The organism is Archangium sp. (assembly GCF_045802675.1).
Classification (GTDB): domain Bacteria; phylum Myxococcota; class Myxococcia; order Myxococcales; family Myxococcaceae; genus Archangium.
On sequence record NZ_JBJMQO010000127.1, the window covers coordinates 1 to 56,389 of the forward strand.

42 protein-coding genes and 1 tRNA gene are annotated in these 56,389 nt (G+C 70.2%); 16 read left to right on the plus strand and 27 right to left on the minus strand.

Features of this window, described 5'->3' with window-relative positions; translation table 11 throughout:
• Together ACJ8AN_RS35065 and ACJ8AN_RS35070 are read right to left on the minus strand one after the other, a co-directional pair.
• Positions 1 to 188, minus strand: a 188-nt coding sequence (locus tag ACJ8AN_RS35065; RefSeq protein WP_407758708.1) for a helix-turn-helix domain-containing protein, incomplete at its 3' end; no start/stop codon positions are given.
• Between the two features lie 62 nt (positions 189 to 250).
• On the minus strand, positions 251 to 1,843 hold the full coding sequence (locus ACJ8AN_RS35070) for a leucyl aminopeptidase (protein WP_407759924.1): 1,593 nt from the start codon (positions 1,841 to 1,843) through the stop codon (positions 251 to 253).
• A gap of 117 nt (positions 1,844 to 1,960) precedes the next feature.
• On the opposite strand from ACJ8AN_RS35070, the gene ACJ8AN_RS35075 reads away from it, so the two are divergent.
• The 4 genes from ACJ8AN_RS35075 to ACJ8AN_RS35090 all read left to right on the plus strand — a co-directional run bounded on the left by ACJ8AN_RS35075 (position 1,961) and on the right by ACJ8AN_RS35090 (position 5,423).
• Positions 1,961 to 2,854, plus strand: coding sequence for a hypothetical protein (locus ACJ8AN_RS35075; RefSeq protein WP_407759925.1), 894 nt, complete (start codon positions 1,961 to 1,963; stop codon positions 2,852 to 2,854).
• 101 nt (positions 2,855 to 2,955) lie between these two features.
• Positions 2,956 to 3,732, plus strand: coding sequence for a sulfite exporter TauE/SafE family protein (locus ACJ8AN_RS35080; protein WP_407759964.1), 777 nt, complete (start codon positions 2,956 to 2,958; stop codon positions 3,730 to 3,732).
• A complete protein-coding gene (locus ACJ8AN_RS35085; RefSeq protein ID WP_407759926.1) occupies positions 3,729 to 4,196 on the plus strand; it encodes a hypothetical protein in 468 nt (155 codons plus the stop codon). Before ACJ8AN_RS35080 ends, ACJ8AN_RS35085 begins: the two co-directional genes overlap by 4 nt.
• Before the next feature lie 189 nt (positions 4,197 to 4,385).
• The gene (locus ACJ8AN_RS35090; protein WP_407759927.1) at positions 4,386 to 5,423 is read left to right on the plus strand and encodes a peptidoglycan-binding protein; all 1,038 of its coding nucleotides are present in this window, start codon (positions 4,386 to 4,388) and stop codon (positions 5,421 to 5,423) included.
• An 88-nt stretch (positions 5,424 to 5,511) separates the two neighbouring features.
• Here ACJ8AN_RS35090 and ACJ8AN_RS35095 read toward each other — a convergent pair whose 3' ends face one another.
• Entirely contained in the window at positions 5,512 to 6,381 is an 870-nt protein-coding gene (locus tag ACJ8AN_RS35095; RefSeq protein ID WP_407759928.1) for a tetratricopeptide repeat protein, read from the minus strand.
• A gap of 12 nt (positions 6,382 to 6,393) precedes the next feature.
• Complete coding sequence (locus tag ACJ8AN_RS35100) at positions 6,394 to 7,956, minus strand: short-chain fatty acyl-CoA regulator family protein (protein WP_407759929.1); 1,563 nt, start codon at positions 7,954 to 7,956, stop codon at positions 6,394 to 6,396.
• 430 nt (positions 7,957 to 8,386) lie between these two features.
• Between ACJ8AN_RS35100 and ACJ8AN_RS35105 the strand changes: the two genes are divergently transcribed.
• The 4 genes from ACJ8AN_RS35105 (at position 8,387) to ACJ8AN_RS35120 (ending at position 11,836) form a co-directional block, all read left to right on the plus strand.
• A complete protein-coding gene (locus ACJ8AN_RS35105) occupies positions 8,387 to 9,823 on the plus strand; it encodes a hypothetical protein (protein WP_407759930.1) in 1,437 nt (478 codons plus the stop codon).
• A 103-nt stretch (positions 9,824 to 9,926) separates the two neighbouring features.
• A complete protein-coding gene (locus ACJ8AN_RS35110) occupies positions 9,927 to 10,187 on the plus strand; it encodes a hypothetical protein (protein ID WP_407759931.1) in 261 nt (86 codons plus the stop codon).
• A gap of 87 nt (positions 10,188 to 10,274) precedes the next feature.
• A complete protein-coding gene (locus tag ACJ8AN_RS35115; protein ID WP_407759932.1) occupies positions 10,275 to 11,120 on the plus strand; it encodes a DUF692 domain-containing protein in 846 nt (281 codons plus the stop codon).
• On the plus strand, positions 11,117 to 11,836 hold the full coding sequence (locus ACJ8AN_RS35120; RefSeq protein WP_407759933.1) for a DUF2063 domain-containing protein: 720 nt from the start codon (positions 11,117 to 11,119) through the stop codon (positions 11,834 to 11,836). The genes ACJ8AN_RS35115 and ACJ8AN_RS35120 overlap by 4 nt, the downstream gene beginning before the upstream one ends.
• A gap of 72 nt (positions 11,837 to 11,908) precedes the next feature.
• On the opposite strand, the gene ACJ8AN_RS35125 is transcribed toward ACJ8AN_RS35120, so the two are convergent.
• The 5 genes from ACJ8AN_RS35125 to ACJ8AN_RS35145 all read right to left on the minus strand — a co-directional run bounded on the left by ACJ8AN_RS35125 (position 11,909) and on the right by ACJ8AN_RS35145 (position 18,657).
• Positions 11,909 to 14,299 (minus strand): TolB family protein, encoded by a 2,391-nt coding sequence (locus ACJ8AN_RS35125; RefSeq protein ID WP_407759934.1) that lies wholly within the window; start codon positions 14,297 to 14,299, stop codon positions 11,909 to 11,911.
• A 240-nt stretch (positions 14,300 to 14,539) separates the two neighbouring features.
• Positions 14,540 to 15,616, minus strand: coding sequence for a carboxypeptidase regulatory-like domain-containing protein (locus ACJ8AN_RS35130; RefSeq protein WP_407759935.1), 1,077 nt, complete (start codon positions 15,614 to 15,616; stop codon positions 14,540 to 14,542).
• The gene (locus ACJ8AN_RS35135) at positions 15,616 to 17,265 is read right to left on the minus strand and encodes a caspase family protein (protein WP_407759936.1); all 1,650 of its coding nucleotides are present in this window, start codon (positions 17,263 to 17,265) and stop codon (positions 15,616 to 15,618) included. The genes ACJ8AN_RS35130 and ACJ8AN_RS35135 overlap by 1 nt, the downstream gene beginning before the upstream one ends.
• Before the next feature lie 19 nt (positions 17,266 to 17,284).
• Positions 17,285 to 18,067, minus strand: coding sequence for a hypothetical protein (locus tag ACJ8AN_RS35140; RefSeq protein ID WP_407759937.1), 783 nt, complete (start codon positions 18,065 to 18,067; stop codon positions 17,285 to 17,287).
• A gap of 5 nt (positions 18,068 to 18,072) precedes the next feature.
• Positions 18,073 to 18,657 carry an RNA polymerase sigma factor gene (locus tag ACJ8AN_RS35145; RefSeq protein ID WP_407759938.1) on the minus strand — a complete coding sequence of 195 codons (585 nt, stop codon included), beginning with the start codon at positions 18,655 to 18,657 and terminating at the stop codon, positions 18,073 to 18,075.
• Between the two features lie 125 nt (positions 18,658 to 18,782).
• Between ACJ8AN_RS35145 and serC the strand changes: the two genes are divergently transcribed.
• From serC to ACJ8AN_RS35160, 3 genes are all read left to right on the plus strand, one after another.
• Positions 18,783 to 19,871, plus strand: a complete 1,089-nt coding sequence (serC, locus tag ACJ8AN_RS35150) for a 3-phosphoserine/phosphohydroxythreonine transaminase (RefSeq protein WP_407759939.1) — start codon at positions 18,783 to 18,785, stop codon at positions 19,869 to 19,871.
• A 30-nt stretch (positions 19,872 to 19,901) separates the two neighbouring features.
• Complete coding sequence (locus ACJ8AN_RS35155; RefSeq protein WP_407759940.1) at positions 19,902 to 20,468, plus strand: chalcone isomerase family protein; 567 nt, start codon at positions 19,902 to 19,904, stop codon at positions 20,466 to 20,468.
• Positions 20,469 to 20,645: 177 nt separating this feature from the next.
• Positions 20,646 to 22,745 (plus strand): M13 family metallopeptidase, encoded by a 2,100-nt coding sequence (locus tag ACJ8AN_RS35160; RefSeq protein ID WP_407759941.1) that lies wholly within the window; start codon positions 20,646 to 20,648, stop codon positions 22,743 to 22,745.
• Between the two features lie 13 nt (positions 22,746 to 22,758).
• On the opposite strand, the gene ACJ8AN_RS35165 is transcribed toward ACJ8AN_RS35160, so the two are convergent.
• From ACJ8AN_RS35165 to ACJ8AN_RS35175, 3 genes are all read right to left on the minus strand, one after another.
• Positions 22,759 to 26,004, minus strand: coding sequence for a carboxypeptidase regulatory-like domain-containing protein (locus ACJ8AN_RS35165; RefSeq protein ID WP_407759942.1), 3,246 nt, complete (start codon positions 26,002 to 26,004; stop codon positions 22,759 to 22,761).
• Between the two features lie 197 nt (positions 26,005 to 26,201).
• Positions 26,202 to 29,105, minus strand: a complete 2,904-nt coding sequence (locus tag ACJ8AN_RS35170) for a carboxypeptidase regulatory-like domain-containing protein (RefSeq protein ID WP_407759943.1) — start codon at positions 29,103 to 29,105, stop codon at positions 26,202 to 26,204.
• Positions 29,106 to 29,222: 117 nt separating this feature from the next.
• Positions 29,223 to 30,257, minus strand: coding sequence for a PA0069 family radical SAM protein (locus ACJ8AN_RS35175; protein WP_407759944.1), 1,035 nt, complete (start codon positions 30,255 to 30,257; stop codon positions 29,223 to 29,225).
• Between the two features lie 135 nt (positions 30,258 to 30,392).
• Here ACJ8AN_RS35175 and ACJ8AN_RS35180 point away from each other — a divergent pair, with 135 nt between their 5' ends.
• Positions 30,393 to 32,144, plus strand: coding sequence for a murein L,D-transpeptidase (locus ACJ8AN_RS35180; protein WP_407759945.1), 1,752 nt, complete (start codon positions 30,393 to 30,395; stop codon positions 32,142 to 32,144).
• Here ACJ8AN_RS35180 and ACJ8AN_RS35185 read toward each other — a convergent pair.
• The 8 genes from ACJ8AN_RS35185 to prfA all read right to left on the minus strand — a co-directional run bounded on the left by ACJ8AN_RS35185 (position 32,141) and on the right by prfA (position 41,396).
• Positions 32,141 to 33,118, minus strand: a complete 978-nt coding sequence (locus tag ACJ8AN_RS35185; protein ID WP_407759946.1) for a hypothetical protein — start codon at positions 33,116 to 33,118, stop codon at positions 32,141 to 32,143. The two genes, ACJ8AN_RS35180 and ACJ8AN_RS35185, sit on opposite strands and share 4 nt — an antisense overlap.
• Positions 33,119 to 33,285: 167 nt before the next feature.
• Entirely contained in the window at positions 33,286 to 35,187 is a 1,902-nt protein-coding gene (locus ACJ8AN_RS35190) for a TolB family protein (protein ID WP_407759947.1), read from the minus strand.
• Positions 35,188 to 35,261: 74 nt separating this feature from the next.
• A tRNA-Gly gene (locus ACJ8AN_RS35195) sits at positions 35,262 to 35,334 on the minus strand.
• A 63-nt stretch (positions 35,335 to 35,397) separates the two neighbouring features.
• On the minus strand, positions 35,398 to 37,377 hold the full coding sequence (locus ACJ8AN_RS35200; RefSeq protein ID WP_407759948.1) for an ABC transporter substrate-binding protein: 1,980 nt from the start codon (positions 37,375 to 37,377) through the stop codon (positions 35,398 to 35,400).
• Between the two features lie 204 nt (positions 37,378 to 37,581).
• The gene (locus ACJ8AN_RS35205; protein ID WP_407759949.1) at positions 37,582 to 37,971 is read right to left on the minus strand and encodes a zf-TFIIB domain-containing protein; all 390 of its coding nucleotides are present in this window, start codon (positions 37,969 to 37,971) and stop codon (positions 37,582 to 37,584) included.
• A gap of 185 nt (positions 37,972 to 38,156) precedes the next feature.
• Complete coding sequence (gene murA, locus ACJ8AN_RS35210; RefSeq protein WP_407759950.1) at positions 38,157 to 39,422, minus strand: UDP-N-acetylglucosamine 1-carboxyvinyltransferase; 1,266 nt, start codon at positions 39,420 to 39,422, stop codon at positions 38,157 to 38,159.
• 10 nt (positions 39,423 to 39,432) lie between these two features.
• Positions 39,433 to 40,311 carry a peptide chain release factor N(5)-glutamine methyltransferase gene (prmC, locus tag ACJ8AN_RS35215; RefSeq protein ID WP_407759951.1) on the minus strand — a complete coding sequence of 293 codons (879 nt, stop codon included), beginning with the start codon at positions 40,309 to 40,311 and terminating at the stop codon, positions 39,433 to 39,435.
• On the minus strand, positions 40,308 to 41,396 hold the full coding sequence (gene prfA, locus ACJ8AN_RS35220) for a peptide chain release factor 1 (RefSeq protein WP_407759952.1): 1,089 nt from the start codon (positions 41,394 to 41,396) through the stop codon (positions 40,308 to 40,310). Before prfA ends, prmC begins: the two co-directional genes overlap by 4 nt.
• 441 nt (positions 41,397 to 41,837) lie before the next feature.
• Here prfA and ACJ8AN_RS35225 point away from each other — a divergent pair, with 441 nt between their 5' ends.
• From ACJ8AN_RS35225 to ACJ8AN_RS35235, 3 genes are all read left to right on the plus strand, one after another.
• On the plus strand, positions 41,838 to 42,653 hold the full coding sequence (locus ACJ8AN_RS35225) for a tetratricopeptide repeat protein (RefSeq protein WP_407759953.1): 816 nt from the start codon (positions 41,838 to 41,840) through the stop codon (positions 42,651 to 42,653).
• A 16-nt stretch (positions 42,654 to 42,669) separates the two neighbouring features.
• Complete coding sequence (locus tag ACJ8AN_RS35230) at positions 42,670 to 44,013, plus strand: hemolysin family protein (protein ID WP_407759954.1); 1,344 nt, start codon at positions 42,670 to 42,672, stop codon at positions 44,011 to 44,013.
• Positions 44,014 to 44,156: 143 nt separating this feature from the next.
• On the plus strand, positions 44,157 to 45,194 hold the full coding sequence (locus tag ACJ8AN_RS35235) for an acyltransferase family protein (RefSeq protein WP_407759955.1): 1,038 nt from the start codon (positions 44,157 to 44,159) through the stop codon (positions 45,192 to 45,194).
• Between the two features lie 21 nt (positions 45,195 to 45,215).
• Here the strand turns inward: ACJ8AN_RS35235 and ACJ8AN_RS35240 are convergent, their stop codons facing one another.
• Positions 45,216 to 46,196 carry a hypothetical protein gene (locus tag ACJ8AN_RS35240; RefSeq protein ID WP_407759956.1) on the minus strand — a complete coding sequence of 327 codons (981 nt, stop codon included), beginning with the start codon at positions 46,194 to 46,196 and terminating at the stop codon, positions 45,216 to 45,218.
• A 545-nt stretch (positions 46,197 to 46,741) separates the two neighbouring features.
• Between ACJ8AN_RS35240 and smc the strand changes: the two genes are divergently transcribed.
• Positions 46,742 to 50,341, plus strand: coding sequence for a chromosome segregation protein SMC (gene smc / locus ACJ8AN_RS35245; RefSeq protein ID WP_407759957.1), 3,600 nt, complete (start codon positions 46,742 to 46,744; stop codon positions 50,339 to 50,341).
• 120 nt (positions 50,342 to 50,461) lie between these two features.
• On the opposite strand, the gene ACJ8AN_RS35250 is transcribed toward smc, so the two are convergent.
• From ACJ8AN_RS35250 to groEL, 6 genes are all read right to left on the minus strand, one after another.
• Entirely contained in the window at positions 50,462 to 51,655 is a 1,194-nt protein-coding gene (locus tag ACJ8AN_RS35250; RefSeq protein WP_407759958.1) for a hypothetical protein, read from the minus strand.
• 40 nt (positions 51,656 to 51,695) lie between these two features.
• Complete coding sequence (locus tag ACJ8AN_RS35255; protein ID WP_407759959.1) at positions 51,696 to 53,084, minus strand: sigma 54-interacting transcriptional regulator; 1,389 nt, start codon at positions 53,082 to 53,084, stop codon at positions 51,696 to 51,698.
• Between the two features lie 118 nt (positions 53,085 to 53,202).
• Positions 53,203 to 54,225, minus strand: coding sequence for a hypothetical protein (locus ACJ8AN_RS35260; RefSeq protein ID WP_407759960.1), 1,023 nt, complete (start codon positions 54,223 to 54,225; stop codon positions 53,203 to 53,205).
• A gap of 87 nt (positions 54,226 to 54,312) precedes the next feature.
• The gene (locus ACJ8AN_RS35265; protein ID WP_407759961.1) at positions 54,313 to 54,768 is read right to left on the minus strand and encodes a hypothetical protein; all 456 of its coding nucleotides are present in this window, start codon (positions 54,766 to 54,768) and stop codon (positions 54,313 to 54,315) included.
• A 115-nt stretch (positions 54,769 to 54,883) separates the two neighbouring features.
• The gene (grxC, locus tag ACJ8AN_RS35270; RefSeq protein WP_407759962.1) at positions 54,884 to 55,135 is read right to left on the minus strand and encodes a glutaredoxin 3; all 252 of its coding nucleotides are present in this window, start codon (positions 55,133 to 55,135) and stop codon (positions 54,884 to 54,886) included.
• A 174-nt stretch (positions 55,136 to 55,309) separates the two neighbouring features.
• The coding region (groEL, locus tag ACJ8AN_RS35275; protein WP_407759963.1) for a chaperonin GroEL at positions 55,310 to 56,389 on the minus strand (1,080 nt) is incomplete at its 5' end.

The window sequence follows — 56,389 nt, forward strand, 5'->3', positions numbered from 1 at the left end:
CACTCGTACACCGTGCGCGCGCTCAGCCCCAGGGTTGCTGCAATGCTGGCTGCACTCTGCCCCTGCGCACTCAGCAGGACGACGCTGGCCCGCAGTGCCACTCCCCCCTGGCCTCTCTGCCGCATGGCCCTCTGTAGTACCAGCCGCTGCTTGGGGGTCAGCCGGATGCTACTCTGCTCAGGGGTCATCGCCCCTCCTCACTCCTACCGAGCGGCGATGCTACCCCCTGAAAGAACTTAGTTCCTATGGCTTAGCTCTTGCCGCGGCCGCCGCGCGCCGGCTTCGAGGCGGGCGCAGCGGGAGCCGCCGAGGCCTCGCTGCCCTCGAGCTGGGTGGTGCGGCGCCGCACGTACTCCACCAGCGTGCGCACGCCCACGCCCGTGCCGCCCTTGCCCAGGTAGCCTCGCTCCTTGGGGCTCACCGACGGGCCGGCGATGTCCAGGTGCACCCACGGCGTGTCGCCCACGAACTCCTTGAGGAAGAGGGCCGCGTTGATGGCGCCGCCCCAGCGCTCGCCCGCGTTCTTCATGTCCGCCACTTCCGAGCGCAGCGCGTCCTTCTGCAGCTCGCTCACGGGCAGGCGCCACATCTCCTCGCCCGCCGTGCGCGCCGCCTCGAGCACGTCGTACACCGTGGGATCATGGTCGCCGAAGGCACCGACGATGTAGTTGCCCAGGGCGATGACGCACGCGCCGGTGAGCGTCGCCAGGTCGATGATGGCCGCCGGCTTGTGCTCGTTGGCCCAGGTGATGATGTCGCCGAGCACCAGGCGCCCCTCGGCGTCCGTGTTGGTGATCTCCACCGTCTTGCCCGAGCGCGAGGTGAGCACGTCGCTGGGACGGTAGGCCGTGCCCGAGGGCATGTTCTCGCACGCGCCGATGAAGGCGTGCACGGGGAAGGGCGGCTTGAGGGTGGCGATGACGCTCATGGCGCCGAGCACCGCGGCCGAGCCCGCCATGTCCGTCTTCATCTCCACCATGGAGTCGGTGGGCTTGAGCGACAGGCCGCCCGAGTCGAAGGTGATGGCCTTGCCCACCAGCGCCAGCGGGGGATTCTTCGCGTGGCGCGCGTTCTTCGGGGTGTACTCCACGTGGATGAGCCGGGGCTCGTTGATGCTGCCCTGCGCCACCCCGAGGAACATCCCCATCTTCAGCCGCTCAATCTCCTTGCGGCCGCCCACCGTCACCTTGAGGCCGCCCTCGCGCCCCATCTCCTGCGCGGCCTGCGCGAGCCGCTCGGGGTTGACGACGTTGGGGGGCTCGTTGACCAGGTCCCTCGCCCAGTTGGTGGCCCCGGCCACGCGCTGGCCGAGCGCCACGGCCTGCTCGTGCTCCTTCGTCTTGTCCACGCCCGGAGGCAGCGCCAGCCGCACCGTGGTCAGCTTGGGGGCGTTCTTGTCCTCCTTCGCCGAGGACTTGTAGCGCTCGAAGCGGTAGACGCCCAGCTCCAGGCCCTCCACCAGGGCGCGCAGGGCGGCGGGGGCGTCCTGCGTCTCCGGCACGGAGAACACGAGCGTGCGCACCTTGATGCGCTGGGCCGTCTTCGCGGCACGGCCCGCCGCCAGACGCAGCACCTCGGGGCTGTACTTGTTGCGCGAGCCCAGGCCCAGCAGCGCCACGCGCTCGGCCTCGAGCTTGCCCACGGTGTGCATCACGAAGATCTGATCGGCCTTGGCCTTGAAGCCCTCCTGGGTGGCGGCGGTGACGAGCCGGCCCTCCAGCGACGAATTGGCACCAGCGAGCGGCGCGGGTGGCTTGTCCCCGGTCTCGCCTTCGAAGAGGGGAATCACGAGCAGCTCACCGCTCGCGCGGGCGGCCTCGCCGGAGATGAAGCTGAAGTTCATGCGGGAAACGGGCTCCTGGAAAAAGAGGTCGCGACTGTAGCGCCGCGAATGTTCCAAGCAAGAACGGTCGAAGGATTCGGCGTTGCAAGGGCGCCCGGCGGTGACTACGTCCGGCGCATGCCCTCGTTGCTGCTGCATCTCACGGCCCTCGAGCGACTGGCCGCCAACCCCGGAGAGCTCCCCGAGGACTTCGTGCGCGCGCTGTCCGAGGATCTCGCCTATGCGCGCTTCGGCGCCGCGCTGCCGGATCTCCCCCTGTGCGAGGGACTGCGCGGCGGGCTCAACGCCTGTTACTCGGGGCGGGACTGGCCCCACTTCGCGCGCCTGTACCACGAGCGTGCTCCGGTGGGCATGGGCCTGAAGATGGCCGAGCTCGTCGCCGCCGGCGCCCTGGTGGGCACCGAGGCGGGACTCGCGCTGCTGGCCGGCTACTTCATCCACCTGTCCCTGGATCGCGCGCTCCATCCGCAAGTGGACAGACTCGTCATCCGCCACCGGCGCCGGGGAGAGCACGCGCTCGCCGCGCACCGGCAGATTGAATGGACGCAGACGCTCTTCTACCTGCGCGAACTGCACGGGGTGGACCTGGTGGGCAGCCCGCGCCTGCGCACGAAGTTCGAGGTGACCAAGAGCGCCGGCTTCCCGGTGAAGGGGATTGGCCGCGGAATCTACGAGCTGGTGCGGCTGGCCTCGCAGGAGACGCTGCAGCAGGCGCCCACCAAACAGCAGGTGGACGGGTGGGTGCGCGGCCTCTACCTGGCGGGGCTCTATCTCTCCAGCCCCCTGGGGCGGATGCGCGCGCTGCCCGCCTGGTCGCAGCTGAGCTTCCAGGAGCTCTACCGCAACGACGAGTTCGACTTCGCCGTCGAGGTGGAGCACGCGGTGGATCAGACCCGCGCCGTACTGCGGCGTCTGCTGGCGTACATGGCGCGCGGCATCTTCACCCCGCGTGCCCGCTCGCGTTTCCTCGAGGAGTTCCCCGAGGGAACCATTGGTGCCTGCGCCGCATAGGCCCTCGACTCGGGTGTGGGGCGGCCAACCGATCGAGCAGCCCGCGTCAAGGGGAATGCGGCTATCCGATCAGCAAGGCGGCCCCTATCCTCTGCGTGGGTATGACGCTTCTCTTCCTCATCTCTGCCGGTGTCCTCGCGGGTGCGACCGGTTCCCTGCTCGGTATAGGAGGAGGGGTCATCCTGGTACCCCTGCTGGTCCTGGGGTTCAAGGTACCCCTGGAAGACGCGGTCCCCGCGAGCCTCATGTGTGTGGTGGCCAGCTCGTGCGGCGCGGCCGCCAGCTACGTGGAGCGTCGGCTCAGTGACATCCGGCTGGGGTTGACGCTGGAGCTGGCCACGGTGATGGGCGCCATCGTCGGCGGCCTGGTGGCGGGCCTGCTGGCCCCGGCGTGGGTGGCGTTCATCTTCGGCCTCTTCACGCTCTATGTGTCCGCGCAGATGCTGCTGGTGCGGCCGCCGCCGGAGCAGGCCATCAATAACTACGTCCCCACCAACTACCCGCTGGGCATCTCCGGCTCCTTCGTGGCCGGAGGGCTGTCGGCGCTGCTGGGGGTGGGGGGAGGGCCGCTCAAGGTGCCGTTGATGAGCTACGGCATGCGCGTGCCCTTCAAGGTGGCCAGTGCCACCAGCAATCTGATGATCGGCGTGACGGGGGCGGCGAGCGTGGCCGCCTACGCGTGGCGCGGGCACGTGAAGCTCGCGCTGGTGGCTCCGCTGGTGGTGGGGGTGTTGGCGGGTGCCTCCGTGGGGTGCCGGCTGATGCCGCGCCTGCCCACGGCGGTGCTGCGACGGTTGTTCGCTCTGGTGCTGCTGCTGGTGGCGGCCCAGATGCTGTGGAAGGGAGGGGAGGGGTTGTGGCCGAGTCTGCTGAAATGACGAGAGAGGGGCCCGCGGTGCTCACGGGCGCCATGCCCATGAACATGAATCACCCGGCCCACAGGGACCTGTCGCGCGCGGCCGGGGCCGCCCTGCCGGAGACGGCGCCTCCACCACCCATCGTCACCGATGCGCCCACGACCGGAGCCTCCGCCACCCCCGTCGAGCGCGCCGAGGCGGGCGAGCGGTGGATCTCCAAGCTGCTGCGCGGGGGCGCCGTGTGCAGCGGAGGGCTCTTCCTCGCCTCGCTGGCGCTGGAGGCGCTGCCCGCATCGGAAGGGGTGCACGTGGCCATCGACGTGCTGCGCAAGGGCGCGGCGTCGGCCCTGCTGGTGACGCCCGTGGTGCGGCTGGTGGTGGCCGGCACCACCCTGGGCATCCGCGGCGAGTGGAAGTACGCCCTCTACGCGGCCGGGGTGCTGGGACTGCTCGCGCTCGCGGTGGGCGCGGGCATCCACGCCTGAGAGTGGTGAGCAAAGATGGAGTGCGGGCTGGATGCTCTCGCCATGGAGCCTGAGCACGGATGACCAGATTGGCCTCACCAGACAGCACCGCCGCCGCCACCGCCACCAACCATGACGCGGCGCTTCAAGTCCGGCCGCGCCGACGCGAACCGAAGCAACTCCCGCGTGCGGCGGGCGAGAATGGACAACATGCGAACCGCTCCCCACCGCCAGCGCCCCCTCCTCCACGTCGGCTCCACCGGCAGCCGCGTTCAGAAGGTCGAAGAGCGCCTGGAGTCGCTCGGCTACCTCAAGAAGGGTGCCGCCGACGACCGCTTCGACGCCGGCACCGCCAAGGCGGTGGTCGACTACAAGCGCGACCACGGCTGGAAGGGGGAGCCGCAGGGGGTCGTCGGCGAGCGGATGGCCCGCTCGCTGAGGCACACCACCGCCAGCACCAGCGCCCCCACCACCGCCCAGGCCAGCCCGACCGGCGGCAGCGGCGGCAAGAACAAGACCCCGTCGACGCTCAAGGGCGCGACCTATAACGTCGAGCGCGACCGCAACCCCAAGCAGGTGCAGAAGTTTCTGGGCGACTTCGTCAAGAAGCACAAGCTCGACTTCGTTCAGGTCCAGGAGATCAACGGCTACCACAAGGCCCTGGAGAAGATCCCCGGCTACCACCTGGTGACCTTCCCCAACTCCAAGGACCACGGCGAGTCGGGCATCCTCGTCAAGGACGACCTGCTCGCCAAGCACGCCACGTCCATCCAGGGCGAGGGCGGCGGCTGGACCACCGTGCGCGGCGGCCACGCCCCGCCGCGGGCGGCCACCGCGGTCCAGCTCGCGGGCTGGCTGGAGGTGGTCTCGGCCCACCAGCCGCCCTCGGTCGACTGGAAGAACGGGAACCCCGTCGGGCCGGAGCACCGGGTGAGTACCTACAAGTCGCTCTCCGAGAAGCTGCTCGCCTTCGCGCAGCGGCAGCTCAAGAACCACCCCGACCAGGCCCTGCTCATCGGCGGCGACTGGAACGAGGGCGCGTCGACAAAGGGGAAGTGGTCGCCCAACTGGATCGCCCAGCAGGCGGGCATGACCACCCACGGCGGCGTGAAGACCCACGGCAACGCCAGCATCGACTACGAGATGTCCGCCGGGTGCCAGGTCTCGAACGTCAAGGCCGGCCCGACCCTCGGCTCGGATCACAACATCGTCACCTTCACCGTGAGCCGCCCGAAGGGCAAGCGCTGAAGCGCGGCCTGGCTGATTCGAGCGCTCGAAACGATCGCGCCCCTCGTTCCCGGACGGGAGGAGGGGCGCAGTCGTTCCAATGTGGGACTCAGACTCCGCGCGCGTCGAAGTGCGCCAGGACCTTGCGGGCCTTGGCCACGTCGTCCGAGCGGCCCTGCTCCTCGAAGAGCGGAATCACCGCCTCGAGCTCGGCGCGCGCCAGCTTCCACTCCTGGGCGAAGGTATACGCGATGCTCAGGTCCCACCGCGCCCGCGACTCGTACACGTGATCGTGCAGGTCGGCGTACATGTCCGCCGCCGCCTGGAGGAACGGGCGCGCGGCGTTGTGGTTGCCCAGCAGGCCCTCGGCCTCGCCCAGCAGCAGCCGGCACAACGCCAGCGGCTCCGGCTCGCCTTCCTTCTCCAGGAGGGGCAGTGCCTCGGCGAAACGCTTGCGCGCCGCCTCGTACTCGCCCGCCTCCATGCGGATGTCGCCGATGTCCAGCAGCAGCTGCGCAATCCGCGGCCCGTTCTTCGACTGCCGGTAGAGCAGCAGCGCCTCCTGGTACTTCTCCTCGGCGGCCTTGGCCTGGCCCAGCGAACGCAGCGACTCGCCGATGGCCGCCCGGCACAGCGCCTCGTTCTCCTGGTCCTTCAGCTCGTTGAAGAGCATCGCCGCCCTGGCGATGTGCTCGATGGCGCCCCGGTGGTCCTCGAAGTGGGCGCGCGACACCCCCAGGCCGAAGTACACCTGCGACTGGCCGTGCTTGTCCTTGGCCGTCTGGAAGAAGCCCAGCGCCTCCTCGTAGTGGCGGCGGCTCTCGGCGTGCTCCTCGAGCATGCCGTGCAGCTCGGCCAGGTGCACCAGCCCCCGGCCAATCTCCCCCGGCTCGCCGGTGATGCGGGTGGTGGCGAGCGAGGTGCGCTGGTGCTGCAGGGCTTCGAGGATGTGGGCGCGTTCGGTGTCGGAGAGGCTCATGGTGTTCCGGGCTCAGTGCTCCTCGCCCTTGTTGCGTCGCCGAGGCTGCTTGTCCAGCGATTCCGTACGCTCGCCGCCCCGGCCGGCCTCGTGCACGAGGAGGGGGGAGAAGAAGCAGTCCTTCTTGGTGTATTCGTCGAAGGAGAAGGCGAAGCGGTAGCTGGCGGCCGCGCGCTGGTTGCAGTCGGTGCGCTCGCAGAAGCGGCAGGAGATGCCGCTGGGCACCGCGTCCTTGCGCAGGTCCGTGGTGGGCAGGCCGTACGCCAGGTACTTCGCGTTCTCCGCGTGCGTGCCCAGGCCAATCGAGTAGGCCGTGCCGCGCACGATGGAGCCTTCAATCGGCTGCAGCTGCACCTTGGCGAAGCAGAAGTACGAGGTGCCGTCCGGCATCATCGAATACTGCCGCGTAATCTGGGACGGGTTGAGGAAGGCCAGGTGCACGGCCCACTTGCCGCACGAGCCGCCGCCGCTGGCGAACTTGATGCCGGTGCCGCTGTAGCGCTTGGAGATGTTGCCGGCGATGTCCGAGCGCAGGAAGTGGAAGGGCAGTCCCTTGCGCTTGGGATCCGACAGGTTGCACAGCCGGTGCGCCACCGTCTCGTACGTGGTGCCGAAGAGGTTGGAGAGCAGCTCCACGTCGTAGCGCGTGCGCTCCACCTCCTTGAAGAAGTCCCCGTAGGGCAGCATCAGCGCGCCGGCGAAGTAGTTGGCCAGGTTCACCTTGATGAGGCGGTGTGTCTCCGCGTGCCGCGTGCGCGACGCGCCGACAATCCGCTCCACCAGCTTCTCCCGGTCCAACATCATCAGGCCGATGGACGCCGCGAGCTGGAACTTGAGCGGCTGCTCGGTGAGGTCCGGCGAGAGGATGAGCTCCTGCGTCTGCGGATCGAACCGGCGCACCACCGAGGAGCCACTGGCCGCGGACTCGAAGCGCACGCGGTAGCCGAAGCGCTCCTCCAACAGCGGCACCAGCTGCGCGCTGGTGAGCAGGCGCCCCAGCTTGAAGTCGCGCCGCAGCGCCTCGGCCTGCTCCTCCAGCTCGGGGAAGTAGTTGCGGTGCGACTCGAGGAAGTCACTCACCTCGTCGAAGGGCGAGTAGTCGAAGCGCAGCCCCGGCCCCGAGCCCGCGGTGCTGCCCGGCGTCGCCTGCGTGCGCGCCCGCTCCTCGGCGTTGAGCTGCGCCAGCACGTTCTCCAGCTGCGTGCGCGTGTTCTTGTAGAGGTTGAAGAGCGCCGCCACCGTGCCCGCCAGCTTCGGCTCCGCCGACAGGCTCTGCAGCGACTCGGAATCGATGTCGAGGCTCTTGAGCAGTGGCTCGTCCAGCAGCTTCGCCAGCGCCTCGTCCACCCGGCCCTCGCCCAGCGTGGACATGAACTGCTCGGGGTCCTGATCGAAGTAGCGCAGGGCCTTCCACAACAGCGGGAAGGGCATGACGCGCTTGCCCTTCTCGATGAGGTTCAAGTACGCCGGGGAGACCCCCAGGTCCTTGGCCGCGTCCGTCTGCTTGATGTTCCGCGCGAGCCTCAGGCTGCGCAGCTTCAGGCCCACGTTCGCATTGAGTGCGTTCTCGTTCATCTCGCGCTTCCTGGAGGGGGGTTGGATTCCCAGTAACCGGCCCCTCCGACACGCCACTGTGTGGAGCCTTTTACCGATTTGCAATCAACGTTTTCGGGTGCAACCACCCGTGTCCTCAACGGAACGGAGGGGTGGCCCCCGGTCCATTCCAGCCTGTTCTGAAGTGGCTAAGTAGTGGATTTTACAGAGCTTGGTAGGCCGCTCTGCGACCTGTACCACGGTACAACAACGTAACTGTCAAAGTTTTACCTCAGCGGTTTACTGACAGAGAAGGTAAGCGCGGAAGGGTGGGGCGGCGACCCGCTGGGTGCTTGGAGGGCCACCCGACCCGTGGTGGGTCTCGGGGTTTCGAGCGGCCGTGTCCCACCCCACCGGGAGTGAGGCTGTAGAGTGCCCGGCTCTTCTCCTTCCCTTCCGCGCGAGGTGCGTGATGCCCTGCTCCAGGCCGGTTTCCCTCCTCGTCGCGTGGGCTGTGCTGCTCGGGGGGCTGGGGGCCTGCCAACCTACGCGGACGCTCCCGCTCCGTCCGGAGGGTGAGGCCCCGGCGCTGCGCTACCGCGTCACCTTCGTCCGCGAGCCCGAGCCCGCGCTGGACGTGGAGCTCGTCCGGGTCCGCGAGGATGCCCCCCGGGACTTCCTCTTCACCCAACCCGGCGGCGTGGAGCAGGTGCGCGTCTCGGGCCCGGAAGGTGTGGAGCGGGAGTTGCCCGTGTCCCCGGAGGGCGGCGTCGTCGTGCCGCGGGACACGCGCGTGCTGCGCTACCGCTACCGGTTGGAGTCACGCGGTGGCAGGCGGCACTCGGACTTCATCACCGGCATGGGCGAGGGGGAGACGTGGCATGTCGCGGGCCGCGTCTGGTTGTTGCGCCCGCGCACGGTGACGCCGTCGCTGCGCGCGGAGCTGACGGTGGAGGGCGTGGACGCGCTGCCGCCGTGGGAGCCGGACGCGAGCGGCGTCTACCACCTGCTGGGCGGAGACCTGGTGGACTCGGGCTTCCACGGCTTTGGCGGACGGCGCTGCACGGTGCGGTTGCCGGGCGCGGTGCTGGAGGTGGCGGTGCTCGGCCGCATGTCGCGCATGGATGACGCGGCCCTCTGCGCATGGGTGCGTCAGGCCGCCGGGGAGGTGCTCACCGTGCGGCGCTCCTTCCCGTACCCGCGCATCACCGTGCGCATCGTGCCCGTGCCCGGACGCGAGGCCCCCGGCATCTTCGGCATGGTGCTGTGGAGCTCGCCCCCGAGCGTCTCGCTGCTGGTGGGCCAGGACGCGGCGCCCGAGTCCTTCGTGCGCGATTGGGTGGCCGTGCACGAGCTGCTCCACCTCGCGCACCCCGCCATCCTGCCGCGCGTCGCCTGGCTCACCGAGGGACTGGCCACCTACTACACGGAGCTGGCACGGGCCCGCTCGGGCCGGCAGACGCCCCAGCGCGCCTGGGAGGAGCTGCTGGCGGGCTTCGCCCGGGGCCGCGCCGACGTGGGCTCCCGCACCATGGAGGACGTCACCACCCACGGCGCCTCCTACCAGGGCATCTACTGGACGGGCGCGCTCTTCGCCCTCGACCTCGACGTGGCGCTGCGCCGCGTCACCGGCAACACGCGCGGCCTCGACGCGGTGCTCGCGCGGCTCGCCGAGTCTGGCACCACTGCAACTTTCGAGGAATTCGGCGCGGCGGTGGACGCCGTCGCGGGCCGGCCCCTCTTCCAGGAGCTGCTCGCGTGGCACCTGTCCCGGCCCGCTTTTGCCGCGTTGGAGCCTCTGTTAGAAGCTCTCGGCGTGGAGTCCGGGCCGGAGGGTGTCGTCCGGCTCGGAGCCGCGCGTGACAGCCAGGTGCGCCACGCCCTGGAGGTTCGCGCCGAGGAGCTGTAACCGGGAATTTCGTGGGGCGTATGTCTGTCCGCGAACCCCTCGTGCCTTGTGACGAGAGTCCTCGCCACGTGTTGTCCCCCCTCACGCAGTGAAAGGAACCACCATGAACATCAAGACCATGGCCGCCATCGTCGGTACCCTGTCCCTCGGCACGCTCGCCACCGGCTGTGCGAGCACGAAGTCCGCCACCACCACCTCCTCCGAGAAGGGCGCCGAGGGCTCGTGCGGCTCCAAGGCCGGCACCAGCACGGAGAAGGGCGCCGAGGGCTCGTGCGGCGCCAAGGCCACCTCCACCACCACCGAGAAGGGTGCCGAGCACGGCTGCGGCGCCAACGGCTGCGGCGGCACCAGCAACCCCAAGTAGTGTGAATCACCCCTGAAGTCTCGGGGGTTGTCTTCCGGGCGGTGGGGGCCTCTTCCCGCCGCCCGTGTCTTTTTCCGAGGAGCCGTCGTGCCGGAGAGCTACGCGCGCAGACATGGGGTGAAGCCGCTCGGGGTGGGCATCGGGCTGCGGCGCGAGTTCTACGCGCAGCTCCCCGCCACCTCCCGTGCGCTGGACTGGGTGGAGCTCGTCCCCGAGAACTTCCTCACGCTCGGGGGCCGTCCCCAGCGCACGTTGGACGCGTGCGTGGAGCGCTGGCCGGTGCTGCCCCATGGGGTGGCGCTGAACATCGGCGGGCCGGAGCCGCTGGACGAGGACTACCTCTCGGGGCTCGCGGCGCTGGTGGAGCGGGTGGACGCGCCCTTCTTCTCGGATCACCTCTGCTACTCGCGGCTGGGCGGGGCGTACCTCTACGACTTGCTGCCGCTGCCCTTCTCGGAGGAGGCGGTGGAGCACGTGGTGTCGCGCGTGCGCGAGGTGAAGGCGCGGGTGGGCCGGCCCTTCCTGCTGGAGAACCCGAGCTACTACGCGCGCATGCCGGGCGGCACCCTGGACGAGGCGGCCTTCCTGCGCCACGTGGCCGAGCAGTCGGACTGCGGCCTGCTGCTGGACGTGAACAACGTCTACGTGAACGCGTGCAACCACGGGTATGACCCGAGGGCCTTCGTGGACGCGCTGCCGCTGGAGCGGGTGGTGCAACTGCACCTGGCGGGGCACGAGCGCCAGCCGGACGTCCTCATCGACACGCATGGGGCGCCGGTCTGCGATGACGTCTGGTCGCTGTACCGCTACGTGCTGGAGCGCACCGGGCTGGTGTCCACGCTCATCGAGTGGGACCAGGACATTCCCTCCCTGGACGCGGTGCTGGACGAGGCGGACCGGGCGCGCGCGGTGATGGCGGAGGTGGCGCGATGAAACCCTCGCTGCGCGGTTTCTTCGATTCGATGACGGAATTCTTCACCGCCCCGGGCCCGGACGCGCTCGAGCGGCTGTACGCGGCGCACCCGGGCTGGGACGCGCCGCGCTCGCGCGTGGAGCTCTATGGCCGGATGGTGGGCCACCACGGCCGGGCCACGCTGGAGAAGCTCTACCCGCTCACGCGCGCGGCCCTGGCGGACGAGGCGCGGTGGGAGGAGCTGGCGCGGGCCTACGCGGACTCCAAGCCCCCGCGTCCCTTCGAGATGAACCACCTGGGCGAGGCCTTCCCGGGCTTCCTCGCGGACGAGGCGCAGCGGCGGGGCCTGCCGGACTTCCTGCCCGCGCTGGCGCGCTTCGAGTGGATGGACTTCGCGGTGTACACGTCCCAGGAGCCGGTGCCGGAGCGGGTGGAGCGGCTCACGCCGAACCCGACGCTGGCGGTGTTGGAGCACCCCTTCCAGCTCTGCGCGTACGTGCGGGGGCAGGGGAGGGGACGGCCGGAGCCGGGGCAGGAGCTGGCGCTGCTGTGGCGGCACCCGGAGCGGCTGGTGACGATGTTCCTGGCCGCGAGCGACCGCTCCCTGCTGGCGTTGAAGATGGCGGTGGAGGGACTCACGCCGTCCCAGGTGGCGGAGGCGACCGGCGTGGCCGAGGCCGACATCCGCGCCACGGTGGAGTCGTGCGTGGCGGACGGCCTCGTCCTGTCGCCTTGAGGCTTCACCGGGCGGAAGCCCACCCGGCGGGGGGCGGCTCCGGCGCGAACCGGAGCCGCCGGTGTGGCGGACCTACTTGAGGATGATCTGACAGGTGTTGCTGGTGCCCGAGCCGGGGACGCACGACAGGCCGTCGCAGCAGGCCGAGGTGCCACCGCAGGTCTGATTGACGCCGGAGCACGGCGGCTTGCAGGTGCAGCTGCTGCCCGAGCACGCGCCCCCGGTGCTGTCGTCCACGCAGCTCGTGCCATCGCAGCAGGGCTGGGCGGCCGAGCACTTCTCGAACGACGGCGCGCACGTGGGAATCGGCTGGCACAGGCAGGCGCCGGACACATCGCAGGGGATGGGCGGATCCTGGTTCTTCTGCACGCACTGCAGGCCGTTGCAGCACGTGCCGACGCCCGCGCCGCACGCCTCGGTATCCGTGGAGCACCCGTTGCTCACCAGGTACTGGGCCCACTGGGCGATGTGGTTGGAGGTGTTGAGGTCCTGGAAGGGCAGCGCGAAGGCCGGGTAGGAGGGATCCAACCCCTGGGCCAGCTTGTCCGGATCCACCGCCGCCATCCACAGCAGGGTGGTCATGTGGTTCTCGCTGGAGCTGGACGCCGCGGGCATGCGCAGGCCGTAGTTGCGGGACGAGGAGAACGTCACCCACATCAGCCGGCTGGTGTCCCCATTGTTGCCGCGCGTCACGAAGGGGCTCCACTTCGGGTAGCTGTTGGTGAGGTGCGGCGTCGAGTCCAGCGGGCCGCTCTGGTTGGCCTTGGCCAGCTCCACCCGCGTCGCATTGGCTTCCAGCTTCGCGGCCCACAGCCGGGCGGACGGATCCGTGTCCGAGTTGCAGTTGGTGTGCGAGTCGGTGGAGGTGGTGAGGGGCGCGTCGGGCGGCGAGGAGATGAGGCAATCCGACTCGTTGTAGACGAGGAAGGAGCTGTCGGGCGCGATGGCCGGGTAGTAGCGGTTCCTGCCGCTCTGCGCCGGCACCACCGTCACCGGAGCGCTCCAGGCGCCGCCCGTATCCGCCGTCACCATCTTGATGGAGCCCTTGTAGCTGCGCTGGTTCGTCCCGGCGATGCCCATGGACATGTAGGCGATCGTGTTGCCATCCAGGCTCCAGTCGGGGTGGTTGGCCGGGTTGGTCTTGGTGCCGGTGTTGGCAATCTCCGACTCGTAGGCCGAGGTGTCACCGTTGAAGAGCATCAGGTTGTAGCGCGTGGCGCCCGAGTCGGCGTAGGCGCCGACGAACCGGGTGGCGTCCGGATTCCACGACTCGAAGTTGCTCAGCTTGCTGCCGCTCTGCGCCAGCGGGACATTGGCGGCCTTGGACGGATCGTGCGTGGACAGGTCCACCAGGCCCAGCCGGCCGTCGTTCTGGCCGTTGACCTCGGCCACCAGCTTCTTGCCGTTGCGGCTCAGCGCGTGGCAGCCCACGCAGCCCACGCTGGTGCTGATGTTGCTGGCCTTCAACACGGCGTTGGCCGTCTGGGTGCCGGTGCCGGCGAAGTCGTAGCGCATCACGCCGGTGCCTCCCGACGTGGTCCAGTAGTAGAGCGCGCCCTTGATCTCCGCGCGGGCGAACTGCAGGGCGATGGGCGCCGACACGGCCACCAGCCCGCTGCCCGAGTCATCCGTGGCGCGCACGGTGAGCTTCACCTGATCCAGGCGACCGCGGTTGCTCTCGGCCAGGAACTTCCACACCTTGTCCTCGGGCGTGTAGATGCAGCCGCGAGTCACCCCCGTGGGCAGCGCGACGCCCGAGGGCATGTAGCAGCGCAGGTACACGCGCACGTCGGTGATGGCGTTGGTGAAGGCGAGCTCGAACAGCGTGGTGGACGCGTTGTTCGGCAGGAAGTGGATCTCCAACTGCCCCAGGTTGGGCGGCACCATCACGCCGTTGTTGGGGTAGACGATCTTCGGCTTGTGCGAGGCATCCGGATCCGCCGCGCCGCCGAACTTGGAGCCCGGATCCGAGGGCAGGCCCGCGGAGCCGGACGAGGAGTCGGAGACCTTCTGCTCGAGCCGCACCGTGATGGGGGTGGAGACGGAGATGGTGCCAATCCGGGCGCGCACGGTGCTGTTGCCACCCACGGTGGTGCTCGAGGTGAACATCGAGCCGCCGCCGAACAGGCCCAGCCGCGTGTCGTCGATGCTGAAGGTGGCCTGGCCCGTCACGTCCTCGGTGTGACCGTCGGAGAAGGTGCCGGTGACCTTGAACTGCTGGGTGACGCCCGTGCTGCCCGTGACGGCCAGAATCGGACCGGTGGGCGTGATGGCCAGCGTGCCCAGCGTGGGGCCACCGCCGTCGGGCTCTCCGCCACCGTCGGTGTTGCCGCCGCCACCGTCGGTGTTGCCGCCACCGTCGGTGTTGCCGCCACCGTCGGCCGTGGGGTTACCCGCGTCGTTGCCACCGGTGCCACCGCCGCCGCCGCAGTCGGTACAACCAGACAGCGCGGTCGCTGCCATCAGGAATCCGAGGAGCCAGGTTTTCTTCCACATGGCCCGCTAGGGTAACGCCATTTCTGACGCATGGCGCGCGGTTCCGTGCTCGCCCGTAAGGCGCCCTTCATTCGCGGTACAAGCTTGAAACGCGAGTGCACCTGGGACGTGGGTGGGGCGAATTTTCCCAAATTCTCATGAATGAAGCAGGCCGCTCGCGGGGGAGGGCGCCGAGCGCGGCTGCCTCCTGCTCATGCTCCGAGCGGGCTAGCGCCAGGGTTGGCAGAGCATGCCTGGCGTCGAGCTGGTGCAGGCGAAGTCCTCGGGGCACTCGGCGTCCGTGGCGCAGCGGTAGGTGCAGGCGCCCTCGACGCACAGGCCCTGGGCGAGGCCCCGCTCGCGGCAGCTCGCGTCGCTCTCACAGGCCGTGCCCACCTGCTGGTAGGCGGAGCACCCGGCGAACTGGGCCGGAAGGGGCACGCACCAGCCGCTCTGGCAGGTGAAGCCCTGGGTACACGCCTTCTTGCTGTCACACGGCTCCAGACAGGCCGAGCCCCCCGAGGAGAGCTTCTCGCAGCGCGCGCCGGTGCGGCACTTCCAGTCCCCATCACAGGCGGCGCACAGCTTGCCGGGGCCCTCGCAGCGCTCGCTGCGGCAGGCGTAGCCCGTGGCGCACTGCTCATCCGAGAGGCACTCCACGCACCGGCCATCCGGAGCGCACTGGCTGCCGCTCTCGCACCCGGTGACGGAGCAGTCGTGGCCGCCCGAGTCGTCGTCAAGCTCGGCGAGCTCGACCTCCACTTCCTCGCTCTCGCCCTCGCGCACGCACGCGTCCGTCGTGTCCGGAGGGAAGCCGGGCACGGAGGTCTCCAGGGTGTAGCAGCCCTCCGGCAGGGGGCCCACGAGCAGCAGCCCGCCCTCCGGCAGTGGCAGCTGCTGCAGGGGCGTGTCCGTCACGGACACCTGCCCACCGGGCACCTTCTGGCGCGCGGGCGCCTTCACCTTCAGCTCCAGGAAGCCGGCCGCGCGCGGCTGCACGTCCTCCAGCCTCGCCGAGCCGCCCGGGGGCACCACCACCGGCAGGCGCACCGCCGTGCTCGCGGAGGCCACGATGAAGAGCTCCTCGGGGCCGGCCGGTACGCGCTCCAGCAGGAAGCCGCCATCCGCGGCCACGTGGGCGCGCACCTCCGGGTGGCCCAGCAGCGACACCAGCGCCACCGACGGGTCGGCCTCCGTGAGACGGCCGCGCACGTTCCCCGTGCGGAAGGGGGTGTTGTCGAGCCCTCCGCACGCGCTCGTCACGAGGACGAGGGCCGTCAGCACGCTGTAGCCCGTCTGGCGCATCAGAAGCGGTACCCCATGCCGGCCCATCCGCCGGTGAAACCCACGGCCTGTCCCCGCCCGTCCACCACCACGTACGTCACCATCATCTGCACCTGGGACGTCAGCTCCAGCCGCTCGCCCAGCCGCCACACCACCCCTCCCACCACGCCCGGGCTGACGGTGAAGTACTGCTGCGCCCCGGTGAAGGCCTCTGTCTGGAAGGACCGCTGAAGCAGCAGAGCGGCCACACGCGGGCCCGCGTACAGCGACAGGCGCCCCCACTTCCACGTGTAGGGCACCGCCGCCCCCAGCGAGAGCGAGGTGTAGGTGAAGGGCACGCCGGTGCCGGGCACCAGGTGCAGCTCCTTGCGGCCCCGGCTCCCGCTCACGTCGAGCAGCAGGCTCAGGTCCGGCAGCGGGCGCTCCTCCAGCCGCAGCACCAGCGCCAGCTCCGGCGCGGCGGGCAGCAGCTCGGCCCGGCTGCGCGCGTCCACGAAGGAGAACATGCCCCCCATGAGCGCCAGCGAGCGCCGGGGGAAGGTCTCGGACAGCAGCCGCTCCAGGGGCAGCCGCTCGCCCGCGGCGATGTCCACCACCTGGCGGATGAGCACGTCGTCGCCCTTGGTGAGCTCCACCGTGCGCCGGCCCGGCGCCACCGCGGTGCCTCCGGGCAGCTCCGTGCGCGACTCGCCGTCCACCTTCAGCGTGAAGCCGTCCAGCCGCGGGTTGTACGAGAAGAGCTCCGGGCGGCCCGTCCGGTCAATCCGGCCCGAGAGCACCACCGGATCCGCGCCCACCTCCAGGATTTCCGCCGAGGGCCGCTGCCGCCCCTCGGTGAAGGCGTAGGTGCGGCGGCGCGCGTAGTCATGGGCCTCGGTGGCGGTGACGGCGCCGTCGATGTTGCGGTCCGCCGCGCCGTTCAGCCCGTCGATGAGGAAGTGCGTGTAGATGTCGTTGCGCAGCCCCTCGTCCTCGCGGGCCGTCTCGCCCCAGTCGCAGGCGGCGAACACCATGGAGGCGCGGCTCGACTCCTCCAGGGGCCGGGCGTAGAAGCCCGCCTTGACGCCGGCCAGCTCCGCCTCCAGCTCGCGGGGCAGCAGCGACTTGCCGCTGCCGCTGTGGCAGGTGGCCAGCACCATCAGCCGGCGGCGCGAGGGGAGCTGATCGAACTCGGACTTGAGCGCGTCCATGGACAGCGCCGTCTGGGCAATGGCGCGGTACGCGGCGTCCGTGGTGACCAGGTAGCGCTTGAGCTCGCCCTTGCCGTCCCGCGCCAGCGTGCCGTGCGCCGAGAAGTACACCACCACCACGTCATCCGGCCGCGTGGCCTCCTGCCGCAACTGGCGCAGCGCTCCGAGGATGGAGGCCCGCGTCGTCTCCTCGGGGCGGGTGAGCACGCGCACCTGATCGAAGTGGCCTCGCGCCGGATCCCTCAGCGCCGCGGCCAGGTCCTCCGCGTCCTTGGAGGAGTAGCGCAGGTCGCGCCACTGCGAGTCCTGGAACTGCGACACGCCCACCAGCAGGGCCAGGCGCCGGGGCGCGTAGGCATCCGAGAGCGCGCCCTCGTCCACCTTCACGGACACGAGCCCGCCCTTGTCGCCCTTCTCGAGCGAGCCCGGGCTCGCGCAGGCCGCGAGCACCGCCAGGAACGTGAAGAGGAGGCGCCTCACCGTGGGGAGGGATTCTGCCCTATTGGCCGCCGACGTGGAGATCGAACCGGTTGACGGCCAGCGTGGAGCGCTCCTCGATGTCACCGCGGGTGAGGGATTCGCGCACCTCCTCGGCGGGAGGCACCTGGTCCGAAGTGAAGCCCACCAGCCAGAAGGTGAGCGTCCCGGCCTCTCCCTCCAGGCTGATGCCCACCAGGCCCTGGGGGCCTTCCAGCTCGTGGGTGCCGGCCTGGAGCGGGAAGCGGCCGAGCAGCTCCGGCTCCGCGCCCTCGCGCCGCTGGAAGAGGAGGGCCTCGCCGGCCTCGGTGGCGTGGTAGCGCAGCACCAGTACGTCCCGCTCCGAGGCGGTGGTGCCCGGGTCCATCCGGCGCAGGTTTCCGCCCGGCTCGCGCGCCACCACCGACAGCTCCAGGGCGAGCCGGCCCACGCCCTTCACCCCGTCCGAGATGCCCGTGTCCCCTCGGGGAGGTTGCACCTGGGCGCGGGTGAGGACGACGAGCCCCGCGAGGCCCGCCGCCAGCGCCACGCCCGCCGCCACCTTGCGCCAGGGCGAGGGCCTCTGGAGGCCCCGCCGGACGCGGGCGAAACCCACCTCGTCCAGCCGGGGCTCTTCCAGCCGGGCGGGCGCCAGGTGGAGCAGGAGGGCGTCCACCTGCCCATCGAGCAGCCCCGGGCCGGGCGTCCTCGCGAGGAAGTCCATGCAGGGCTCGCACGGGTGCGCCAGGTGCTCGCGGAAGTACGTCACCGTCTCCGGCTCACCGGCCGTCAGGGCGCGCAGGGCTTCGGCATCCAGGTGTCTCATGCGGCTCACTCCCACCGCCCGGCGAGCACGCGCCGGAGCAGCTCCTGCTTGATTCGGGCCCGGAAGCGCTCCAGGCGCATGGTGACAGCGCTCTTGCCCACCCCGAGCTTCTCGGCGATCTCCCGCGCCGACAGCTCTCCCTCCACGTAGAAGAGGTGGACGGTCTTCTTCTCCTCGCCCTCGGACAGCTCTTCAATCAGCTGGCGCACCACGGCGATGTCCCGCTCGAGCTGGAGGGCCTCGGGCACCAGGGAGACCGTCTCCGGCTGCGGGTCCGGGTTCTCATCGTCCATCCGGCGCGTCTGGCCCTTGCGCTCCAGCCGGGTGCGCGCCCGGTTGCGGGCGATGGACAGGAGCCACGCCTCGAAGGCCGCCGGCTCCTTGAGCCGGGGGAGCGCCTTGAAGGCGCGCACGTAGGTCTCCTGAATCACGTCTTCCACCTCGTCCGCGTCCAGCGGGGCGAAACTGGAGGCCAACCGGGCCACCAGGGGCCGGGTGCGCCGGTACAGCTCGCTGAAGGCGGGCGCTTCCCCACGGGCCGCCCGTACCACCCACTCCGCCAGCTCCCGAGACGAACCCACCCGGCTCATGGACCCTCCAGGGGGTGGAGCGGCCACACGCTGGCCGGTGGACGGACGCCGCGCTTCCTGCTTCCCCCCGGGGGGGCGTGGGGCAGAATGGCCGCGCGGTTGTTCACTTGTGTGAGGTCACGACCATGCGCGTCATCAACTTCAACGCCGGCCCGGCCGGTCTGCCCCTGCCCGCCCTCGAGCGTGCGCGGGACGAGCTCCTGGATTTCCAGGGCTCGGGCATGTCCATCATGGAGCACAGCCATCGGGGCAAGGAGTACGACGCCGTCCACACCGAGGCCAGCTCCCTGCTCACCGAGCTGCTGGGCCTCCCGGACACCCACCAGGTGCTCTTCCTCACCGGCGGGGCCTCGCAGCAGTTCGCCCAGGTGCCGATGAACTTCCTCCCCCCGGGCGCCAGCGCCGACTACCTCATGACGGGCGTGTGGAGCGAGAAGGCCTACGAGGAGGCCCAGTACCTCGGCAAGGCGCGCATCGCGGGCACCACGGTGCTGCCCGACAAGCGCTACGTGCGCGTGCCCCGCCAGGACGAGCTCCAGTTGGATCCGAAGGCCGCCTACGTCCACCTGACGAGCAACAACACCATCTACGGCACCCAGTGGCACCGCTGGCCCGAGGTGGGGGACGTGCCGCTGGTGGCGGACATGAGCTCGGACTTCCTGTGGAAGCCCACGGACGTGAGCCGCTTCGCCTTCATCTACGCCGGAGCGCAGAAGAACCTGGGCCCCTCGGGCGTGCTCATCGCGGTGGCCCGCAAGGACTTCATCGCCCGGGGCCGCAAGGACATCCCGAAAATCTTCCGCTACTCGACGCACGCGGAAAGCAACTCGCTCTACAACACGCCGCCCACCTTGGCCATCTACCTGTGCCGCAACGTGCTGGCCTGGGTGAAGCAGGTGGGGGGCCTCGCGCAGCTGGAGAAGTGGAACCGCGAGAAGGGCGAGCTGCTCTACGGGGCGCTCGACAAGCACGCGGGCTTCTACCACGCGCCGGTGGAGAAGGACTCGCGCTCGTACATGAACGTCGTCTTCAAGCTGCCCTCGGAGGCGCTGGACGACCGCTTCGTCGCCGAGGCGAAGAAGGCGGGCATGGTGGGCCTCAAGGGCTACCGCACCGCGGGCGGCATCCGGGCGTCCACCTACAACGCGGTGACGGTGGACAACGTGCGCACGCTGGTGTCCTTCATGGAGGAGTTCGTCCGGAAGAACGGGTAGGGTGCCAGCGCCAACCTTCCAGGAGGGGTCATGAAGAACGCCACGCTGTGCGCTGTCGTGATGGCCGTCGTGCTCGCGCTGCCCGCCGCCGCCAAGGGCAAGGAGGTGTCGGGCGTGCAGTTCCCCGACACCGTGACGGTCGAGGGCAAGGAGCTGAAGTTGAACGGCGCGGGCCTGCGCAAGAAGATCGTCTTCAACGTGTACGCGGCCGGCCTGTACCTGGAGAAGACGTCGCAGGATGCCCAGCAGGTCATCCAGTCGGATCAGGTCAAGCGCGTGCGCATGTCCATGCTGCGCGATCTGGAGAAGGGGAAGATCGTCGAGGCCATCGAGGAGGGCTTCAAGAAGAACGCGGGCGACAAGCTGCCGGCGCTGCAGCAGCGGCTGGAGAAGTTCACCGCGGCGATCCCCGACCTGAAGAAGGGTGACGAGCTGGTGCTGACGTACGCGCCGGGCAAGGGCACCACCATCGAGAGCAAGACGGGGCAGAAGATGTCGGTGGAGGGCAAGGACTTCTCGGACGCGCTCTTCTCGGTGTGGCTGGGCAAGGAGCCCGTCGACGGCAGCCTCAAGGACGGGATGCTGGGCAAGGACTAGAAGCCCAGGGGAACACGGACGTGCGGCCCCCACCCCTCGCCCTGACGGGGTGGGGGAGCGCGTGCCCCCGGTTGACTCCGTGTCACCTGGGAAGGCCGTTCTCATCCAGAGGTTGCAGGGCGCTAGCCGCCGGATAGGGTGCGGCCCGCTTTGCTTCCCGACACGGAGAAACCCTGGATGAAAAAGGCATTACTCGCCGCCTGCTGTCTCGTGGTGTCCGCCTGCAAGACGACGGAGCCCGCTCCCGCGCAGCCGCAGACCCCTCCCACGCCCCCGGCGCAGCAGCAGCCCGCCGAGCCGAAGCCGCTGCCCTCGGGGCTGGACGGCGCGGCGCTCAATGAGCAGGCCAACCCCTGCGAGGACTTCTACGAGTTCGCGTGCGGCAATTGGGTGAAGAACGCGGAGATCCCCGCGGATCGCCCCCGCTGGTCGCGCGGCTTCGACACCATCGCGGCGCGCAACGAGGAGATCCTCCGGGACATCCTGGTGGCCGCCTCCGAGGGCAAGGCCCCCGAGGGCACGCCCTACGCGCAGAAGCTGGGGGACTACTACGGCGCCTGCATGGACGAGGCGCAGCTGGACGCGGCGCTGCCCGTGCTCAAGACGGAGCTGGCGAAGCTGACGGCGGTGAAGAACCCCAAGGAGCTCGCCCAGGTGGTGGGGACGCTGCACGCGCGCAGCGTCTTCCCCTTCTTCCGCTTCGGCTCCAGCACCGACGCCAAGGACGCCAGCCAGATGATTGGCGAGGTGGACCAGGGCGGGCTCGGGCTGCCGGACCGGGACTACTACCTGAAGGATGACGACAAGTCGAAGGCGCTGCGCGCGGCGTACTCGGAGCACATGAAGAACGTCTTCGTGCTGCTGGGCGACAAGCCCGAGCAGGCGGCGGCGAACGCGGCCTCGGTGATGGAGCTGGAGACGGCGCTGGCCAAGGCCTCGCAGACGCGCGTGGAGCGCCGCGAGCCCAAGAACGTCTACCACCGCCTGGAGCGCGCGGGCCTGAAGACGACCGCGCCCGGCTTCCCCTGGGACGTGTACTTCACCGCCGCGGGCGCCAAGGACGTGCAGGCGCTCAACATCACCCACCCGCCCTTCTTCGCCGACATGGACCGCCTGGTGAAGACGGCGAAGCCCGCGGCGTGGAAGCCGTACCTCACCTGGCACTACGTGGCCTCGGTCATCCCCACGCTGCCCAAGAGCTTCCAGGACGAGCGCTTCCGCTTCACCTCGCAGAACCTCACCGGCGCCAAGGAGGACGTGGCGCGCTGGAAGAAGTGCGTGCGCTTCACCAACGGCGCGCTCGGCGAGGCCCTCGCCCAGCCCTTCATCACCCAGACCTTCGGTGCCGAGGGCAAGAAGACCACCCTGCAGATGGTCGAGGAGATCGAGAAGTCCTTCGAGCGCAACCTCGACACGCTGGCGTGGATGGACAAGCCCACGCGCGAGCAGGCGCTGGTGAAGGTCCGGAAGATCATGAACAAGATTGGCTACCCGGACCGGTGGCGCAACTACGACGCGCTCAAGGTGGAGCGGGGCTCGTTCCTCACCTCGTACCTGAACGCGGCGGCCTTCGAGCAGGCGCGGCAGCTGGCCAAGATTGGCAAGCCGGTGGACAAGATCGAGTGGGGCATGACGCCGCCCACGGTGAACGCCTACTACAACCCGTCCTTCAACGAGATCGTCTTCCCGGCCGGCATCCTCCAGCCTCCGTTCTTCAACCGCGAGGCGACGGCGGCGGTGAACTTCGGCGCCATGGGCATGGTGGTGGGGCATGAAATCACCCACGGCTTCGACGACGAGGGCCGCCAGTACGACGAGATCGGCAACCTGCGCGACTGGTGGACGCCGGACTCGGACAAGGCCTTCCGCGAGCGCGTGGCGTGCGTGAAGACGCAGTACGACGGCTTCACCGCCATCGACGAGCTGAAGGTGAACGGTGCGCTGACGCTCGGCGAGAACGTGGCGGACCTGGGCGGCCTGAAGCTGGCGCACGCGGCCATGGAGGCGTGGCTGGCGAGGGATCCCGAGGCGGCGAAGCAGGCCAACAGCTACCGCTTCACCCCCAGCCAGCAGTTCTTCCTGGGCTACGCGCAGTCGTGGTGCTCGAAGTACCGCGAGCCGTTCGCGCGGCAGATGGCGGTGGTGGATCCGCACTCGCCGCCGTACTGGCGCGTCAATGGCCCGGTGGTGAACCTGCCGGCCTTCCAGCAGGCCTTCCAGTGCAAGGAAGGCTCGAAGATGGTGCGCCCGGCCGCGCAGCGCTGCGAAGTCTGGTAGTCCTCCGCTGTCGCTACCGCGGGTCCGGAATCCCTACCCACCGGGGGGAGATGTCGCGAGACACCTCCCCCTCTCCGGGCAGCTCCAGCTCCTCGCGGTACCACTGGGGCCCGTCCTCCATGAGCGCCCGGACGAGCAGGGTGTAGTGCCCCGCCGGCACCCCCTGGAAGACGTTGGCGTCCGCGCCCCGGGGCACGACGTGCAGCCACGGCAGCCGCAGGAGCGCTTGCTCCGAGTCCGGGAGGGGAACGCTTCCCATCACCAGGAAGAACACGGCCTGCGGCACCGGGGGCCCGGCCAGCCTCACCCGCAGCGTGGCGCGGGCCGGCGTCTCCTGGATGTCGAGCACCACCACCCCCCTGGCGGGAATCACCACCGGCCGGGGCGGGACGGCCAGATTGGACGCCTCACCGGGACGCGTCGTCCGGACGAGGAGGGCATAGGTGTCCGCGGGCAGGCCCCGTGCCTCGTAATGGTTCCCCACGACGTGCGCTTTCTTCCCGGTGCCGTATGGGCTGAAGACGTCGACCTCGAAAGGGCCCGGGCGCGCGAGGTGCACCTCGCCCCGGAGCGTGGCCCCCGCGTCGAGCTCCACCGTCACCTCCGTCTGCCGGGCGGTGAGCATCATCCGCGCCTGTGGGTAATCCGGGTGATCCACGCCGAGCGTGAGCGGGCTCTCCTTCAGGTGGGTCAGCGTGAAGGTCCCGTCCCGCGCGGTCCTCACTTCGTCTCTCCAGATGCCGGGGAGCCTCACCATCTCCCCCAGCCCAATCCCCACGCTCACCTTCGCCCCGGCCACGGGCGCTCCGGTTGCCGCCTCCACCACCCGGCCTCGCACGTCGCGGCCCGGGGTGAGCACCACCTCTCCCAGCTCGGTATCCACCCCCTCCTTCAGCACGACCGTGCGTGTCGTCTCGGCCAGGTTCGGGGCGGTGAAGACGAGCGTCTGTTCCCCGCTCGCGAAGATGGGTTGGGAGAACGCTCCCCGTGGGTCCACCTCCAGCCACTGGCCGATTTTGAAGCGCGTGACGGGTGTGCCATCCGGGCGCACCGCCCGCCCCCTCAGCCGTGCGGCCTTCTCGAGCACGATGCGCACGTCGGTGGCACCCGCCCGGGCCTCGACGCCCGGGGGATGGGACTTCACCCTCACCGGGTACCTGGGCTGATCCGGGGCCTGCTCGAAGCGATAGCCCTCGGCGCTCGCGCGCAGCCAGTAGCGCCCGGCCATGAGGTGGTGCACCTGGAAGCGTCCATCGGCCCCCGTGCGGGGCTCTCCCCGCCGCATCTGGAAGTACCCCACCTGCTCGGGAGTCGTCTGCTCCTCGGGCTGGAGCGCGAGGGTGGCGCCCGAGACGGGATTCCCCGCTTCATCGACGACGATGCCCGACAGCGTCAGTCCCGCGAAGCGCTGGAGCTGGAGCCGCACCCTCGCCGGTTCCGTTCCCCGCGACTCGACGGGCTGGGGGCCGCCCGTCCGGAGCTCCTCTCCCGTTTCCGAGCCGGCCGAGACGACGTACCCGCCGGGCTCCAGCCCCTGCATGCGGAAGTGTCCCCGCTCGTCCGTGCGGGTCTCCCTGGACCACGCGGACTCCTCAGCGCCGTGCGGGTCCGCGAGCTTCAGCACGACCCGGGCCTGGAGGACGGGGCGCTCCTGCTCGTCCACCACTTCGCCCTCCACGCCCGCTCCGGCCCGTAGCACCACCTGGACTCCACTCGCGGGCGCCCGGACGGTCTGGTCCGTGGGGAGGAAATCCTCGAGCCGCGCTCGCAGCCGGTGGTCGATGGGCTGGAGGGCGTCGAGCACGAACGTTCCATCCTCCGCGGAGGTGGTGGTGTCCGACCACGCGTCGTTCGCTTCCCCGGTGCCCTGTTCTTTCAGCTCGAGCCTCACGCCCGGGAGGGGCTGGCCCGCGGCGTTCACCACGCGGCCCTGGACGAGGGGATTGGGTTGGAGCGTGAAGTCCTGGGAGTAGGGTCCTTCCTCCAACGCGTGCAGGGTGGCCCAGGCGCTGTAGTAGCGCGGGGCCACGGCCGTGAGGCGGTGCGAGCCCAGGGGAATGGGGCCGAGCGTGTAGGTGCCATCCTCGGCGGTCCGCGTGTTCTTCGTGGGGTCCTCGACGAGGTCCACGCCGAGCTTCACCCGGACGGTGGCGCCGGCGATGGGGTGGCCGCCCGGGTCGCGCACCGTCCCCGTCACCCGCGTGTCCGTGCCGAGCTCCAGCAGCACGTCCTGGGGCTCCGCACCCGGTTGGAGCCAGACGTTCCGGCCCGCATCCAGGCCCGCGTGGGAGGCGCTCACCGCGCAGCTGCCCTGCCGCAGGCCCTCGAGGGTGAAGTGCCCCTGGGCGTCCGTGGAGGTGTCCTGCTCGTGATTGCCTCCCGCGGCGTGGACGCGCGCTCCGGCCACGGGGTGGCCTTCGCGCAGCACCTGCCCCGAGAGCCGCAGCGGCCGGTAGAGCGTCGTCTCCAGCGGCCCCGAGGCCCGCTCCTCGTCCACCTTCTCGTGCTCGGGCAGGAAGCCGGGCCAGGTGACGATGAGCTGATAGGTCTCCCACGGCAGCGGCCCGAGCCGCCAGTTCCCCTCGGCATCGGCGAGTGTGTCGAAGAAGCGGCTGGGCTCGACGAGCAGCGCGGTGACGAGTGCCCCCGCGGCGGGATTGCCATCCTCATCGCGGACGCGGCCCGACAAGGTGATTCCCGGGCCCGCCCGCAGCTCGAGGCCTTCCGAGCCCGCGGGGACGTCCTTGCGGAGCACGGTGCCGAAGGCGCCCTCGGCCCAGACGGCGTAGGTGCCTGCCTCCAGTCCCTCGAGCGAGAAGCGCCCCTGCGCATCCGAGGTGGTACGCGCGTGGGGCGAGGCTTCTCCCCGCCGCTCCACCCCGTGCTCCACGAGCAGGCGGAGGGACGTGGCGCAGGCGCACCGGGGCAGCTTCGTGGGGGGCCCGCCGTCGCAGGGGCAGGGCAGCTCGGAGAGTGTCTCGCCCGGAGTGGGGGCCGTGGCCACCACCACCGCGCCGGCCACGGGGCGGCCGTCGAGTCCCAGCACCGTGCCGCGGATGAAGAGGTTTCCCCGCGCGGAGGGCAGGGGAGCGCCGAGCAGCGCACTCACCGGAAGCGGGCGCGCGGTGGCGTCTCCTTCCCTCCGTGTTCCCGTCCCCTCCGCGCCGGGCGCCGGGCGCCCCCACGTCGGACCGGAGACGTACCCGAGCGCGGCCACCAGCAGGGCCAGCACCGCTCCAACTCCCACCCACCGCTTCATCCGTTGCTGCCCCTCTTCCGGCCCGAAGCTCCCGCCGCGTGCAGCTGCCTCGCGGGAGCGTCGGTGGGCAGTGCCTCGCGCGTCAACCCCGGCGCGGGCCTCGGAGCAGCAGAAGCTCTGCTGGCGTGCCCGGCTTCACCGCGAGAGCGTCTTCCCGGTGGGCACCCTCCAGCCTCCGTGCTTCCACCGCGGGTTCCTCAGTCCTCGACGTCCTCGCCGTCGCCGACGAATCCGCGGGGGTCCGTCGCATCCAGGTCGAGCACCGCCTCGCCCCTGGCGGGAACCTCCACCTGCTGGGGGCGGAGCTTCCGCGGCGGCCCCTCGTTGTCGCTCGCCCAGGCACTGACGGAGTAGGTGCCCGCGGGCAGGCCTCGGAGCTCGTAGCTGTTCCCCTGGGCGGCCGTGCCCCTCCCGTAGCCACCGTGCGGGGTGTGGGTCGTGACGACGATGCTCAACCGGCTCCCGCTCGGCAGCCGCACCCTTCCGCGGAGCGTGGCTCCCGCCTGGAGGGCGACGGTCACCTCCGTCCGCCCGGGGCCGAGCGCCAGCTGCACCAGGAGGTAATCCGGGTGCGCCACGCCGAGCGTGAGCGGACGCTCCTGCACGTGAGGCAGCGTGAAGGTCCCGTCCCGAGCGGTGCTCGTGGAGGCGTCCGGGAGGCGGAGGCGCTCCCCCTCCTCCACTGGCTCGGCACCCACGTCCACCGTCGCCCCGGCCACGGGCGCCCCCGTGGTCGCATCCACCACCCGGCCTCGCACCTCACGGCCCGGGGAGAGCACCACCTCACCGAGCTCGAGCACCTCCCCCGTCTTCACCGCGACCTCGCGCTTCGTGGGGGCCAGGCCCGGGGCGGTGAAGACGAGCTCCTCCGGCGCGGAGTCATGCATGGGGAGGTCGAACGCTCCCTGGGAATCCACCTGCTGCTCGTCGTCGATCGTGAAGCGCGTGACGGGCGAGCCATCCGGGCGCACCAGGCGCCCATGGATCCGTCCGAGCCTCGTGAGGACGACGTGCACGCCCGTGTCGCCCGCGCGGACCTGGAGGCCCTGTCTCCCCTCGGACTCGAGCCCATTCGTCTCCGCTTCGAGGCGATGCCCCTCCTCGTTCGCGGTCAGCAGGTAGCTCCCCTCTGGAAGGCCACGCAGCTCGAAATGTCCATCGGCTCCGGTGAGGGTGCTCTGGGCCGACTCCTGCTGGAACCACCTCTCCTGGGAAGGGTCCTCCAGCTTCATGGACTCGAGTCCGATGGTGACCTTGGGAATGGGCTTCCCGGTGTCATCGACGACGAGGCCAGAGAGGACCCGTCTCCCGGAGCGCTGGAGCTGGAGCCGCACCCGCACCGGCTCCGTTCCCCGCACCTCGATGGACCGGGTGAGCGTCCGCACCTCCTCGCCCGCCTCCGCTTTCGAATAGACCGAGAGGAGGTACGTGCGGGTCCCCAGGCCCGACAGGGTGAAGCGGCCCCGCTCATCCGTGAGGGCTTGTCTCATGTCCTGGCTCTCGCGCCCGCGGAGCTTCCCTTCTGGCAGCAGCAGGACCTGGGCCCCTGGGAGGGGCGCCTCCTTCTCGTCCACCACCTCTCCCTCCAGAGCCGTTCCGGTCCGCAGCACCACCGGGACTCCACTCGAAGGGGCCCGGACGGTCTGGCTCATGGAGAGGTGCTCCCCGTCATGGACGTGCAGGCGGTGATTGACCGGATGCTCGGCCACGAGCACGAACGTTCCCTCCTCGTCGGAGGTGGTGGCGTCCACACCCGGGCCGGGCTCTTCCCCGGTGCCCTCCTCGTCCAGCTCGAGCGTCACGCCTGGAAGCGGCTGGCCCGCGGCGTCCCGCACCCGGCCCTCGATGAGGAGGGCGGAGTCGAGCGTGAAGTCCAGGGTGTTGAGCCCCTCCCTCAGCGTGTGCCCGGCGTGCGAGTCCGCGTACCGCCGGGCCGCTGCTCTGAGCCGGTACTCACCCGCTGGAACGGGGCCGAGCAGGTAGGTTCCATCCGAGGCGGTGAGCGCCGTGTTCTCGAGGTTCTCTCCTTCTGGGAGCAGCTCGACCATCACCTCGACGGTGGCGTCGGCGATGGGGTGGCCGGCCGCATCGCGCACCGTCCCCTTCAACCGCGCGCCCGTGCCGAGCTCCAGCAACACGTCCGCGGCCTCCCTCCCGGGCTCGAGCAGGACGCTCCGGATGGCATCCAGCTCCGCCTGCGTGGCGCTCACCTGATAGGTGTCCGGCCGCAAGCCCTCGAAGGTGAATCGACCCTGGGCGTCCGTGGACGTCTCTCGCTCGGGCTGGTTTCCCCGGGCCCGCACCCGGGCTCCAGCCACGGGACGGCCTTCCCGCAGCACCCGTCCGAAGAGCCGCAGCGGCCGGTAGAGCGTCACCTTCAGCTCGCTCGAGGCCAGCTCATCGCTCACGTTGTCGTACTCGGGCAGGAAGCCCGCATGGGTGACGACGAGCGCGTAGAGCCCCACCGGCAACGTCCCGAGCCGCCAGTCTCCCCGGGCATCCGAGAGCGTGTCGAAGTAGCGGCCAGGTCCGGCGAGCAGCACGGTGACGAGCGCCCCTTCGATGGGATTCCCATTCTCATCCTGGACATGGCCCGAGAAGCGCATGCCCGGGCCCACCCGCAGCTCGACGCCCTCCGAGCCCGCGGGGACGTCCTCGCGCAACACGGTGCCGAAGGAGCCATCGGCCCAGAGCGCATAGGTATCTTCCTCCAGCTCCTCGAGGGAGAAGCGTCCCTCCGAATCCGTGGTGGTGCGCGCCTGGGGCGGGGCCTCGCCCTGCCGCTCCATCATCTGCTCCTCGGCCGATGGGAGGTCCTCGTCGGAGGAGGTCTCGTCCGGAGGGGGGGCGGTGGCCACCACCACCGCGCCAGCCACGGGGCGGCCGTCGAGCCCCAGCACCGAGCCGCGGATGAAGAGACTCCCACGGGGAGAGGGCAGGGGCGCGCCGAGCAGCGCATTCACCGGAAGCGGGCGCGCGGTGGCGTCTCCTTCCGTTCGCGTCTCCGTCCCGTCCGTGCCGGGCGTCGAGCCTCCCGTCTTCGGACCGAAGACGTACCCGAGCGCGGCCACGAGCACGGCCAGCACCGCTCCGATTCCCACCCACCGGCGCATCCGTCGCTGCCCCTCTCCGGCCCGAAGCTCCCACCGCGGGAAACGGCCTCACGGGAGCGTACGGTGGGCAGTGCCTTCCGCGTCAACCCCGGGGCGCGATGGGCGTCAGAAGAAGCTCAGCTGCGTGCCGGGCTTCATGGGGCGGCGGAAGGGGCTCTCCTTCTGTTCTTCCTCCGCTGTCCACGCGTCGTTGAGACCCACGCGGCGCGCGGTGCTGTGGAAGAGCTTGTGGATGGTGTCCGCGTAGAGGCCCTCGCCGCGCATGCGCACCTTGAAGCGCGAATCATTGAGCTCGCCTCCACGCGTCGCGCGGATGCGGTGCAGCACCCGCTCGGCACGCAGGGGGAGCTTCTCGCGCAGACGCTCCTCGAAGACGGCCCGCACCGGGCCGGGCAGCCGCAGCAGCGTGTAGAAGGCACGGGTGGCACCGGCCTCGCGCGCCGCGGTGAGCACGCGCACCATGTCCTCGTCGTTGAGCCCGGGGATGACGGGCGCCACCGCCACCGCCACGGTGATGCCCGCGGCGGCCAGCTTCTCCATCGTCTGCAGCCGCCTCCGGGGCGTGGCCACGTACGGCTCCATGGCGCGCGCCACCTGCTCGTCATGGAAGGGCAGGGTGATGAACACCGACACCCGGGCCTCCTGCGCGAGCGTCTGGAGCACGTCCAGGTCCCGCTCGATGAGGGGGCCCTTGGTGATGATGCTCACCGGGTTGCGGTACTCGGCGCAGACCTCGAGGCAGGCGCGGGTGAGGCGCAGCGAGGCCTCGAGCGGCTGGTAGCAATCCGTGACGCCGCTGAAGGCGACCGTCTCGCCCTTCCAGCTCTTGCGCTCGAAGGCGGCGCGCAGCAGCTCCGCGGCCCGGGGCTTCACCACCACCTTCGTCTCGAAGTCCGTGCCGGCGCCGAAGCCGAGGTACTCGTGGTAGGGCCGGGCGTAGCAGTACGCGCACGCATGGAGGCAGCCCCGGTAGGGATTGACACTCCAGGTGAAGCCCACGTCCGGGCTGTCGTTGCGTCCGAGCACCTCGCGGCTGTGATCCTCCAGCACCTCCAGCTTCGCGGGGGGAATCTCCTCCAGGTACTCCACCGCGGTGGTGTCCCAGGGGTTGGGCGGATTGGAAACGGGACGAGGCTTCACATGCCCACGGTGAAGCTGAAAGGACGTTCAGTCAAGGCTTGATTGGCCGGGTGTCCCCAGACCTGAACGGTCAGGAGAGCGAGCGGGCGGGCCTGCTCGTCTGCCGCTTCCCATGGAGATGCCTACCGTCGGGCCATGGGCCCCTGGCTCGCGCTGCTGTGCGGCTTGCTCCTCGCGAGTCCCGCGCTCGCCGCGGACGCGACGCGTGCGTCCTTCGTGGTCTCCGCGTCCTCCGAGTCCTTCGCAGCCAACGTCCGGGCGCGGGCGGAGAAGGAGCCGAAGGAGACGGCGCGGGCCCTGCTGCGCTTCTACGAGAAGCGCGGCTTCCTGCCGGCCTGGTTCGCCGACGACGGAGCGCCGCGGCCCCAGGTGGGCCAGTACCTCGCGGCGCTCCACGAGGCCGGGGCGGAGGGGCTGTGGCCCGAGCGCTACCACTGCTCGGCCCTGGAGGCGTCCCTGCGCCGGCTGACGCTGGGGGGCGGGGCGGAGGACGCGTGGATGGAGGTGGAGCTGGGGCTGACGTCGAGCTTCCTCACCTACGCGTCCCATCTGCTCTCGGGGCAGGTGTCCTCGCTGATCAACTGGAGGACGAAGCCCCCGGGGCCGAGGGTGCTCGCGGCGGTGCTGGAAGGCGCGCTCCTGAGCGGGGATGTGACCGGCACGTTGCGCGGCCTCTCGCCGGGCCAGGAGGGCTTCGTGCGGTTGCGCGAGGCGCTCGGGCGCTACCGGGCCATCGCGGCCGCGGGGGGCTGGCCGCTGGTGCCCGAGGGCCCGCCGCTCGAGCGGGGAAGGCGGGACGCGCGGGTGGCGGTGTTGCGCGAGGAGCTGCGTGTCATGGGAGACCTGCCGACGACGCCCGGGGAGCGGCTATTGCGTCCGGAGGAGCCGGGGGTGAGCACGGTGGTGCTGGCGGACGAGCTCGTCCACGCGGCGCTGGAGATGCCCTCGCCCGAGGAGCCGCCGCCGGAGGACCTCTACGACGCGGGGCTGGCGGAGGCGGTGAAGAGTTTCCAGCGGCGGCACGGGCTGGGGGTGGACGGGAAGGTGGGCCCGGAGACGCTCGAGGCGCTGCGGGTGCCGGTGGGCGAGCGCATCGGCCAGCTGCTGGTGAACCTCGAGCGCTGGCGCCAGGTGCCGAGGGACCTGGCGCCGAGGTACGTGATGGTGAACCTGCCGGCCTTTGAGCTGGAGGCGGTGGAGCAGGGCCGCACGGTGCTGCGGATGCCGGTCATCATCGGGATGACGGAGCCGGAGTGGAGCACGCCCGTCCTCGAGGACGAGGTGGAGTACCTGGTGCTGCATCCGGAGTGGAACGTGCCCCAGGGCATCACCGAGGAGGAGGTGCTGCCGAAGCTGCGCGAGGACGCGGGGGCGGCCGGGGCGCTCGGGCTGAAGGTGCTCGACAAGGCGACGGGGCAGGAGGTGGACCCGAGCACCGTGGATTGGAACGGGCTGGAGCCGGGAGCGCTGCCGTACCGCTTCTCGCAGGCGCCGGGCGAGTCCAACCCGCTGGGCCAGGTGAAGTTCATCTTCCCCAACCGCTTCGACATCTACCTGCACGACACGCCCAACCCGGCGCTCTTCGCGCAGCGGGAGCGGGCGCTGAGCCATGGGTGCGTCCGGGTGGCGGAGCCGGCGAAGCTCGCGGACTTCATGCTGCGAGGCTACCGGGGCTGGACGCAGGACTGGCTGGAGGCGGAGCTGAAGGTGACGGGCGAGCCGCAGCGGGTGCAGCTGCCCGCGCCGGTGCCGGTGTACCTGCTGTACTGGACGGCCTTCGTGGACGCCGAGGGCCGGATCGGGTTCCGGCGCGACATCTACCAGCACGACGCGGAGGTGCTGCGGGCGCTGTCGGGGAATCCGGTGCCCGGCGGCTCGCGCGGTTAGCGGTTGCTCCAGCGGGCCGGGGTGCCGCGCACGTCGATGTGCACGAAGGGCCCGTGGGCGCTGGTGGCGCGGTAGACGCCGTAGCCGCCGACGAGCTCGGGCACGCGCTGCTCCACGCGCTCCACGGCGCGGGCGAGCACCTCGGCGTCCTTCACGTCGACGCGCCCGTTGCCATCGAGGTCATCCATCTGCCCATCGCCGTTGTCGTCGAGCCAGACGTCGGCCGCGTCGCCGTAGGTGTGGCGGCTGAACTTCGCGCGGCCGTTCTCCCCGGGCCCGTTGTACTGGGGCGTGCGGAAGCCGCTCATCACGTGGAGCCCGCCCCGGGCCGGGAAACCCATGGTGCGCAGCTCCTGGACGACGAGCTCCAGCTTGTCCACCAGCCGCAGGTCCAGCGCGAGGTACTTGGGCCACACGTTGGCCTGGTCCTTGGTGAGGAAGTGGCGGAGGCGGAAGTGCTCGGAGAGGGCGGCGTCCTGGTTCTGGGGCGTCACCTCGATGAGGTGCTCGGGAGGGGCGTAGCGGCCGGTGCGGCCGGCCTCGCGCGCGGGCCAGCGGCCGATGTGGTAGCCGTTGAGGTGCGTCCGCGAGCCGTCGAAGCGCACGGGGGTGATGACGGCGCATGCGCTCGCCTGGGGCGTGGCCTCGAGCGTCCAGACACCGGGCTGAACCGGGGCCTCGAGGCCCTCGTTGGACGCGGTCGCGGGAGCCTGGGCGCCCGAGCCCAGCGCGAACCAGTGCGCCTGCTTCAGCTCCTGACGAAAGGAGAGGTGGGTCTGGAGGGATTCGCCCGGAGGCACGACGACGGCGCGCAGGGCGCCGCTGAAGCCCCGGGAGAGCAGCTCCGCGGGAGCCGAGGCCTGCCCGGCATTCGCATCCCCCGCCGCCGCTTCGGGAGCGGCCGCCAGGGCGTACTGGGCCAGGAGGAGCAGGCCCGCGACGAGGAAGAGCAGGGCCGAACGGCTACGGAGCAAGCGGGCAAGGAATGGATTCACGCGGACTCTGCACAGCTGGCCGCGCCGGAAAATTCCCCCGGCGTCCGGGCTGCCCGGCGGGGCAGGGGAGGTGCTCGAAAGGGGACGGGGCACGGCCGGCAGCCCCTCCCGAGCGGAGGGAGGTGCCGCCGGCCGTTCGTAATACCTCAGCGGATGACGGGGACGACCTCCCGGGTCCACTGGGCGATGTGGTTGGACGTGGTGAGGTCCTGGATGGGGAGGACGAGCGCGGGGTAGCTGGGGTCCTGGCCGAGCGCGACCTTGTCCGGGTCCACGGCGGCGATCCACAGCAGGGTGCCGTTGGGGTTCTCGCTGCCGCCGGGGAGCGGGTCGCGCAGCCCGTAGCGGCGGGTGGAGGAGAACGTCACCCACTGCAGCCGCGAGCTCGCATCGCGGGTGCGCTGGTAGAGGAAGGGGGCCCACTTGGGGAAGGAGTTGGTGAGGCTCGTCCCGGGGTCGCGCTTGCCGGGCGCGTTGGCGCGGGCGAGCTCGATGGGGGTGGCGCCCTCCTGGGCCTTCACGGCGAAGAGCTTCGCGGACGCGTCGCTGTCGGCGTTGCAATCCGTGGCGAGCGTGGTGCCGCTCGGGCAGGTGGACTCGTCGTAGAGGAGGAAGGAGTTGTCCGGGGAGAGGGCCGGGTAGTAGCGGTTCTTGCCGGCCACCGCGGGCACGAGCGTCACCGGGGCGCCCCAGCCGGTGGCGGTGCGGGTGACCAGTTGGATGGAGCCCCGGCCGAAGCGCTGGTTGGTGCCCTTGTCGCCCATGCGCACGAAGGCGATCTTCTGTCCGTCCTCGGACCAGTCGGGGTGGTTGGCGGGGCTGGCGCTGGTGCCGGTGCCGGCGAGGCTCTGGACCTTCTTGCCGGTGTTGCCGTCGAAGAGCATGAGGTTGAAGTCGGTGGCGCCCGAGTCCGCGTAGACGCCCACGTACTGCGAGCCATCGGGGTTCCAGGACTCGAAGATGCTCTTGTCCGGCGAGTTGGCGCCCTGGTTGTAGGGGACGAGGAGCGTCTTGGTGCCCACGTCCATCAGCACGAGGCGCCCGGAGTCCTGGCCGCTGGCTTCGGCGACGAGCTTCTTCCCATCGCGCGACAGCGCATGGCAGCCGATGCACTCGCCACCGGCGACCTCGGTGCCCGCGAACTTCTCGCCGGTGGTCTGCGAGCCGCTGGTGAAGTCGAAGCGCATGATGGCGGTGCTGTTGGAGGTGGTCCAATAGTAGAGGCCGCCGGTGAGGTCATCGCGCGAGAAGGAGACGGAGAGCGGCGCGGAGGTGCCCACCTGCGAGCCCGCGTCGTCGGTGCCGCGGAGGGTGACGGTGACGGGCTCGCCGCCGCGGTTGGTCTGGGTGAGCCACAGCCAGGTGGTGTCATCGGGCCGGTAGATGCAGCCGCCGTTCATGGGCACGGGGCAGCGCAGGTAGACCTTGAGGTCGGTGACGGAGTTCTGGAACGACAGCTCGAAGAGGGTGTTGGAGGTGCCGGGCAGGAAGTGGAGCTCGGCGCCGCGCATGTTGGGGGGCATGAGCACGCCGTCGTTGGGGTAGACGAGCTCCGGGGTGCGCGAGGCGCTGGCGGTGCCGGAGAAGGGGGCCTGCGGGTCGGCGGGCAGCGAGCTGGAGCCCGGGTCCTTCACGCCCGCGTGGATTTTCACGGACACCTGGGTGGTGCCGCGCACGGAGCCCGCGAGGGCGGAGACGGTCGTCACGCCGCCCTGGTTCTTGTAGGTGGTGAAGGTGCTGCCCGAGAAGCCGCCGATGAAGCCGTTGTCCACGGAGAAGCGGGTCTGCGAGGTGATGTCGTGGGTGACGCCGCCCTCGAAGGTGCCGATGGCCTTGTAGGTCTGCGAGGCGGGCGTCTGTCCGGCTTCGATGAGCAGCACCTGGTCGGCGGGCTCGACGGAGATGGACCTCAGCCCGGTGAGGGGAATCTCGTCGCCGTTGCCGTCACCGTTGGAGCCATCCGGGCCGCTGCCTCCGCCGCTTTCGCATCCGGTGGAGACCAGGAGGAGCAGCGCGAGGGAAGTGGAGAGAAGAGCGGGAATGCGCATGCGGCGCATTGTGGCCCAGAAAAAGAAGAGGCCGACAGTCCTCTGGTTGTCCAGAGAACTGTCGGCCTCAGGTGAGCGGCGGAAGGGATTCGAACCCTCGACCCCGAGCTTGGGAAGCTCGTGCTCTACCAACTGAGCTACCACCGCGTCGCAAGCAGGGCCAAAGTAGGGAGCCGGGCGCTGCTTGTCAACGAGAAGTGTCAGCCCGGGCTATTCGCCCTCCTCGACGGTGAGCTGGTAGGCATCCTGGAAGTTCGCCTCGCGGTTGCGGGCGTCGCGGACCTCCAAGAGGTAGACACCGGGCTCGGCGCTGTAGCGGATGACCTCGGGCTGATCTCCCTTGGCGCGATCGGACGTCTGCACGAGCGCCAGCTTCCCGTCCTCGCCCAGACGGTGCAGGTACAGGCCCACGTCCACCTTGAGGATGCCCAGCAGCGTGGCCTTGATGGGGGTGCGCACGGGCCGGTCCGACAAATCCAACCGGTAGTAGTCCACGTCCTTGAGCGGGTAGACGGTGCCGCGCACCGCCTTGCCCGGGGTGAGCTCGGTGGCGCGGTCGGGCGCGTTGTTGGGCTCGCGCTCCTGGGTGCCGTCGTCGGGCACGGTGGTGATGGAGAGGCGGTAGGGCTGGTCCGCGTTCTCGTAGTCGCGCACCCACTTGCCCTTCTCGTCCTTGCGCGCGGCGCCTTGCACCCGGAAGTAGCAGGTGCCGCTGCACGCCACGTTGTTGAGGCGCTCGGGCTCCTTGATGGCGCCGTCGTTGGCCCGCTGGAGCACCGTCTCCTTCTGGCCCTCGCCCTCGGGGGCCTGCACCACGGACAGCTCCAGGTCCAGGCGCTCCACGCCGGACAGCTCCAGCCTGGCGAGCACCGGCTCGGCCGCCTTCAGGACGAAGTTGTCCGCGTCTCCCTTGGGCGAGATGAAGCCCTCCTTGAAGCCGGTCATCGGCAGGGGCGTGGCCTTGTACAGCTCGTCGTTGGGCTCGAGCTCCGCGTTGGCGCCGGCCTCCTCCAGGGACACCGTGAGCGAGTAGGCCTTCTCCGAGTTGAAGCCCCGCTTCGCGTCCTTGCCCGTGCCCGACCAGCCGCTCTTCACCACCACGTACACCACGCGATCGCTCGCCCGGACGCCGATGTTGCGCAGCGAGAAACCCTCACCCTCCTTGCCCTTGGGGGTGGTGAACAGGGGGGCCTCGGCCGCGGACAGCACCGACAGCTCCGGACGCACGCCCTCGATTCCGGTGAGCTCGATCTTCAGCGCCACCGCGGCGGGCTCCTCGGCGGCGGGCTGCAGGCCCTGGCCGGGAACGGGCACGGGGACCTGGAACCCGGAGGGATTCGCCGGCTGCGCGCCAGTCCCGGCCGGGGTGTTGCCCTCACCGGTGGGCGCATTCGCCGTCTCCTCGGGAGCGGGCGCTGTCTCGGAGGCACCTGGAGGAGGCGGGGTGCCGGTGCCCTCGGCGGGCTGCGCCTGGCCCGGGGCGGGCTGCTCGGCGCCGGGCGTGGCACCGGTGGCCCCTTCCGAGCCCGGAGCCGGGGCGGGGGCGGGGGCGGGGGCGGGGGCCGGGGGCGTGCCACCCCCCGGGGGCTCGGGCAGCTCCAGCCGGTACCAGTCCTCGTCGCCCGCGTGGCCGAGGAAGCCCGCCATGGCCTGGCCGAGCTGCAGCGGCGAGGCGTCCACGGCCCGGTCATTGGGCTCGCGCTCCACGCCGTCCTCGGCCATGTGGTAGCGCAGCTCGAGCGTATAGGCGCCGCCGGTGCCCTTGCGCGCCGAGAGCACGCGCACCCAGCGCTCGCGCTCGACGTAGAGGTTGGGGAAGCGCTCGGGCTTGCCGTCGCCCTCGCTGTTGATGGAGGCGCTGCGCACGCCGGGGGCGTCGTACACCTCCAGCACCACGTTGCCGCCGGGGATGCCGGACACGCTCACATCGGCCACGCGGGGGCTGTCCGGGGCGAGCCGGTACCAGTCCTCGTCGGGCTTGGAGGGATCCGCGCCCAGGCTGGCGCTCACCGTCGCGTCGCGCCCCAGCGTGACGGCCTGCTCGGGCCGGTCGTTGGGCTCCTTCTCGTTGAGCTGCTCGGGCCCGGTGACGACCGCTCCCGCATCGGGCGTCTCGGACTGCTTGGAGCAGCTGCTCGGGCAGCCGCCCAGCAACAGCGCGCACGGCCACACCCACCCCAGACGTCGCATTCCGTTCCCTCTTGGCATTCGAGCGCCTACTCAATCCCCTGGCGCCCGGGTGTCAAGGTTCGCCAACAGGCAACCCGACGCTTTCATCCCGGGAAGGGGACTGGAGGGAGGACAGAACGGGGGTGTTCCCGGCCCGCGCGAAACGGGCCCGGAAGGGGCGGGTGGAGAGAGGACGCTCGCGAGGGAGCGTCGGGGCGTCGCGTGCTAGCCGGCGGCCGTCTTCTTCTTGGCGCCGAAGTGGCGGAAGAAGTCGATGATCTCCTGCTCGGCGACCTGGGTGTCCGTGGCGTCGGCGAACTCCGACTCGAGGAAGATGCCACCACAAGACTCGCAGGTGTCGTAGTGCAGCGGGTGCTGACGATCACCACCGTCCACCCGGATGAGATCCACCTGGCACTCGGGACACTGGCCGGTGAGCGCTTCCGCGTCCACCTTGCCACCCTGGCTCTCGAGCCCGGGAAGGTTGTTGTGGAGGAGGATCCGGTTGAGATCCGCGACGTCAATCCACAGCCCGCCGCACTCTCCACACTTGCGCAGCGTCTCGTGGTCGCTTTCGAGCTCGGCCATCTCGACGCTGCAACCGGGGCAATTCATGGGGTGGGTCATTCTCCTGTAGGGGGAAGCTTCGCTCCCGTGGGGGGCGTCCAGGGAAGCGTGTTGCTCCCTGGACGTTCAGAGAATGATAGGTCGCATGATTTTTGAGATGCAACCCAACCGCGCCAATGTGTTCACGAGCACCTACCCGGGGACCCCCAGGACCAGGCCTCCACCCGGCGCCGCTAGGCCTTCACCCGGCGGATATCGGCCCCCAGCTTGCGGAGTTTGCGCTCCAGCCGCTCGTAGCCGCGGTCCAGGTGGTAGATGCGCTGGACCTCGGTCTTGCCCTCGGCGCGCAGGCCGGCCAGGACGAGCGAGGCACTGGCGCGCAGGTCCGTGGCCATCACGGGGGCGCCAGACAGGCGCTTGACCCCCTTCACCACGGCCGTGTGGCCTTGGATGGTGATGTCCGCCCCCATGCGGTGCAGCTCCGGCACGTGCATGAAGCGGTTCTCGAAGATGCTCTCCGAGATGACGGAGGTGCCGCTGGCCACCGTCATCAGCCCCATCAGCTGGGCCTGCATGTCGGTGGGGAAGCCGGGGTGCTCGGTCGTCTTCACGTCCACCGAGTTGAGGACCTTGGGGCCCTTCACGCGCAGGCCGTTGTCCTCGGAGGTGATGGTGCAGCCCGTCTCGCGCAGCTTGAGGATGACGGACTCCAGGTGCTCGGGCACGGCGTGCTTGACGAGCACGTTGCCGCCGGTGATGGCCGCGGCGACCATGAGCGTGCCCGCCTCGATCCGGTCCGGGAGGATGGCGTGCTCCACCGGCTCGAGGGCGTCCACCCCCTCGATGGTGATGACGGAGGTGCCCGCGCCCTCGATCCGGGCGCCCATCTTGTTGAGGACCCGGGCGAGCTCCTCGATCTCGGGCTCGCGCGCGCAGTTCTCCAGCACGGAGCGGCCCTTGGCCAGCACGGCGGCCATCATCACGTTCTCGGTGCCCGTGACGGTGATGACGTCGAAGTTGACGGTGCCGCCCTTGAGCTGTTTGGCGCGGGCCTCGACGTAGCCCTCGGTGAGGGTGATGTCGGCGCCCAGGGCCTTGAGGCCCTTGAGGTGCTGGTCGATGGGACGCGCGCCGATGGCGCAGCCGCCCGGCATGGACACGCGGGCGCGGCCGAAGCGGGCCAACAGCGGGCCGAGCACCAGCACCGAGGCGCGCATCGTCTTCACCAGATCATACGGAGCCTCGGGGGTGATGGGCCCCTCGATGGCCACCTCGCACACGTCCTTCTTGCGGCCCTCGAGCCGCGCGGTGCCACAGCCCATGGTCTCCAGCACCTTGAGCATGGTCTTCACGTCGGCCAGGTCCGGCACGTTGCGGTAGACGCTCTTGCCGTCCGCCAGCAGTGCCGAGGCGAGGATGGGGAGCGCCGCGTTCTTCGCGCCCGACACGTTCACTTCGCCCTGCAGCGGGCGGCCACCCTTCACGATGATCTTGTCCATCTGTCCCGTCTCACCCCTGTGGCCCGGCGGCCACGGGTTGTGTCCCAAAAGCGAGGCGATCCCGCCGCTCGAGGTCCTTCTCCACGCGCGCGTCCTCATAGCCCGCGGCCTGGAGCAGCCCCTTGACGGCGGCACCCTGAGTCTCGCCGATCTCCATTGCAAGCAGTCCGCCAGGCTTGAGGACCCGGCGGGCTCCCTCGATCACCTTGCGGATGAGCACCAGCCCGTCCGCTCCCCCGTCCAGCGCCATGTGGGGCTCGCGGCGCACCTCGGCGGACAGGCCCGGAATCTCCCCCGAGGCGATGTAGGGGGGATTGGACACCACCACGTCGAAGCGGGCGTCCGGAGGCAGGGGGGCGTAGAGGTTGCCCTGGAGCACCGTCACCCGGTCCGCCACGCCGAGCGCCTGGGCGTTCTCCCGGGCGAGCGCGCAGGCCTCCGGGGAGAGGTCCGTGGCGAGGACGGTGGCCTGGGGGCGCTCGGCCGCGAGGCTGATGGCGATGCAGCCCGAGCCGGTGCACACGTCCAGCGCGGTGCCGGGGCCGTCCTTGGGCAGCTGGTGCAGGGCGGCCTCCACGAGCAGCTCCGTCTCGGGCCGGGGGATGAGCACCCGCGGGTCCACCTTGAAGGGGCGGTTGTAGAACTCGCGCACGCCGGTGAGGTACTGGGTGGGCTCGCCGGCCAGGCGCCGCTCGATGAGGGCGCGGAAGGTGGTGAGCTCCGCCTTCTCCAGGGGCCGGTCCAGGTCCACGTACAGGCGCACCCGGGTCGTCTTCAGCACGTGGGCGAGCAGCACCTCGGTGGTGAGCCGGGGCGCGTCCACGCCCTTCTTCTCGAAGTGCTGCGTCGTCCAGGTGAGGAGTTTACGGAGGGTCCAGGGCTCGCTCATGCGCCTTTGCCGGGGCCTCCGCCCACCTGCTCCTTGAGGGCTTCGGCCTGGTAGTGGGTGCGGCAGGCGGTGATGACGTCCTCGACACCCCCGGACATGATGGCCGGCAGGTTGTGCACCGTGAGGCCGATGCGGTGATCCGTCAGCCGGTCCTGCGGGAAGTTGTAGGTGCGGATCTTCTCCGAGCGGTCGCCCGTGCCCACCTGGCCGCGGCGCATGGAGTCGCGCTCGTTGCGGATGCGCTCCTGTTCAATCTCGTAGAGCTTGGCGCGCAGCATGCGCTCGGCCATGGCGCGGTTCTTCGTCTGGCTCTTCTCCTGCTGGCACTTCACCACGATGCCCGAGGGCTTGTGGATGAGGCGCACCGCGGAGTCCGTCGTGTTCACGCTCTGGCCGCCCGCGCCCGTCGAGCGCATCACCTGCATCTCGATGTCGGCCGGGTTGAGCTTGATGTCCACGTCCTCGGCCTCGGGCATCACCGACACGGTGATGGTGGAGGTGTGGATGCGGCCCTGGGCCTCGGTGGCCGGCACGCGCTGCACGCGGTGCACGCCCGACTCGTACTTCATGTGGCTGTAGACGCCGTCGCCCGAGAGCATGATGGTGACGTCCTTGACGCCGCCCACGCTGCCCGCGCCCATGTCGATGATCTCCGACTTCCAGCCCTTGCGGTCGGCGTAGCGGAGGTACATCTGCATGACCTCCTCGGCGAACAGGCCGGCCTCGTCGCCGCCGGCGCCCGCGCGGATCTCCATGATGACGTTCTTCTCGTCATTGGGATCCTTGGGCAGCAGGAGGATTTTGAGCTGGCCCTCGAACTCCTCGCGCTGCTCCTTGAGGCCGGGGAGCGCCTCGCGGGCGTAGGCCTTCTCGTCGGGGTCCGAGCTGCCGAGCCAGGCCTCGACCTCCTTGAGGTCGGCGAGCACCTTGCGGTACGCCCGGAAGGTCTCCACCAGCTTCTCCAGGGCGGCGCGCTCCTTGGAGACGCGCTGGAGCTTCGCCGTGTCGGAGATGATGTCCGGGTTGGACAGGTCGGCGGTGAGGCGCTCGAACTTGCGCTCCACCTCTTCGAGTTTGTCAATCATCGGTCTGGTTCGGGGTTGTGCCCCGTTGTCTGGCCACAGGCAAGGCCGGACGGGGTCAAGAAATTCCGTGGACTTCCGGGCCGGGAGCGTGAAAAAAGGGCGGTCTGCTGCCGCCAATGCGGCCCACTTCCGCTCATACGGAGTACCAGAAGATGCCTGCCCAGAAGGGAAATCGCAGCAAGAAGAAGCTGTCCAACCGCGCTTCCTCGAAGAAGGCGTCGCTCAAGCGCCGCCGCGCTCGCGAGCGCCGCAAGTAGTTGCCTGCCTGCCTCCTCTCCTGGTCTCCGGGGGAGGGGGCGAGCACCCCTTTCCTCTGCGCCGGAGTCCACAGGGGCGGACCCCTCGGGGCAGCCTGAAGGTGGACCCGCCAGGCCCTCGTCGGGTGGGATGACTCTTCCTTGCGCCGTGAAACTCGCGGCGCCTACATTGCCCCGCGAATTCATGGCCCGGGAAACGGACAACATCGTACTCTCCGACGAGCACAACTCGCGCGGCATCGAACTGGCCGATCGCGGTTGGCTCGATGAGGCGATAAAGGAATTCAAGAAGGCGATCGACCTCGACCCGAGCTCCGCCCACGCGCACGACAACCTCGCCACCGTCTACGCCGAGAAGAAGCTCTTCCGCGAGGCCCTGGGCGAGTACCTCACCGCGCTCAAGCTCGAGCCGGAGAGCCCCACCGCCCACTACAACCTCGCCTGCTTCCTCTCCACGCATGCGGCCGAGATGGCGGTGACCGAGTACCGCGAGGCCATCGAGCTGGACCCCGAGTACCCCGACGCGCACCTCAACCTCGGCCTCACCTACGCGGACCAGGGCCGGATTGAAGACGCCATGCGCGAGCTGCAGACGGCCATCGAGCTGGACCCCCAAGACGCCTTCCCGCGGCACGAGCTCGCCGCGCTGCTGATGGACGAGGGGGACTACCGCTCGGCCATCACCCAGCTGAAGGAAGTGGTGCGCCTGGAGCCGGAGAACTTCGAGGCCCACCTGGACCTGGGCATCTGCTACGCGCAGAAGGGCTTCTACGCCGAGGCCGAGCGCTCGTACGACAAGGCGCGCGCCCTCAACGCCGAGGACTTGCTGCTCAACTACAACCTGGCCGCCCTCTATGCGCTGTGGGGCCGACGGCCGGATGCGTTGACGTACTTGCAGAAGGCCGTGGCGGCGGATCGCCAGAAGGTGCAGGGCTGGCTGGCCACGGATACGATGTTCGACTCCTTGAAGGGCGACCCGGAGTTCGAGGCGCTCTTCTGAGCGTCTGAGCTCCTCTATGGAATGGGTCTTCCTCGGACTGGCGATCCTGCTGGTCCTCGCCAATGGGTTCTTCGTGGCGACCGAGTTCGCCATCGTGAAGATCCGTCACACGCGCCTGCAGGCCATGGCGGACGACGGGCGGCCGGGTGCCAGCAACGCCCTGAAGATGGTGGAGAAGCTGGACGCCTACCTGTCCGCCACCCAGTTTGGCATCACCCTCGCGTCGCTGGGCCTGGGCTGGCTGGGTGAGCCGGCGTTCGCCCACCTGCTGGAGCCGGTGCTGACGCGGCTGGTGCCGGAGGCGGCGGGGGTGGCGCTGGCGCACTCGATAGCGGTGGCCGTGGCGTTCGCCATCATCACCTTCCTGCACATCGTGGTGGGAGAGCTGGCGCCCAAGAGCTTCGCCATCCAGCGCGCCGAGGAGACGACGCTCGCGGTGGCGCTGCCCATGCGCCTCTTCTACTTCGTCTTCTACCCGGCCATCTGGCTGCTCAACGGCGTGGCGGGCTGGGTGCTGAAGGCCTTCGGGCTGGGCACCGCGCACGAGTCCCACGACGCCCACAGCGAGGACGAGCTGCGCGTCATCCTCCACAGCTCGGCGCAGGCGGGCGCCATCACCACGGCGCGCGCGGAGCTGCTGGAGCGCTCGCTGGAGATGGCCCAGAAGGCGGCCCGCCAGGTGATGGTGCCGCGCAACCAGGTGAAGTTCCTCGACATGGAGGAGCCGCTGGACAAGTGCATCTCCGACGCGCGCGCCGCGGGCCACACGTGGCTGCCGGTGTGCCGGGGGAACATGGACGAGGTGGAGGGGGTGGTGAACGTGAAGGACCTCTTCTTCCTCCTCTCGCGCGGCGAGCTGCGCAGCCTGTCCCAGGTGCAGCGCCCGGTGCTGTATGTGCCGGAGCACGTGACGCTCGAGCAGCTGCTCAACGAGTTCCGCCGGCGGCGCCGTCAGACGGCCCTCGTGGTGGACGAGCACGGCGGCACGTCGGGGTTGGTGACGATCGCCGACGTGGTGGCCGAGGTGGTGGGGGACGTGGCCGAGCTGGGGCGGCGGGTGGACGAGGTGCGCTCGCTGCCGGGCGGACGCTTCGAGCTGCCGGGCACGGCCCAGCTGGACGACCTGGAGGACCGCCTGGACGTCTCGTTCGAAATCGAGGACGAGGACGTCGAGGTGACGACGATCGCGGGCTACATCATGGCCAGGCTGGGCCGAATCCCGGAGAAGGGGGACTCGCTCAAGCTGGACATGTGGCGCATCCAGGTGGAGGAGGTCGAGGGCCCGCGCGTGGTGCGCGTCACGGTCGAGCCCCAGGCAGGCCCGAAACCTCCCCCGGTGGTGGCCCCCGCGGATGCGTGAGCCGCGCTCGATTGTTGCCGCCGCGCATGTCTTCCCCGTCCCCGGCTTCCACCCCCGCCGCGCCCCCTCCTGGTGACTCCGGGGCGCCTGCTCTCCCGGTGGGGGAGGGGGCCGCCAGCGACACCAGGACATCCTCGCGCCGCATGATGCTGGTGGATGGGCTGCGCGGGTTCGCCGCGCTCGCCGTGGTGCTGCCGCACGCCGGTGGCCTCTTCTGGTTCGATGGGGCGGGGTGGCTGTCCGCGTGGATGGTGCGGGTGGCGACCCACGGGAAGCTCGGCGTCGAGGTGTTCTTCGCGCTCAGTGGCTTCGTCATCGCCTTCTCGCTGCGCCGCACCCGGCTGTCCCCCAGCGCCATCGGCAACTTCATCCTCCGGCGCTCGCTGCGCCTGGATCCTCCGTACTGGGTGGCTGTGGGCCTGATGTGCGGCTTCCTGCTCCTGCGCACGCTGATGACCGGGAAGCCCGCGGAGTGGCCCTCGGGGCCGCACCTGCTCTCGCACCTGCTCTACCTGCAGGACGTGCTGGGCTTCGGGCAGCTCAACGCCGCGTTCTGGACCCTGTGCATCGAGTTCCAGTTCTACCTGGCGTTCGCGGTGCTGCTGGGGCTCGCCCAGGCCCTCTCGCGCCGCTCGGGCCGCGAGGGCGTGCTGCCGCTGTTCTTCTCCGTCCTCTTCGTGCTGTCGCTGGCGTGGCCCTCGGGGCTGGTGCGCACGGCGTCCGATGCGGTCCACGTGCGGTACCTGCCTCCCCACCTGTTCGTCTTCCTGGCCGGTGCGCTCACGTGGTGGACGCTCGAGGGCCGCCTGCCCCGCGCCGTCTGGTACGCCTTCGCGCTCGGGTTGTGGGGCCTGTGCCTGTGGAAGCTCGATGGCCGCGTGTTCGTGACGGCCGCCACCGTGTCCATCCTCTACCTGGCCGGACGCCGCCAGCGGCTCTACTCGTGGCTCGCGGCCCGGCCCTTCCAGTACCTCGGCCGCGTCTCGTACAGCCTCTACCTCGTGCACGTGCCCATGTGCCTGCTCCTGCTGGCCGTGAAGGCGCGCGTCGCCCCGCCGTCGGACGCGGTGGCCCTGGCGTTCCTCGCGGCCGTCTTCGCGGTGAGCCTCGCCGCCGCCCACGTGCTGCACACCTGGGTGGAGGCGCCCTGCCTCGCGTGGACGCGGCGCCTCAAGCGCTGAGGCCCTCGGGCCCCTCCGGCGTCACCCGAAGTTGTAGGTGAAGTCGAGCCAGGGGATGGGGATGGGCACCTCCGGGATGCGCACTCCGCCGAGGTCCACCGACCAGTGCTCCCCGAAGAGGCGCAGCGCCAGGGAGTTGATCATCGGCAGTTGGTTGTCCGAGAGGCCCTCGAGAATGGTGGGCATCACCCAGTTCTCCGTGACGAGCGCGAGCGTCTGGGTCATCCGGACGTTGCCGCTGACCGCGACGATGTAGTGGCGGTTGAGGATCTCCTCGCCGCTGGCGAACGTGAGGGGCTTGCCCAGCGCCAGGGACACGTGCGCGGCCGGGGTGCCGTAGGTCGCCGTTCCGAACAGGAAGCCCATCCCGGCGCCCGAGCCATTCACCAGTCCGGGGAGGAAGAGGGCCTGCGCGCCGAGGGCCAGGTGCAGCCTGTCCGTCACCGAGCCGCCCACCTTGACGCCTCCGATGAGGTTGAAGCCGCCATCGGCCAGCCACGCGGGCACCACGGCGCCCACCTGCACGGTGATGTGGTCCGTCAGGCCGTAGTTCATGGAGCTGAAGAAGAGCTCCTTCTGGGAGAAGTAGCCCTCGCCCTGGCGCAGCATCATGCCGCTGGGCGCGTAGAGGTAGCGGGTGCGGTTGGGATCCTGGAACCAGACCTCGCCGTTGGCGCGGACCTGGGCGTGGGGCTCGGCTTCCACGCGCTCCACCTGCGTGGCCGGCAGCTCCAGGCGGCCGCCCGTCGCCAGCTCCACCACGACCACTCCCGCGTCCCGGTGCACCACCACGCCCCGCAGCTCCTGGCCGTCCTTCAAGGTGATGCGGGACAGCTCCCGTTTCTCGGGCGCCGTCTCCACCGCGCGAGCCTCCTCGGGCACCGGGGTGGGCGCGGCTTCGTCGGAGACGGGCGCGGCGGGGGCCGGGGACTCGGGGCGTGTGGCCTCCTGCTGCGTGAAGGTCAGCAGAATCGACAGGGCGAGGGAGGTCGTCGTCAGCATGCCGGCCTGTCTTGCAGTGCACGGGCCAGGACGCGCGGTGCCGCGATTCCCGGCACTTGCGGGACGGAGGGCCCGGCCCGTGTGCAGTGGGCTGCACGGGGCGCTGCGCACTGTTGTGCGTGGGCTCGTTGGCGGACTGTGCGCTGGCGCGTCCCGTGCGGCTTCTTCGCCTGCTCCACCCTGTAGCGAGGGGGGTCAGCCTGTAGCGACTGATAGCGGGCCCGCTCGCCTGGTGAGCGGCCGTGTCAGACCCAGCTGCTATGCCGCACGCGCCCGCTCCACCGAGGAGCGAGAGGGCAGGCAGGGGCCTGAACGTAGGTTGAAACGAATGAGCACAGGTAGGCTCCTTCTCCGCAGGTTCGACCCCCCGGTCGCCCGGCTGTTGGGCACCATGCTTGCCTGCTCGCATATCGTCACGCATGGCAGGGTCATGCTTGATCGGCTGAGATCCAGCGTGCTACTCGTCTGATCGCTCCGAAGCCGATTTTTCGGCCTCTGGCGCGCTTCCTCCCTCGCCTGCACACCTTTCGGGAGCCCGTTTCAACATGCGAATCAAGCGGCTGGACATCACCGGCTTCAAGTCGTTCATGGAGCGCAGCGTCTTCTCGTTCGATGACGGGGTGACGGGCATCGTCGGCCCCAACGGGTGCGGCAAGTCGAACGTGGTGGACTCCATCCGCTGGGTCATGGGCGAGCAGAGCGCCAAGAACCTGCGCGGCCGCGGCATGGAGGACGTCATCTTCAACGGCTCGGAGTCCAAGCCGCCCCTGTCCATGGCCGAGGTGTCCCTCACCTTCCACGTGGACGAGACGGACACCCTCCCGGCCCACCTCTCCGGCCTGTCCGAGGTCACCGTCACCCGCCGCCTCTTCCGCAGCGGCGAGTCCGAGTACCTCATCAACAAGACCACCTGCCGCCTGCTCGACATCACCGAGCTCTTCCTCGGCACCGGCGTGGGCACCAAGGCCTACTCCATCATCGAGCAGGGCCGCGTCGGCCTCATCGTCTCCAGCAAGCCCGAGGACCGGCGTCACCTCATCGAAGAGGCCGCGGGCGTCACCAAGTACAAGTCCCGCCGCAAGGCCGCCGAGCGCAAGCTGGAGGCCACCCAGGCCAACCTCCTGCGCGTCACCGATATCACCAGCGAGCTGGAGCGCCGCCTGGAGAGCCTCTCGCGCCAGTCCAAGAAGGGCGAGACGTACAAGAAGCTCAAGACGCGCATGCGGGAGATTGAATTGCACTCGGCCTCGCACCGCTTCCTGGAGCTGCACGCGGAGGCCAAGGTGCTCCAGGTGCGCCTGGAGAGCGTGGGCACCGAGGAGCGCGAGGGCCTGGAGAAGATGCGCGAGCTGGAGCTCGTCATCACCCACCGCCGCACCGAGCTGGAGACCGAGGCCCAGGCCCTGCAGTCGCTCGCCGCCGAGGTGCACACGCTGGAGAGCGCCGTGCAGCGCGCGGACCAGGACCTGGCCTACTGGCGCAAGGACCTGGAGGAGACGAGCGCCCGCGTCACCCAGTCCGAGACCGAGCTCAACGCTCTCAAGGCCCGCCAGTCCGGGGTGGCCGACACCATGGCCTCCCGCGAGGCGGAGCTCAGCAACATCGCCGGCTCGTGGAAGGAGGACGAGGTGGCCATGAAGGTGGCGCAGGAGGAGCTGCGCCGGGTGAGCCAGCTGCAGACGGAAATCTCCATGCGGCTGGAGCAGGAGCGCGCGGCGCTCGTCACCGTGGCCAGCCGCCTGGCCAACCACGAGAGCAACCTCGTCAACCTGGCCCGCCAGAAGACGGACCTGGAGGCCCGCCGCGCCCGCAACCGCGCCGAGGCCGACAGCCTGCGCCAGCAGGAGAAGCAGCTCGAGGACGTGCGCCAGCAGGTGGCCCGCCGGGTGGAGGAGAGCCGCCACCTGTCGATGGAGCTCGCCGAGCGCAAGGGCCACGAGGAAGAGGCCCTGATGCGTACGCGCCAGGCCTTCATGGAGAACGAGGTCCAGGTCATCGGCCTGCGCGAGGAGCTGAGTGACAAGCGCAGCCGGCTCGCCTCGCTGGAGGCGCTGCAGAAGGACTACGAGGGCTTCGACAAGGGCGTGCGCGCGGTGATGGTGCGCGCCGGCGAGGAGGCCCGCACCCAGGGCATCTTCGGCCTGGTGGCGGACGTGCTCTCCACCACGCCGCGCTATGAGCGCGCGGTGGAAGCCGTGCTCGGTGAGCGCCTCCAGCACGTCGTCGTGGAGAGCCGCGACAAGGGCGTGGAGCTGGTGGAGTACCTCAAGAACGACGCCGAGGGCCGCGGCAGCTTCCTGCCCGTGCCCCCGCCCGAGCGCGTGCCCTCCGTGGTGCAGCCGGACATGAGCCGCCCCGGCGTGCTGGCGCGCGCCCTGGACGAGGTGACGTGCGAGGAGTCGCTCCAGCCGGTGATGGGGCTGCTGCTCGGCGACGTGGTCATCGTGGAGGACCTGGCCGCCGCGAAGGCCTACGCGGACGCCGAGGGTGGGGCGTGCACGCTCGTCACCCTGGACGGTGAGGTGTTCCGCCCGGACGGCACCATCATCGGCGGCGAGCGCGAGGGCGCCGCAGTGGGCGCCCTGCAGAAGAAGCGTGAAATCGTCGAGCTGGCCGCCGAGGTGGCCCGGGTGGAGGAGCGCTACAACGAGATCCTCACCCGGCACTACACCCTGCAGAAGCAGATGGGGGACACGGAGGACGTCCTCAAGGGGCTCGCGAAGAACGTGCACGCCGAGGAGCTGAGCCTCGCCAGCCAGGAGAAGGACCTGCACAAGGCGAGCGAGGACCTGGCGCGGGTGCGCGACCGGTTGCGCGCGCTGGACGCCGAGGACGAGCAGCTCACGCAGATGTACGACGGGCTGGCGCACGAGGAGGAGAACAGCCGGGGCGAGGTGGCGCACGGCCAGGCGGACCGCGAGGGCCGCGAGGAGCGCGTGAAGCAGCTCGTCGGCGAGCTGGAGACGCTCAAGCAGCGCGGCGAGTCGGCCACGAGCAACCTCACCAGCCTCAAGGTGAAGGTGGCCGCCGGAGGCGAGCGCGGCGAGTCGGCGCGCAAGGAGCTGGAGAGCCTGCTGGCCCAGAAGGAGGAGATGGCCGGACGGGTGCGCAAGCTGGAGTCCACGGTGCGTGACGGCTCCTCGCGCGTGACGGAGTTCCAGCGCCGCATCTCCGAGACGGATCAGGAGCGCGCCAGGAAGGCCGAGGAGCTGCGGGTGACCTCCGGCGTGCTGGAGTCGCGGCGCACGGCGCATGGCACGGCCTCGGGCGAGGTGCGCGAGCAGGACAACGTGCTGCGCGAGCTGCGCACGAAGCTGGACGGCCTCACCCAGGGCCTGTCGCAGGGGACGCTGCGCGAGCGGGAGATCGCCCTGGAGCTGGAGCACCTGGTGGCGGGCATCCGCGAGCGCCACGCGACGGAGCTGCAGGAGGAGGTCCACCGCTACCACATGCTGCCGTCGCTGAGCGCCGAGGCCGAGCAGGAGCTGAAGGACCTGCGCGCCCAGGTGGAGAAGATGGGGGAGATCAACCTCACGGCCATCGACGAGCACACGGAGCTGGCGAAGCGCTCGGAGTTCCTGCTGGCGCAGAAGAAGGACCTGTCCGAGTCGATGGAGAAGCTGCAGGAGGCCATCCGCCGCATCGACGCGTCGAGCCGGGAGCGCTTCAAGCAGACGTTCGAGATCGTCAACGAAAAGTTCCAGGCCATCTTCCCGCGGCTGTTCGGCGGCGGGCGGGCGAGCCTGGTGCTGACGAACGAGGGGCAGGGTGGGGAGCCGGGCGTGGAGATCGTCGCGCAGCCGCCGGGCAAGAAGCTGCAGAGCATGAACCTGCTGTCGGGCGGCGAGAAGGCGCTGACGGCCGTGGCGCTCATCTTCGCCATCTTCCTCATCAAGCCGACGCCCTTCTGCCTCCTGGACGAGGTGGACGCGCCGCTGGATGAGGGCAACGTGGGCCGCTACAACGACATGGTGAAGGAGATGAGCAAGCAGTCGCAGTTCATCCTCATCACCCACAACAAGCGGACCATGGAAGTGGCGGACACGCTGTACGGCGTGACGATGGAGGAGCCGGGCATCTCCAAGCTGGTGAGCGTGAAGCTGCGCGAGGCCAAGGCCGCCAACGACAACGTCACCGCGGCCTGACCCCGGCGTCCCACCCCGCAAAGAAGAAGGCGCGGAACCCGGAGAGAGGGTCCCGCGCCTTCGTCGTTTCAAGCCCTGGCTCGAATCAGGTCGGGGATTCGGGCCGGGCGGAAGCGCGGACTACTTGCCGCTGCGCTCCTTGGGGCAGGCGTTCTGGTCGTCCGCGAGGCGCTTCTGCGCGTTGGCCAGGTCCTGCTGGGTGTTGTTGATGACCTCCTGGCTCTTGGTCTCGACCTCGCCCCAGGCCTGATCCTTGGCCTTGAGCTCGGTGGCGAGCGCCAGGGTGGCCTGGTCGACCTTGAGCTGCGAGTCGATGGCGTTCACCCAGCCCTGGGCCGAGTCCACCAGCGCCTTGCACTTGCCCTTCAGCTCGTCGATGAGCTTCCAGTCCTTGGTCTTCTGGTACTTCTGGACGATGGCGTCATAGGTCTCGGCGGCGTTGGCGCGGGCGCCGAAGGCGACGGCGGCCTTGGCCGAGCTCTGGTTGCGCACCAACTCGAGCTGGAAGAAGCGCAGCTCGGGGGGCAGGTCCGCGGCGGGCTCGGTGGCGTGCGAGTTGAAGTGGACGAAGCGGTAGCCGAACTTGAGCTGGTCCACCTCGAGCTGCGCCGGCACGGCCATCATCTTGGCCTGGAGGCAGGCGGCGAGCTGGTCTCCCTCGGGGGTGCCCACGGGCTCGAAGGTGATGCTGGCCGCGGTGGGCGAGCCCTTCTTCAGCTCCACGTTGGCCTTGAGCAGGGGCGGAGCCTTGTTGCCGAAGCTCGCGTAGCAGTCGCACCAGGTCGGCTGGGCCAGGCGCACGGCACCCGAGAAGTCCGAGCCGGGGTTGATGCCGAAGCGGACGCTGGGGCTGTTGGCGGCCTCGTGGACGAAGGTGCTCTCGGAGTCCACCGGCTGGGCGCCCTTGGGCAGCGGGGCGAGCGGGGCGGCCGCGTCCACCGCCTTCTGGATGCAGGCGGTGCCCTCGGGGGTGAGGTTCTCCCCGGAGACGGCGTGGGTGCCGCCCTGGTCGGTGACGGTGCTCTTCACCACCACGCGGGTGGTGTCGGCCTCACCGCGCGACTTGGGGTCCACCAGGCACTCCATCACCTGGGGGCGGGCGGCGAGCAGCGCACCCACGAGGATGCCCTGGTTGGCGGGCTGGGGAAGGGCGGTCGACCTGGACTGGCACACCGCCACGTCGAACGGGCCCTGGTTGGTGATGCGCATCCGCTCTTCCTTGGTCATCGGGCCCTGCTTCTTCTGGGCCGAGTCCTGGGTGGCGCAGCCACCCGCGGCGAGGAGGACGGAGGCGATGGCGATACGGCGCATCATGCGTGGGAATCTCCCTTGGGGTTGGGGCACAGCGGGGGCCTCATTTATCAAGACCCTCGGCGTTCTTGAGATCCTTCAACCGCAGCCCGTTCTTCTTCAGGAGGCGGTAGAGGCTCTGCATGGACAGGCCGGTGTGCTGCTCGGCCGTCTTCATGTCGAAGTTGGACACGCGCATGACCTCGGCGAAGTAGAGGCGCTCGAAGTCGGCCACCACGCGGTCCTTGGCCTCGTGGTAGGGCATGCCGGTGACGATGGCGGCGACGCTGGTGGTGGGCTGCTGGCCCTCCACCTTGCGCTCGGGCTGGGCCATGAAGTCCAGCCAGCTGACGTTGCCCGTCTCCTGCATGAGGGCGCCGCGCTCGAGCACGTTGCGCAGCTCGCGCACGTTGCCCGGCCAGTCGTAGCCCTCGAAGAGGGCGAGCGTCTGGGGGGTGAGCTCGAAGGAGGACTTGAGGCCGCGCAGCAGGGACTGGGCGAGCACGGGGATGTCCTCGCGCCGGGTGCGCAGCGGGGGCAGGCGCACGCGCGCCACGGCCAGCCGGTAGTAGAGGTCGGCGCGGAAGCGGCCCTGGCGCACGTCCTCCTCGAGGTTGCGGTGGGTGGAGGCGATGACGCGCACGTCCACCGGCACCGGGGCCCCGTCCAGCGAGGGCACCTCGCGCGACTCCAGCACGCGCAGCAGCTTGGGCTGCAGGGACAGGGGCAGCTCGCCCACCTCGTCCAGGAAGAGGGTGCCGCCCTGGGCCGCCTCGAAGACGCCCTTGGCCCCCTTCTCGTCGTCCTCGCCCGCGGAGCGCAGGCCGCCGAACAGCTCGCGCTCGGCCTTCTCCTCGGTGATGAGGTTGCAGTCCACCACCTTGAAGGGGCCGTGGCGCCGCATGGAGTGCTGGTGCACGGCGCGCGCCGCCAGCTCCTTGCCGGTGCCCGTCTCGCCCTCCAGCAGCAGGTTCATGTCCTCGCGCGCGATGCCGCGCAGCTGCGCGAAGACGACGCGCATCTTCTCCGAGGTGCCCACCAGCGAGCCGAAGGCGTCCGCGCCGCCGGAAACCTCCACCTCCGTGGCGCGCGACTCCTGCTTGATGGTGAGCTTCGTCTTGCCCAGCAGCACCTTGTCGCCCGGCTCCAGCATCACCTGGAGCACCCGGTGGCCGTCCAGGAAGGTGCCGTTGCGGCTGCCCAGGTCGCGCAGGATGATGCCCTGGCCCGTGCGCTCGAGCTCCAGATGCCGGCGGCTCACCGTCTGGTCACTGAGCACCAGGTCGGTGGCGGGATCCGAGCCCACGCGCAGCAGCGCATCCTGCGTGGTGACCTTCTTGCCCTTATCCGGGCCGGACACCACCTCCACCGTCCACTCCCGCACCTGAATCCGCGTCGAGCGTGCTTCGCCCGTCTGTACGGTCAGCGTGAATTCCGGCCTGTCGTCGATCATTGGCGTAGACCCTCCACCCCGGGGCGGCGGGCCGGTAGGACCGCCAGCGTCGCGGGAGTTCCCTGTTTATGGGGCTCGGCACGGCGGGGGCAAGCTTTAGTGCGCCGGGATGGACGTCTCAGGGCAGGAGCCGCTCGGCGAAGTCTCCCGCGGGCAGGCGGATCCGCACCTGAACGGGCGTGGGGGCGAAGCGCGCGCGAGCGAGGGCCTGGGGCAGGGCGGGGCCTCCATCCAGGCCCACCACCACCTCGCCGGGGGCGAGCTTTCCGCCCTCGGGGGCCTCCCGGACGTACAGGCCGGCCGGCATCCGGGCGAGCCGAGTCAGCGCGTCGGGCGCCAGGTCCGGGTTGGCGAAGCGCAGCCGCTGCTGGCGCACCACCTCCGCGTCCAGGGCGTCCATCGCGGCCAGCTGGGGGGAGAGCGGGGGGCGGCCCTCCTCGGCGTAGGAGAAGGCCTCCCAGGGCACCAGGAGCACCTCGCCGAGGGGTGGGGAGGGGCTCCGGGGCGGGCTCAGGGTGTCCTCCAGGGCCGCCAGCGCCTCGCGGGTGAGGCCCACCATCAACCGGGTGAGCTCCGGAGAGGGATCCGCGCCCTCGTCGGTGCGCTCGGCGAAGGGATCCGCCACCACCTCACCCGTCACCTCCACCAGCACGCGGCCGCTGGAGGGGTGCAGCACCTCCACGTGCCCCAGGAAGGTCGTCTCCTCCCCGGCGCCCGAGCCCACGGGACGGCCCTGGGCGTCATGCAATTCGCGCTGGAGCGTCTGGACGCGCCGCTCCGCCCAGGGGCGCAGGACGAGCCCCGCCTCGGGGCGCACCCCGTAGGAGACGAGCCGTGACAGCGCGTTGCTCGCCACCCACGCATTGTCGTCCTGAGGACGGTACAGCTTGAACTCGGAGGGGCCGAAGAAGAGGGCCTGCTCCCCGTAGACGGCGAGGGCCTCGGAGATGAGCCGTTGGCTCAGCTCGAAGGAGCGCCAGGCCGGCTCGGGCCAGCGGAAGCCAAAGGGGTACACCACCACGGCGTGGGCGGTGAGCTCGGGTGGGACGGCGCGTTGGGTGTGATAGGCCGTCTGGCACGCCACCCCCGAGAGGGCGGCGAGCAGCACGGCGCACAGCAGGGAGCCTCGGGCACGGTTCACGGGGCGGAAGTGAAGACGAACCGTCCCCGCGAATCCAGCCCCGGGCCGTGTGCTCCGCCGGGGCCGGGTGCCGCGAGCCGGGTGCTCCTAGTAGTTGGAAGGCGGATCGCTGGCCGGGAAGGACTCCTTGGAGCCCTCGTCCACGATGTCGTCACTCGGCTTGCCGCCGGACCTCACCTTGGCGTTGGTCTGGGCGCCGGACAGCTGCTCCGAGCTGATGCCCTGGGTGGCCTCGACCACCAGCTTCTTGCCGGCCTTCTTGCCGCCCTTCTGGGCGCCGCCGGTCTTCTGGCCGCCACTGGCCTGCACGCCCTCGGTGCGCATCAGCCGGGCCCCGAGCAGGTTCTTCGCGCGCTCGGCCAGGTCGCGCTGGGACTCCTGGTAGTCCTTGAAGAAGTCCACCAGCTCCTGGTCCCCGCTCTGCTCGGCGTCCTGGATGTACTGCCCCACCTCCGAGGCCGCCTGGAGACAGTGATAGAGCACGCTGATGACGTCGTAGTTCTCGTCCCGGGTGCCGGTGCCCTGTTCGCCTGCTTCCGCCATCGTCCACCTCCGTGAGGAAAATCGCTGGGGGCAACCTGCTCACGGCGGATGGGGGGTGCCCACGGGGCTCGGCTGGCCGCCTGCCCTGGGGACCTTGAATCGCTCGGCGAACGGCTCAGGCGAGCATCGGATCGAGCCGCCCCTCGCTCTCCAGGCGGGCCAGATCGCTGTAGCCGCCCACGTGGGTGTCGCCGATCCAGATCTGCGGCACGGTCCGTTGGCCGCTCATCTCCACCAACTTCGAGCGCATCTCGTCGTTGCTGGTGACGTCCAGCTCCTCGTACTTCACGCCCTTGCGCGTCAGCAGGTCCTTCGCGCGGACGCAGTAGCCGCAATAGGTGGTGGTGTAGATTTTGACGGGCTTCACGCGTGTCCTCCTCGTGTCTCTCTCCAAACTAAGAGGGCAGGGGGCCGCGTGCCACCCGATGGATGCCCGCTGGCTTCCCGGAAACGCGAACGGCCCCCGATTCCACGAGGGAACCGGAGGCCGTCGGGAGAACCGGAGCGCGGCGGGTACCGCGCTCCGATGCCCGGGTGGGGACTACATGCCCATGCCGCCCATGCCGCCCATGCCGCCCATGCCGCCCATGCCGCCGCCGGCGGGCATGTCCTTCTCGTCCTTCGGACGCTCGGCCACCATCGCCTCGGTGGTGAGCATCAGGGAGGCCACGGACGCCGCGTTCTGCAGCGCGTAGCGGCTCACCTTGGCCGGGTCGATGACGCCGGCGGCCAGGAGGTCCTCGTAGGTGCTGGTCGCGGCGTTGAAGCCGTACGAGCCCGTGCCCTCCTTGACCTTGTTCACGATCACGCTGCCCTCGAGGCCGCCGTTGGCGACGATCTGGCGCAGCGGCTCCTCGACGGAGCGGCGGATGATGTCCACGCCGAACTTCTCACCGGCGTCGACCTTGAGGGTGTCCAGGACCTTGGAGCAGCGCAGCAGGGCCACGCCACCGCCAGGAACCACGCCCTCCTCGACGGCGGCGCGGGTCGCGTTGAGCGCGTCCTCCACGCGAGCCTTCTTCTCCTTCATCTCGGTCTCGGTCGCGGCGCCCACGTTGATGACGGCCACGCCGCCCACCAGCTTCGCCAGACGCTCCTGGAGCTTCTCGCGATCGTAGTCGCTGCTGGTCTCCTCGATCTGGGCGCGGATCTGCTTCACGCGCGCCTCGATGTCCTTCTGCACGCCCGCACCGTCGACGATGGTGGTGTTGTCCTTGTCGATGGTGATGCGCTTGGCGCGGCCCAGATCCTGGAGCGTCAGCGTCTCCATCTTGATGCCCAGGTCCTCGGCGATCATCCGGCCGCCCGTCAGGGTGGCGATGTCCTCGAGCATGGCCTTGCGGCGGTCACCGAAGCCCGGCGCCTTCACCGCCGCCACGTTGAGCACGCCGCGGATCTTGTTCACCACCAGGGTGGCCAGGGCCTCGCCCTCGATGTCCTCGGCGATGATCAGCAGCGGCTTGCCGGAGCGGGCCACCTGCTCGAGGATGGGGAGCATGTCCTTCATCGAGGAGATCTTCTTCTCGTTGATGAGGATGAGGCAGTCGTTGAGGACGACCTCCATGCGCTCCGGGTCCGTCACGAAGTACGGGGAGAGGTAGCCGCGGTCGAACTGCATGCC

Bases quoted from the DNA above. Each gene is read 5' to 3' on its own strand.
- ACJ8AN_RS35105 (WP_407759930.1), top strand. From the start codon at position 8,387: ATGCCCTGCTCCAGGCCGGTTTCCCTCCTCGTCGCGTGGGCTGTGCTG.
- ACJ8AN_RS35265 (WP_407759961.1), bottom strand. From the start codon at position 54,768: ATGGCGGAAGCAGGCGAACAGGGCACCGGCACCCGGGACGAGAACTAC.
- ACJ8AN_RS35080 (WP_407759964.1), top strand. From the start codon at position 2,956: ATGACGCTTCTCTTCCTCATCTCTGCCGGTGTCCTCGCGGGTGCGACC.
- ACJ8AN_RS35225 (WP_407759953.1), top strand. From the start codon at position 41,838: ATGGCCCGGGAAACGGACAACATCGTACTCTCCGACGAGCACAACTCG.
- ACJ8AN_RS35240 (WP_407759956.1), bottom strand. From the start codon at position 46,196: ATGCTGACGACGACCTCCCTCGCCCTGTCGATTCTGCTGACCTTCACG.
- ACJ8AN_RS35120 (WP_407759933.1), top strand. From the start codon at position 11,117: ATGAAACCCTCGCTGCGCGGTTTCTTCGATTCGATGACGGAATTCTTC.
- murA (WP_407759950.1), bottom strand. From the start codon at position 39,422: ATGGACAAGATCATCGTGAAGGGTGGCCGCCCGCTGCAGGGCGAAGTG.
- ACJ8AN_RS35095 (WP_407759928.1), bottom strand. From the start codon at position 6,381: ATGAGCCTCTCCGACACCGAACGCGCCCACATCCTCGAAGCCCTGCAG.
- ACJ8AN_RS35110 (WP_407759931.1), top strand. From the start codon at position 9,927: ATGAACATCAAGACCATGGCCGCCATCGTCGGTACCCTGTCCCTCGGC.
- ACJ8AN_RS35165 (WP_407759942.1), bottom strand. From the start codon at position 26,004: ATGAAGCGGTGGGTGGGAGTTGGAGCGGTGCTGGCCCTGCTGGTGGCC.
- prmC (WP_407759951.1), bottom strand. From the start codon at position 40,311: ATGAGCGAGCCCTGGACCCTCCGTAAACTCCTCACCTGGACGACGCAG.
- ACJ8AN_RS35205 (WP_407759949.1), bottom strand. From the start codon at position 37,971: ATGAATTGCCCCGGTTGCAGCGTCGAGATGGCCGAGCTCGAAAGCGAC.
- ACJ8AN_RS35190 (WP_407759947.1), bottom strand. From the start codon at position 35,187: ATGCGCATTCCCGCTCTTCTCTCCACTTCCCTCGCGCTGCTCCTCCTG.
- ACJ8AN_RS35100 (WP_407759929.1), bottom strand. From the start codon at position 7,956: ATGAACGAGAACGCACTCAATGCGAACGTGGGCCTGAAGCTGCGCAGC.
- ACJ8AN_RS35075 (WP_407759925.1), top strand. From the start codon at position 1,961: ATGCCCTCGTTGCTGCTGCATCTCACGGCCCTCGAGCGACTGGCCGCC.
- ACJ8AN_RS35180 (WP_407759945.1), top strand. From the start codon at position 30,393: ATGGGCCCCTGGCTCGCGCTGCTGTGCGGCTTGCTCCTCGCGAGTCCC.
- ACJ8AN_RS35155 (WP_407759940.1), top strand. From the start codon at position 19,902: ATGAAGAACGCCACGCTGTGCGCTGTCGTGATGGCCGTCGTGCTCGCG.
- smc (WP_407759957.1), top strand. From the start codon at position 46,742: ATGCGAATCAAGCGGCTGGACATCACCGGCTTCAAGTCGTTCATGGAG.
- ACJ8AN_RS35255 (WP_407759959.1), bottom strand. From the start codon at position 53,084: ATGATCGACGACAGGCCGGAATTCACGCTGACCGTACAGACGGGCGAA.
- serC (WP_407759939.1), top strand. From the start codon at position 18,783: ATGCGCGTCATCAACTTCAACGCCGGCCCGGCCGGTCTGCCCCTGCCC.
- ACJ8AN_RS35085 (WP_407759926.1), top strand. From the start codon at position 3,729: ATGACGAGAGAGGGGCCCGCGGTGCTCACGGGCGCCATGCCCATGAAC.
- ACJ8AN_RS35070 (WP_407759924.1), bottom strand. From the start codon at position 1,843: ATGAACTTCAGCTTCATCTCCGGCGAGGCCGCCCGCGCGAGCGGTGAG.
- ACJ8AN_RS35230 (WP_407759954.1), top strand. From the start codon at position 42,670: ATGGAATGGGTCTTCCTCGGACTGGCGATCCTGCTGGTCCTCGCCAAT.
- ACJ8AN_RS35200 (WP_407759948.1), bottom strand. From the start codon at position 37,377: ATGCGACGTCTGGGGTGGGTGTGGCCGTGCGCGCTGTTGCTGGGCGGC.
- ACJ8AN_RS35130 (WP_407759935.1), bottom strand. From the start codon at position 15,616: ATGCGCCAGACGGGCTACAGCGTGCTGACGGCCCTCGTCCTCGTGACG.
- prfA (WP_407759952.1), bottom strand. From the start codon at position 41,396: ATGATTGACAAACTCGAAGAGGTGGAGCGCAAGTTCGAGCGCCTCACC.
- ACJ8AN_RS35145 (WP_407759938.1), bottom strand. From the start codon at position 18,657: ATGAGCCGGGTGGGTTCGTCTCGGGAGCTGGCGGAGTGGGTGGTACGG.
- ACJ8AN_RS35250 (WP_407759958.1), bottom strand. From the start codon at position 51,655: ATGATGCGCCGTATCGCCATCGCCTCCGTCCTCCTCGCCGCGGGTGGC.
- ACJ8AN_RS35160 (WP_407759941.1), top strand. From the start codon at position 20,646: ATGAAAAAGGCATTACTCGCCGCCTGCTGTCTCGTGGTGTCCGCCTGC.
- ACJ8AN_RS35125 (WP_407759934.1), bottom strand. From the start codon at position 14,299: ATGGCAGCGACCGCGCTGTCTGGTTGTACCGACTGCGGCGGCGGCGGT.
- ACJ8AN_RS35140 (WP_407759937.1), bottom strand. From the start codon at position 18,067: ATGAGACACCTGGATGCCGAAGCCCTGCGCGCCCTGACGGCCGGTGAG.
- ACJ8AN_RS35090 (WP_407759927.1), top strand. From the start codon at position 4,386: ATGCGAACCGCTCCCCACCGCCAGCGCCCCCTCCTCCACGTCGGCTCC.
- ACJ8AN_RS35235 (WP_407759955.1), top strand. From the start codon at position 44,157: ATGATGCTGGTGGATGGGCTGCGCGGGTTCGCCGCGCTCGCCGTGGTG.